This window comes from Flavobacterium olei, from assembly GCF_039749035.1.
Lineage (GTDB): Bacteria > Bacteroidota > Bacteroidia > Flavobacteriales > Flavobacteriaceae > Flavobacterium > Flavobacterium olei.
This window is the reverse complement of record NZ_JBDKWC010000002.1, coordinates 173,014-230,684: the sequence shown is the minus strand read 5'-3', so window position 1 is coordinate 230,684 and position 57,671 is coordinate 173,014. Positions and strand designations below refer to the sequence as shown.

The following is a 57,671-nucleotide window of genomic DNA, read 5'->3' as shown; positions in this document are numbered from 1 at the left end:
ATTTTAGATAAGGAGACTTATTATACCAGAGAAAAAGTCAATATAAAATTAAAATCCTTAACCCAATCTATTCAAAAAGGAAATTATTCTGTTTCTATTAGAAAGACAGACCAAATACCCGCTTTCAGACAATTAACACCGTCAGAATTTGTAAAAAAAACAGCTGATAGCTATAGTAATTTTACTCCTACAACTTATTTGACATATGTGCCAGAATTAAGATCTGAGTTGATAACAGGAAGCATTACTTCAGGAAGTAATAAAGATGTAAGCAACAAATCGATTGCTTTATCATTACCTGGTAAAGATTATGTGCTAAAAATAGTTAAAACAAATAAGGAAGGTAAATTTGCATTTTTATTAGATCAGTTTCCCAATTTTCCAAATGCAATTCTACAGGTAATTGACGAAAATAAAGATGATTACACCATTTATTTAGACGGTTTTCCAAAATTTGATGCTTCGTCATTACAATTTACTTCAAAATTAAATTTATCTCCGAATTTAAAACAAGAGATTGAGGAAAGATCCACTGCAAGTCAGATTCAAAACGCATACTATCAAATTAAAAAAGACAGTTTAGTAACAGAAGCTGTTATGAATGCTTTTTTTAGCACAATCGAAAAAGCATACGTTTTAGATGATTACACGAGGTTTCCGACTTTAAAAGAAAATGTTGTAGAGGTGATTGTAGAACTTTATTATAGAAAAAGAAATGGCAAATACGATTTAAGAGTTAGAAACGACCATAAAGACTTGGAAATCTACGGTCCACCCTTAGTGTTGGTTGACGGATTACTAATTCAGGATCCGAGTGATCTCTTTGATTATAATATGGCAAACGTAAACAAGGTAAGCCTGATTACAGAACCATATGTTTACGGACCAAATTTATATGGCGGTTTAATTAGTTTTGAAACCAAGGACAATGAATTTTCAATTAATTATGCCAAAAAATATTTGAGGACAATGGAAATTCAACGTCCTAATCCAGAAAAAGTGTATAATAATCCGGATTACGAAGCCGGCAATAAACTGCAGCGAATTCCCGATTACAGATATCAGTTATTATGGAAACCAAATATCAAACTAGAGTCGGAAGAAGAAAATATATCATTTTACACTTCTGACATAAAAGGAAATTTTGACATTGTTCTCGAAGGATTTACTGAAAATGGACAACCTGTATATGTTTCCAAAAATATTACTGTAAAATAATTTTAGACTCTCAAAAATATCAAGCCCTTAATCATTTTTTTTTTAGGGGCTGTATGCTTTTAAAATTAAAAAGTACAAATTTTAAAAAAATAAATAATTTTTGTAACTTTTTTGAAACTCCTTACGTATAACCATTTGTACACTTTAAAAAATAGGGAGACAACAACATGAGACAACTTAAAATCACCAAGCAGGTAACCAATCGTGAAACTGCATCGTTAGATAAATATCTACAAGAAATTGGAAAAGTTGACCTAATTACCGCCGATGAAGAGGTAGAATTAGCACAAAGAATAAAGGCTGGTGATCAAAGAGCTTTAGAAAAACTTACAAAAGCCAACTTACGTTTCGTAGTATCGGTGGCTAAACAATATCAAAATCAAGGATTAACTCTTCCAGATTTAATTAATGAAGGAAACTTAGGTTTGATTAAAGCGGCTCAACGTTTTGATGAAACGCGTGGTTTCAAATTCATTTCTTACGCCGTATGGTGGATTCGTCAATCGATTCTTCAGGCTTTGGCAGAACAGTCACGTATTGTACGTTTACCATTAAATAAAATTGGTTCTATTAATAAAATCAACAAAATGTATGCTTTATTAGAGCAATCTAACGAGCGTCCGCCTTCTGCTGAGGAAATTGCAAAAGAACTTGATATGACGGTAAATGACGTAAAAGAGTCTATGAAAAACTCTGGACGTCACCTGTCAATGGATGCTCCTCTTGTTGAAGGAGAAGATTCTAACCTTTATGACGTTTTACGTTCTGGGGAATCTCCAAATCCGGACAGAGAATTAATTCACGAATCTCTTCGTACTGAAATCGAACGTTCTTTAGAAACACTTACTCCAAGAGAGGCAGATGTTGTTCGTTTGTATTTTGGCCTTGGCGATCAGCACCCAATGACATTAGAAGAAATTGGAGAAACTTTCGACTTAACCCGTGAGCGTGTTCGTCAGATTAAAGAAAAAGCAATCCGCAGATTGAAACACACTTCAAGAAGTAAAATCCTTAAAACTTATTTAGGATAAAATATTAAATTTCAATATTTAAAATTCCAAATTCCAATTCTAATTGGGACTTGGAATTTCTAACTTGGAATTTTACCGCAAACAACAGTTTGATTGACTGTTCGTTTTTTGATTGATGATTGAAACTCCGGCTGATTACCGGAGTTTTTTATTTTGTTATTTTTAACCGCAAAGGGCGCTAAGATTTTTATTAGATTTTTTGTCGTTAAAAATGCAAAGTCCGCAAAGCTTTGTCAAAAAAACTTTGCGAACTTTGCGTAAATCTTTAGGCTCTTTGCGGTTAAAAAAAAATTTATCTTTGTAAAAAAACAACACACTACAATACAATGAAAAATACACTTATTGCTCCTTCTGTTCTTGCAGCCGATTTTGCCAATTTACAACGAGATATTGAAATGATCAACACCAGTAAAGCTGATTGGTTTCATATCGATATTATGGATGGAGTTTTTGTACCGAACATCTCTTTTGGAATGCCTGTTTTGGAAGCTATTGCAAAACATGCCAAAAAATATATTGACGTCCATCTGATGATTGTTGATCCGGATAGATATATCAAAACCTTCGCAGATTTAGGCGCTAACGGCTTAACGGTTCATTACGAAGCCTGTACACATTTACACAGAACATTACAAGCAATAAAAGCAGAAGGAATGAAAGCCGGAGTAGCAATGAACCCTCATACAAATGTAGATCTGTTAGAAGACGTTATTAATGACATCGATGTTCTTTGTATTATGAGTGTCAATCCGGGATTTGGAGGTCAGTCTTTTATTGATAATACTTATGACAAAGTAAAAAAATTAAAAGCATTAATTACACGCAAAAATGCTTCAACATTAATTGAAATTGATGGAGGCGTAACCAGCAAAAATGCAAAACAATTGGCAGAAGCCGGAGCAGACATTTTAGTCGCAGGAAGTTTTGTTTTTAAAGCTGAAAATCAAATTGAAACCATTTCAGACCTAAAAATCCTTACTGCTTTTTAAGTGTTTTAAATTTGGAAAGAAGTCAATTCCCGTCATTTTTTCTAATGTCTCAATTGAAACAACAAAATCATAAATAGATTTATCGCTTTCTTCATTTGGAACCAGAAAAGCAATTACTTTATGTTCTTTTCCAGTCTTAGATAAAATAATTTTATAAAAATACTTAGGAACAGCAACTTTTTCTGTTCCTATTTTTTTATCTGAATCTTTAGGAATTCCACCAGTTACGATGTAGATATCGTTGTATTTTTCTGCCCAATATCGAGTCTTTTGTTCTAACCTGTTCCAAATTCCGGCATTAAATTCCTTTTTTTGAGGAGAAATATTAGAAGTATAAAATGTATCATTATAAGCGTTCTTATTAAACTCCATATCTCCTGCAGGGCAAAGATGTCCCTTATCATAACCTGATTTTTTATAATTCCTCCAATCCGCAGAACCAGTTGTTACTTTTGGATCTTCAATAAAATAAGGTCTTTTATAATCGTGATTTTTTAAGTATTCTTTCTTTAGTTCGTAAGCAACCCATTCCGCCTGCTCAAATTTTTCGTTGTAAGACAAAGTATAATACTGGTGTTTTATTATTTGCTTTGTTGTCGAAGTTGGCAGATAGGCCACGGTAAACAAAGAATCCTTTCCAGTAGAATTTTCTACAAAAGCAACAGATTCATTATCACCAATTATTTTATTATCAGAAGTCTCATTTTTACAAGACATTATAAAACAACTCAAAACCAGACTTAAAAATAATTTCATACTTATAAATTTAAAGTGGTTAAACTTACAAAAAAAACGCTCCGAAAATTTAAATTTTCAGAGCGTTTTAAACAAATTAAATTCTTAAAGAACTTACGATTTTACCAGTTTATCCTTTTTCATTTTAGGAGAAACGTCTTTTTTTACCACACTTTTTGTTTGCAGGTCGTCCAATACATTTAAAGCTTCTTCTACATAAACATCTTTAGACAACGCCTGATGCCATGCATCTCTTTTTTCTTTTAAAGTAGCATCTGCTTTCATCTCTGCTTCTTCGTAAGGAAGAGATTTAAAAACAAGGTCGTTTTTGTAATCTAAGATTGGCTTGTATTTTTTACCTTCATTTTCAACCTGCTCCTGAGTTGCTTTAAAACTCTGAAGATTTAAACTATAGGTATTCTCTTTATTTTTAACATCAATCCATTTTGCATTGTCATCAATTAGTTTAAACTGAGCATTTTGAGCAATTCTGTTTTTACTGTTGTTAACTGCTTTGCTAAAATTCTCATTAGAATTCCATGTACTGTAATCTGCAGGATCAATTTTATCCCATGGCATTGCATTGTCAATATCTCTTTCTCCCATTTTTAGATAAGCATAACGATCTGGCATTACAACATCGCTATGAACACCTTCTAACTGAGTAGAACCTCCGTTGATTCTGTAAAATTTCTGTCCTGTTATTTTCAATGCTCCAAGATCTCCATAATTAGCATTACGAACAAACTGATTCAAATCTAATACATTTTGTACAGTCCCTTTTCCGTAAGTCTGTTTACTACCGATAATTACACCACGCTTGTAATCCTGAATTGCTGCTGCCAAAATTTCGGAAGCAGAAGCAGAAAAACTATTTACCATGATAACCAACGGACCATCCCATTCGATTTTTTTATCTTTATCGTAAAGCACTTCTTTCTTTTTTCCGGCAGATTTAACCTGAACAATTGGGCCATCTTCAATAAACAAACCAGCAATATCTACCACTGTAGAAAGTGATCCTCCTCCATCATCACGTACGTCCAAAACAATTCCGTTGACATTTTCTTTTTTCAGTCTTTCTACCTCACGCGCAATATCTTTTCCGGCATCGCGACCGTCTTTATTTTCGAAATCAATGTAGAATTTAGGAAGATAAATTACTCCGTATTTCAACCCATTTTTTTCAACAATACTGGATTTAGCATACGTTTCTTCAATTTCGACCACATCTCTTATGATCGAGATCACTTTGATAGAACCATCTACTTTTTTAACAGTAAGTTTTACTTCGGTACCTTTATGGCCTTTTATTTTTTTCACAACATCATCCAGACGCATTCCTACAACATCAACAGGCTCTTCGTTTCCTTGTGCTACTTTCAAAATTAAATCACCTGCTTCCAGTTGTTTTCCTTTCCATGCAGGACCTCCCGAAATCAATTCATCAATTTGAGTAAAATCATTTTTTTTTGTTAAACGAGCTCCTATACCTTCCAGTTTACCACTTATGTTTACATCAAAACGATCTTTTTCTTCTGGAGCGAAATAACTAGTGTGCGGATCAAAACGAGTCATTATCGAATTCAGGTAAACTGAAAACCAATATTCTCTGTTCAAATCTTTAATCACGCTAAAATTATCATCCAATGATTTTAGTGAACTTTCGCGGGTTTCCTTTTCTAAAGTTTCAAAAGATTTTTCTTTGTAAGCAGGATCTTTTTTCTTCTTTTCTTCTTCAATTTTTTGTTTTGTAACTAAAGAAGAAAGCGTAGATAATTTGATTTGCTTTCTCCATCTTTCGTTAATTTCAGCCAAGTTTTTGGCATATGGAATTTTCTCATAATCAGCATCAAAAGTCTCATTGACATTGTAGTCAAATGGATGTGCTAAAATCGTTTTATAACGTTTTTTACTTTCTTCCATACGTTTCATCAACCTTGTATAAGTTAGGTTAAAAAAAGTAATATCTTTATTTAGAAACTGATCATCAAGCATCAATTCATATTGCTTAAACTCGTCAATATCAGACTGTAAAAAAAATCTTTTTGAAGGATCTAATGCATCGATATAATCTTTAAAAATTCCTTTAGAAAATTCATCATTTATTTCTGCGGGGCTGTAATGTCCTTTTTCAATAACAAATGCTAGTAATTCTAAAAGTGTTTTATCTCTGTTCGGATCAGGGTCGATTGTCTTATCTGCATTCATTTTAAATGCGAATAATGTAAGCGATAAGCACAATACGGCTATGAGTATCTTATAATTTCTTTTCATAAACTTTATAATAGCATTCATCAATTTTTTTATCTAAGTTACGTTAAAAACTATGCCACGGGGGCCAACGTCACGATAATTTTTTGTTAAAGATATAAAAATGTTTTATTGCTAAAAAAGTTCTTTATCTTAGTTGGCAAAATTTATAATATTTGTAACATATCGTAAAGAATGTAACATTATTTTTGCTCTTAAAATCTTACAATTGTTAAATTCACACATAATACATACCAAATGAAAGCCGAGAAACCTCTTATATTAGTAACCAACGATGATGGTATTTTGGCACCTGGAATACGCGCTTTAATAAGCGTTATGGAAACAATTGGCGATGTAATTGTTGTGGCGCCCGACAAACCTCAAAGTGCTATGGGTCACGCAATTACTATAAACAATACGTTGTTTTTGGATAAAATCTCAAAAGACGGAGACAAAATTGCAGAATACAGCTGTTCGGGAACACCTGTAGATTGCGTAAAACTGGCAGTAAACGAAATCCTAAAACGAAAGCCCGACTTATGTGTTTCAGGAATAAATCATGGATCAAATTCATCTATAAATGTCATTTATTCCGGCACAATGAGTGCGGCTGTCGAAGCTGGAATAGAAGGAATTCAGGCAATTGGATTTTCACTTTTGGACTTTGACTGGACTGCAGATTTTGAACCTGTAAAATCTTTTGTAAAAAAAATTGCTCTGGAAACTTTAGCTAACAAACTGCCTCCGGGAGTAGTTTTAAATGTAAATTTTCCGAAATTAAAAGAGTCCGAAATTAAAGGAATCAGAGTTTCCCGTCAGGCGAAAGCCTACTACGCACAAAAATTTGATAAGCGACAAACTCCTTTTGGAAAAGATTATTACTGGCTCGCGGGCAAATTTGTAAATGAAGATCAGGGTGAAGACACAGATGAGTGGGCTTTGGCAAACGGATATATTTCTGTTGTACCCGTTCAGTTTGATTTGACCGCACATCACACTATTCAACAACTTAATACTTGGAATTTAAATGACTAAAGAAATATTTGTTGGTTTTATAATTGGCATTTTTACGGCTCTTTTAGGAAGTTATCTGTTTATTACATTTTTTACAACATTTGACATTTCATCAGGTTTTCAAATTTTAAGAAAGCAGGGATATCTTGGAAAAGTCATCACTTTAGGAACACTTCTGGATCTCGCTGTTTTCACTATCCTTCTAAAAAGAAATAAGGAATATATGGCAAGGGGTGTAATTTTGGCCGTGATTGTTCTGGCAATTTCGACATTAGTTATTTAAATCTTATCTTTGCGAAGTCACCATTAAACGGATGTTCAAGCTTAGTACCTTTCAAAAAAAACCAAAATGAAGTATTACATAATTGCAGGAGAAGCCTCCGGAGATTTACATGGCTCTAATTTAATGAAAGCATTATATGTTGAAGATCCTAACGCAGAAATTAGATTTTGGGGAGGAGACCTAATGCAAAAAACAGGCGGAACTCTCGTAAAACATTATCGTGATCTGGCGTTTATGGGCTTCATTGAAGTGATTTTTAATTTAAAAACCATTTTAAATAATATTAAAATCTGTAAAAAAGACATTTTGGAATTTAAGCCGGATGTCATAATTTTTATTGATTACCCTGGTTTTAATATGCGAATTGCGAAATGGGCTAAAGAATTAAATTACAGAACGCATTATTATATTTCTCCGCAAATCTGGGCCTGGAAAGAGAGCAGAATAAAGGCCATCAAACAAGATGTCGATAAAATGTTTGTGATTCTGCCATTCGAAAAAAGTTTTTACGAAGACAAACATCACTATCCTGTAGAATTTGTTGGACATCCGTTAATTGATGCGATTCAGAATCAGCCTGCTTTTGATGAGTCGTCTTTTCGAACATTAAATAATTTAGGTGAAAAACCTATTATCGCCGTTTTGCCGGGAAGCCGCAAACAGGAAATCACAAAGATGCTAAGCGTAATGCTAAGTGTTGTTGACGATTTTCTGGATTACGAATTTGTAATTGCCGGCGCGCCAAGTCAGGACTTTGAGTTTTATCAACAATTTATAAGCAATAAAAATATCAAATTTGTTTCTAATAAAACGTATGATTTACTGCGTTCTTCTGCAGCTGCATTGGTTACATCCGGAACCGCTACTCTGGAAACGGCTCTTTTTAAAGTTCCGGAAGTGGTGTGCTATAAAGGGAGCGAGGTTTCTTATCAAATTGCAAAAAGAATTATAACTTTAAAATATATTTCTCTGGTCAATTTAATTATGGATCAGGAAGTTGTTACTGAATTAATTCAGGCTGATTGCAATAAAAAACGCATTAAAGAAGAATTACAAAAACTATTAGAGCCTCAATATCGCGCTAAACTTCTTCAAAATTATGATGTTTTAGAACAAAAACTTGGAGGAGTTGGAGCAAGTCAAAAGACAGCAAAACTAATTGTTGCCGATTTAAAACAAAACTAATTACCATTTTGAAAAAAATAATCCTCTTTTTGCTTTTAGCAGTCGCTTTCACCTCTTGTAAATCAACTTCTTCAGTTGTAAGTAAAAACGAATCTAAAAAAGAAAACAGATATCTGGTTAACAATCTAATTGAAAAAGCGACTGATAACATAGGAGTTCGTTACAAAGCGGGCGGAACCACAAAAGCGGGATTTGATTGTTCAGGTCTGGTCTACACAACTTTTGAAAGCGAAAACATTAAACTTCCAAGACCTTCGTACGAGCAGGCAAAAATTGGAAAGGTTATTCCGTTAAATGATGCTAAAAAAGGAGATTTGATTTTCTTTAAAACCAACAAAAGCAGAACAATAAATCATGTCGGCCTAATCACTGAGGCCAATTCAGATGAAGTCAAATTCATACATTCTTCCACTTCAAAAGGTGTAATTATTTCATCAACCAAAGAGGCTTATTATAAGGATTCTTTTGAGCAGGTCAATAGAGTTATTCCATAAAAAAAACATTTATTTTTATTATTTTTCTTACAAATATTTAATACTTTTAAACCATGAAAGTATTAGATTTTCCGTTGATTAAAATTACAATTGCCTTTGTACTGGGCATCATTACTGGGTATTACGTAAATCTCTCAATAGCAACGATAGCGATTACGCTGTCAATTTCATTTTCGCTTTTCTGCGGCTTTTATTTTTGGAGTTTAAAACAAAACAACTGTATTTTTCTTTTCGGAATATTTACTTCTCTACTTTCTTTTTTTATAGGTGCCTTAACACTTCTAAGTCATACGGAAAATCTTCAAAAAACCAATTATACAAATTGTCAAATTGCCTTTGAAAAATCTCAATTCGTGACTTTAATTTTAAGAGAAAAATTAAAAGGCAATGATTACAATGATCGCTATGTTGCGCTGGTTAAAACAATTTCAGGAAAAACCTATGATGGAAAAGTAATTGTAAATGTCGCAAAAGACAGCAGCCAGAATCATTTAGTAATAGGAAATTGCATTAAAGTTAAAACTACTTTACAGCGTAATAAATCAAGTAAAAATCCAAGTCAGTTTGATTATAGCCAATATTTGGCAAACAAGCAGATTTACGCCCAGATTTATTGTCAGAAAAAAGAAGTATTTGTTAGCAAAACTATCCGGAAAGATGTATGGTACTACTGCGCCAAATTGCATTCAAGAATAATTTCTAATCTGGAAAAATCGAAATTTAATAAAGCCGAAATGAATGTTGCTTTAGCATTAATATTAGGTCAGCAGCAGGAAATTTCACAGGATATTATTCAGGACTATCAATATTCAGGTGCTACCCATATCCTATCTGTATCAGGATTGCATGTCGGCTTTATCATGCTTTTTATCACTTTTATTCTTAAACTAATTCCAAATACAAGAAAAGGTTCTTTTTTTAAACTGGCTTCCATTTTAATTTGCTTAGCCGGATTTGCAGTAATTTCAGGCCTTTCCCCTTCTGTATTAAGATCTGTTGTAATGTTTTCCTTTATCGCAACAGGCAATCACTTATTAAGAAATGGCAATATTTACCACACCTTATTTGTTTCCATTTTATTGATACTGCTTTTTGAACCTTACTTTTTATTTGATGTTGGCTTTCAATTAAGTTATCTGGCTTTGTTTTTTATTCTTTGGCTGCAGCCTCTTTTAAAAAACATCTATAGACCCAAAAATAAATTGATAGTCTACATTTGGGATGCGCTAACCGTGTCATTTGCTGCGCAAATTGGCACTTTGCCTTTATGCCTGTATTATTTCCATCAGTTTCCCGGTTTGTTTTTTGTTACAAACATTATTATTCTTCCCATTTTATCCTTTATTATGATTGCCGGAATTATCGTTATGATCATTGCTGTCTTTACCCAACCACCAATATTCTTAACTATTATTTTTGAGAAAAGTATCTATCTTTTAAATCTAATGATTCATCTTGTTGCTTCTCTGGATTCGTTTGTAATTCGCAATATTAGCTTCAATCTTTATCATTTAGCAGCTTTTTCTTTTCTGATAATTTTTACAATTATCTGGATGAAGCAACCAGATTACAACAAACTGATTTACGTAGGTTTTTCTATACTTCTGACACAAATTGCTTTTATTTTCATGAAAGTAAAAACAGAAAGCGAAAGAGAATTGATTGTTTATAATGAAAGAAATAATACACTAATTTCTGAACGTAACGGAAAAAATATTGTTCTCTACAGCAGAGATTCTATTATAAATAAGAAAAATAATTTTAAAAGTGTAAATTCTTATCTTCTCGGAAATTCTTTAACATCGGGCAAGACGGAATGCCTTAAAAATTGTTTGTATTTTAAAAATAACAGAATTTTAATAATTGACAGTAGCGGAATTTACCCTGCCAAAATACAGCCTGATATTTTAATTCTAACTCAAAATGCGCGGATAAATCTGGATCGTCTATTTTTGGAAATACACCCTAAAGTAATTATTTCAGATGGCAGTAATTCAAATTCAATTCAACGGATCTGGAAAAATAGTTGCATAAAAAAAGACATCCCTTTTCATGCTACGAACGAAAAGGGATTTTATAAATTATAAAATTATTCTGGATTTAAAATTAAATTTGATTCTGAAATCCAGGCTTTAACACCGGGCACGTATCCAATGAGACCTAATTTATTAAAATTGGTTTTATCCTTTCTCACTGCAACATCTGTAAAACAAACCTGAGGAATTTTTTCGATTGCAAAAGCTTTTTTTAGTTTTAAATTTTGCTCTTTTGCAGCATCAGAAACAGTAGGATCAGACAAGTCAAGTTTTACTAAAATAACGTTTTTACGAGACCATTCTTCAAATTCACGGGTTGCAAAAATTTCATTCTGCAATTGCTGATCAGCGCCCTGTGCAGTGAAAAATATTAACAAGGGTCTTCTTTTTTCTGCACCTGTCTGTACGGCTTCGTTGATGTCAGTTTTCCAGATTATATTTTGTGAATTCATATAAAATGGACTAAAAAATAATAATACAATAAGTAATTTTGTTGGCATATAAATTAGTTTTGGTTAAGTTAATGAAACTAAAATAATATAAAAACCAATTCAGAAGAATAATTTATGCGATTTAAAATTAGTTAATGTGCATTAAAATCAAATTAATAATTATCGGTTAATTTTTTAATAAATGTTAAATAAACCGAACTAATTATAATTAAATTCTCGGTTATAATTTTAAAAAAAAATCCCTTTCTTAGATAGAAAGGGATAAAAAAATTAAAATAAGAGTTAATGAAATTCTTAACTATTCTGGTGGGTGCAAAATAGAATTAGATTCGGCAATCCATGCTTTTGCTCCTCCCGGTTTATAGGCAAGCTTACCTAAAGCACTAAATGTGGTTTTATTTTTTCTGACAGATGCCAGCGCAAAACATACTTCAGGAAGATCTTCAACACCAAATGCATTTTTCAATTTCACATTTTGTTCGCGATCACTATCAGAAGCATTAAGATCTGACATGTCCAATTTTACCAGGACCACATTATCACGTGACCAGACAGCAAAGTCGGGAGTTTTAAAGACTTCATTTTGGAGATTCTCCGGTACACCTGAGGCAGTGAATAAAATCAACATTGGTTTTCTTTGTTCATTGCTGATTGCTATTGCATCAGTCATATTAGTTCTCCATGCAAGTTGTGCATGTACCGCAAATGAACCTAAAAAAAACAGTAGGATAAGTAGTTTTTTAGTCATATTAATTGGTTTTGGTTAGATTAGCATGACGAAATTAACATAATATTTTAATTATCCAATTTTTAATGGCACAAAAAATATATTATGTGTTTTTTTAGTGAGAATAAAATAATAAATACGCAAAAAAGCATAATATTTTAAAATATTTTCTTACGAAACAAAAAAAGCCTCTTACGGTAAGTAAGAGGCTTTTAAGTTTTATATTTTTTAATTACAACTTTTTCGGATGTACTATTGATTCTGCAACCGTTAGCCATGCTGAAGGACCGCCGGCAACATAACCGGTTTTTCCAAGACCTTTAAAATTAACCTTTCCATCTTTAGTTTCTGCACTTGTGAAGAAAACTGTTGGAAATCCCTGAATTCCGAACGCTTGCTGCAATTCGTTATTTTGATTCTTTAAATCCGGACTCTGAGGCACTGCTCTTGGATAATCTAATTCTACCAGCACTACATTGCTAGATGCCCATTTTTTGAATTCTTCTGTTTTTAAAACTTCATTCTGCAAACGAATACACCAACCACACCAATCACTTCCTGTAAAGAACATTAACATTGGTTTTTGTTCCTTATTACTCACAGTAATTGCTTCTCTTACATCTGTATACCATTTTAATTCCTGCGCATTAACATTGACTGCACCAATTAAAAACAAAGCTATAAATACGATTCTTTTCATAACGAGAAATTTTCAGCAAATTTATGTAAAAAGTAATTACAATATTATTATTTAACTTCCTGCATTAACTTTTTGATTACAGGCGAAAGCGCAATTAGAATAACTCCTGCAACCAAAGAATAAATAGCCAATTGATAATATCCTTCTGTATACGATTGCAATTTAGACAACAACGTATCTCCTGTATTAGATCTTGAGATTTCAGCCCCAAGTTTTCCCGCAAATAATTGCCCAAAAGCTGCTGCTAAAAACCACAATCCCATCATCATTCCGAATAATCTCTTTGGCGAGAGCTTCGTAATAATAGACATTCCTATTGGACCTAAACAAAGCTCTCCGATTGTTGTAATCAAATACGCAAACGTAAATACATTTAGAGATGCAATTCCTTTAGAATTGGCAAAAAATCTTGTCAGATAGAAAATATAAAATGAAGCGGCCAAAAACAAAAATCCGATTCCGAATTTAATTAAAGTATTAGGCTCTATCTTTCGTTTTCCCATCCAGATCCACAATAAACCAATCAACGGACTTAAAACCACCACAAAAAACGTATTGGAACTGTTATTTATAATATTAGGGTCAATCGTAAAAAACAAAAGTTTATTATCTAAATTATCTTTAGCAAAAAGCGACAATGACCCTCCACTCTGCTCGTAAATAGCGTTAAACAGCAAATAGAAAAACACAAATAAAAATGCGGCAAAAAGCTTCTTTTGCAGCTTGATGTTTCCTAATTTATATAATTCATAAGCAAAGTACAAAACAGCTACAATACCAATTGTATACATAAAATAATCTGTATAGTCGGTATTTTTAACCATGATATAAATTAAAGGAATACTTAAAAGAGATAGTCCATAAACCGCAAATTCGCGCATTTTTCTTTTCCCTGCATCCAGGTCTAACAACGGCGAATCGCCAATTGGACCTAAATATTTTTTGGTAAACAGAAAAGTAATCAGACCTAAAAACATTACAACAGCTGCCGACAGAAAGCACAACTGCCAAGAATAGTATTTTCCTAAATATACACATAAAGCACCTCCTAAAAGTCCTCCTACGTTTATTCCGGCATAAAACATTCCATAACCAGCATCTCTTCTTCCGTCATCTTCCTTATACAATTCACCAACCATTGAAGAAACGTTTGGCTTGAAAAAGCCAGTTCCGATTATAGAAAATGCGATTCCGTAATAAAATAAATCATGAGGAGCGATTGCAATTAGAAGATTTCCAAGAATCATTACAATTGCGCCAAAAAAGAGAGATTTTTTGAATCCCAGAATTTTATCAGCAAAAATACCTCCGATAAATGTAAAGGCATATACAAAAGCCTGAATAGCTCCGTATTGTAAGTTAGCATGATCCTCTTTCAAAAAAAGCTGATCTACCATAAAAATAGTAAGCACACCACGCATTCCGTAAAAGCAAAAACGTTCCCACATTTCAACAAAAAACAAGTACCACAATTGTTTTGGGTACTTGCCTTCAAAATTTTGAATTTCTTCTAAAGTTATATTCTTTTCCATTTATCGAACCCCGTGCATTAATTTTTTTAACAGTGGAGTTAATGCAAACAATAAAATGGCTGCAATACCAGTTAAAACCACGAAAACCATAAAAAATTCATATAAATTATGGATTTCAAATCCTGCAAAGATTGGATTTTGAGCACTTATCTGATGTTGATCCAACAACGCTAACTGATCTGCAGTCGGAGTAATTTTTTTATCTAAAACACCCTGAAGATCAATTCCTAATTCTTTTGCTTTTGCAAATTTATCACCTGTGGCAGGCAAGATAGAACCTAATGTTCCTCCTAATGCGTAACCTGATGCATTAGACAAAAAGAAAACACCATATAATAATGAAGCAAAACGTTTTGGAGATAATTTACCAACCAATGATAATCCAATTGGAGACAAACATAATTCTGCACAAGTATTTAGGAAATATAAAAGAATCAACCATTTTACCAATAACAATCCAGAAGTTCCAATGTAAGACACCTGAGTTGCAATCATTAAAAAGCTGACAGAGATTACTACTAAACCAACAGCTAATTTAACCGGAGAAATTGGTTCTTTTCCTTTTGCCCTCAAAGTATCCCACAGAATACTAAACGGAACTGCTAAAAGTACAACAAAAAGTCCGTTAAAAATCTGAACCATAGATGGCGGCATCAACCAACCAAAGAAATGTCTGTCAGTCTGATTGTCGGCAATAAAGGTTAAAGAAGAACCTGCTTGTTCAAAAGCTGCCCAGAAGAAAATAATAAAAAAGGAGACGATGTAAATTACAATAATTCTGTCTCTTTCAACCTTAGTCAGTGATGTATCAGATATAATTAAACCGGCCAACGATAATCCACTCGAATAAATTAAAGTATAAATTAAGTTCTGCCCCACAGCGTAGTGAAAAAAGAAACCTAAAACAATGAATGCAATTCCTGCAGTAATTAATGCTTTTGTAGAAAAGTTTGCTTTTTGAGCTTCTCCTTCTTCAAAATCTGAAGCATCATTTTTAGAAGGCAAACCTCCTAATGGTTTTCCCTCCGGAGAAACTACGTATTTATTTTTTAAGAAGTAAAAAAGAACTGTTCCTAATAACATTGCCACAGATGCAGCCATGAATCCCCATCTAAAAGCGTGGATATCTCTAATTCCTCCTGCATCTTTAACATCTCCTAACAACGGACAGATTGATTGCCCTAAAAATGCTCCGATGTTAATTCCCATATAGAAAATAGTAAAAGCACTATCCAATTTTGTTTTTTCCTGCTTAGGATACAAACTTCCAACCATACTAGAAATGTTTGGTTTAAAGAATCCGTTACCGAAAACAATAACTCCCAATGCAGAGTACATTACAATTTTTGCCAAACTTAAATTAGACTCAAAAATACTTCCACTTGTAAATAAAAGCATTTGGCCAATTGCCATTAACAATCCTCCAAGTAAGATACAGTTTCGGTTTCCTAAAAAACGATCGGCAACAAACCCACCCAACATTGGCGTTAAATAACAAAGTCCAAGAAAACCTCCGTAAATTAATGAGGCTTCTTCTTCTTTCATTAATAATGAATTCACAAGAAATAAAGTCAATAAAGCCCGCATTCCATAAAAATTGAACCTCTCCCACATCTCCGTCCCAAACAATACCCAAAGTCCTTTTGGATGCGCAGTTTTTACCTGAGTTTCTACCATGTTATTTCCTTATTTAATTTAGATTAAGTTTTTTAGATTATAAATTTTCTTTGATAAAATTAGTCATTTTATTATACAGCTGAATTCTTGTTTTTCCGCCGTAAATTCCGTGATTTTTATCCGGGTAAATTTGAGAATCAAATTGTTTATTTGCCTGGATTAAAGCTTCCATCATCTGCATTGAATTCTGAACATGAACATTGTCATCACCAGAACCGTGAATCAGTAAAAATTTACCTTTTAATTTATCAACATGGTTGATCGGGGAATTTTGATCGTATCCGCTTGCATTTTCCTGTGGAGTCGTCATGTATCTTTCTGTGTAAACACTATCGTAAAAACGCCAGTTTGTCACCGGAGCAACTGCAATAGCCATTTTAAAAACATCATTTCCCTGAAAAATACAGTTTGATGCCATAAAACCACCATAGCTCCATCCGAAAATTCCAATTCTTGCCGGATCAACATAAGGATAAGAACCAATTACTTTTGCAGCATCGATCTGATCTTCTACCTCATATTTTCCTAACTCTTTCTGAGTTACTTTTTTGAAATCTGCTCCTTTAAAACCTGTCCCTCGGCCATCAACACAAGCTACAATATAACCTTGTTGTGTGAGAGATAAAAACCAGTAATCATCAGAATTGTTCCAGTCGTTGTTTACCTGCTGCGATCCCGGACCAGAATACTGATACATAAAAACTGGATATTTTTTTGAAGGATCAAAATCTTTTGGCTTTAAGATCCAGGCGTTTAGCTCATTTCCTTTTGCCGTTTTTAAAACAAAAAATTCTTTTGCAGGTAAATTGTAACCTTTTAACATATCTGCAAGAGCCTGATTGTTTTCGATTACCTTAATTTCTTTTCCTGTTTTAGCATCATTTAAAGTATAAGTCGTAGGTACTAAATTGCTTGAAAATGTAGTAATAAAATACTGGAAGTTAGGGCTAAAAGTTGCCGCACTTGTTCCTGTCTTTTTAGATAGGCGCAATTTGTTTTTTCCGTCTAAACCTATTTTATAAAGATCTCTGTTAATAGAACCATTCTCTGTAGATTGGTAGAAAATAGTTTTTGATTTCTCATCAAAACCGTAATAAGAAACAACTTCCCAATTGCCTTTGGTAACCTGATTTTTAAGTTTTCCGGTTTTGTCGTATAAGTAAATATGATTAAATCCGTCTTTCTCGCTTGTCCAGATAAAACTGTTGTCCTTTAAGAAAGTTAAATTATCTGTAACATCTACATATGCCTTGTCTTTTTCACTCAGAACTACTTTAGCAGCAGCTGTATTTCCATCCACAAATAATAAATCTAAATTATCCTGATGACGGTTTAGAACCTGCGCAGAAAGCACATTTGCATCATTTGTCCATTGCAACCTCGCAATATAGAAATCATTGTATTTTCCTAAATCTACCTTTTTTGTTGCTCCTGCAGCTACATCATATATATGTAAAGAAACCTCAGAGTTTTTTTCTCCTGCTTTCGGATATTTAAAAGTCTCTATGGTCGGATATAAATCTTTGTGAAACATAGACATCGAAAACTCAGGTACCTGACTTTCGTCAAAACGAATATATGCTACTTTTTTACTGTCTTTACTCCAGTCGAAAGCACGGACAAAAGCAAACTCTTCTTCATAAACCCAGTCCGTAATACCATTAATTACAGCATTCTTTTTCCCATCAGTTGTAATAGCAGTTGATTTTTTAGAAGCAACATCGTATACATATAAGTTATTTTCTCTTGCGTAAGCAATCTTGGTTCCGTCTGGAGAAAATGTAGGTTCCTGTATCTGAAAATCAAAAGGTTTGGTTAGAGATTTAGAAGCTATATCATATAAATAATAATCTGCCGTAAACGAGTGACGAAAAATCTGATTGGTATGACAAGCAATTAGAATCTTTTTTTCTGATGCATCAAAAATGTAGCTGTCGATTCCGTCTGCAAGTTCTTTATGATTTTTAGTATCAACTAAATTAGAAACCTTTTTTAAAGTTGCAAAATCATATAAATCAATCTGCATTGTTCTCGCTGCATAATCTACGTTCAACACAGTATATTGATCTGTATTTTTCAAAGATTGCAGTTCATCCATTCCTTTAGCCCTGAATGCACCGCCATAAATATTTTCGATTGTGATTTTTTGCTGACCGAAAACAGTTGCAACTAATAACAAAAATATTACAGTAATTTTACTTGTATTCATTAGAATTATTTTAAATATAAAAAAGAGCCCAATTTTAGTAAAAAAAATAAACATAATACACATTTTAAGTGTTAAATGTTAAAAAAAATAACGATTGCGTTATACCCTATTATAAAATAGATTTTAGAGAAATCTCTTAAAATGGTATATTTGCAGCAACATTATTATTTAATATACTGAGAATGAACAACGCTGTTGCCGGATTTTCTAAATTATCCAAAAAAGAAAAAATTAACTGGATTGCAAATGAATATTTTTCGAACCCGGAAGAGGCGCAAAATATTATAAGAAATTACTGGAATTCAGACGAAAAGCTTCAACAGCTACATGATGAATTTATCGAAAACACTATTACAAACCTCTATATTCCACTTGGAGTTGCCCCTAACTTTTTAATCAACGGAAAATACAAAACTATTCCGATGGCTATTGAAGAAAGTTCGGTTGTGGCAGCAGCTTCCAAGGCGGCAAAATACTGGGCTACAAGAGGCGGATTTAAAGCTACCATTATAAATACCGAAAAGATTGGCCAGGTTCATTTTACTTACAATGGTGATGCCGAAAAATTAACCGTTTTTTTCGAGCAGATTAAACCCAAATTTTTCAGTGAAACGCAAAATATTACCAAAAACATGCAACAACGTGGCGGTGGTATTTTAGACATTAAATTAAAAGACAAGAGAAGTTTACTGGAAAATTATTATCAGCTTCATGCAACTTTTGAAACCAAAGACAGCATGGGAGCTAATTTTATAAATTCTTGTTTAGAGCAGTTTGCTTCTACTTTAAAAGAGGAAATCCAGAATTCTGATTTGTGTAATAATGGAGAAAACCTTGAAGTAATCATGAGTATCTTATCTAACTATGTACCTCATTGCTTGGTAAGAGCAGAAGTATCCTGTCCCATTGAAGAATTAGCTGAAAAACATATTACAAATCCACAGGAATTTGCAGAACGTTTTGTTCAGGCTGTTCAAATTGCAGAAGTTGAGCCTTTTAGGGCAGTAACGCACAATAAAGGTATCATGAACGGAGTTGATGCCGTAGTTCTGGCTACCGGAAACGATTTTAGAGCTGTAGAAGCCGGAGTACACGCTTATGCGGCGAAAAACGGTCAATATGCCAGTTTATCTCATGCCAAAATTGAGGATGGAATATTTACTTTTTGGCTTGAAATTCCGCTTGCTCTTGGCACGGTGGGAGGTCTAACCTCGCTACATCCTTTAGTTAAACTCTGTCTCGAAATTTTAGAAAAACCTTCTGCTCAGGAATTAATGGAAATTGTAGCTGTTGCAGGTTTAGCACAAAACTTTGCCGCTTTACGTTCTCTAACTACCACCGGAATTCAGGAAGGACACATGAAAATGCACTTAAACAATATCATCAATCAATTTGAAGCTACCGCTGAAGAACGCCATTTAATAAAAGCACACTTCAAAAAAACAGCCGTATCTCACAGCGCGGTAGTTGAATTTATTGAAAATTTGAGAAAATAATCCGAAGATATTCCCGCTATCCGCTGTATCTTTTTCGGATGAACCCCACCCAAAAAAGGATGCCGCTACTATCAGGGCTAAAAAATAAAGCATGAAAAAAACATTTTACAGTAACGGAAAACTTTTTATAGCCGGAGAATATCTCGTATTAGACGGTGCAGATGCTTTTGCGTTACCCACGAAATTTGGTCAGGATCTAATAATTGAAGATTATAAACAGAAGGAAATAAAATGGGAAAGTTATGATTATGACAACCATTTATGGTTTGCAGAAACGATTTCATTTGACGAAATCATTAAAGGTTATGACCCTAAAGTTGACAACGTAAAATCAACATTGGTTACTATATTGCATGAAGCTTATCTTTTAAATCCTAAATTTATTGATACCGCTAACGGATATAAAGTCAGCACTCATTTGACATTTCCGAGAAATTGGGGATTAGGTACTTCTTCCACCCTGATAAATAACATTGCGCAATGGGCAGAAATCAATGCCTTTACCTTATTAAACAATAGTTTCGGCGGAAGTGGTTACGATATTGCGTGCGCACAAAACAATACTCCGGTCTTATATCGCATAAAAGATAATTTTGTCGAGCAGGTTGAGTTTAATCCGGATTTTAAAGAAAATATTTATTTTGTTTATTTAAATAAAAAACAAAATAGTAAGTCTGCAATTTATGCTTACAACAATCATAAAAGTAATCATTTAGCACAAAGCGTAGCTGAAAATAACAAAATAACAAACGCCATACTCCACGCTAAAACATTGAAAGAATTTGCAATGGCAGTCCAAAAACATGAAATTCATCTAAGTACTATTTTGGAAATGCAGACTATAAAAGAAGCAGTATTTCCTGACTTTAATGGTGTAATTAAAAGTTTAGGTGCCTGGGGAGGTGATTTTGTAATGGTAATCTCTAAAAATAATCCAAAAGAATATTTTTTAAACAAAGGTTACGAAACAATATTGACTTATGAAGAAATGATTTTGTAAAAGAGACCAGCTATTTAATTAGCCCGCTTATTATTATTTTTTACATGCTTTGTTTCCAATCGACGAACTGACTGGCTTTCCTGTTCATTTGACTCTATAAGTCTGTTATGGAGTCTTTCAGCCATTTTCTCAATGCTATTTGTAATAGAATCATAAACAAGTTCCATTCTTCGGTGCTTCTCTTCTTTTACTGCTCTAAGTACATCTTCAACAAAAACCTTGTCGTATTTCTCGGCAACAGAGTCATGCGTGTTTGTTAATCGAATAACATAGTCGTTACTCAGGATTGTTACCTTAAAATGCTGTTCTTCGTTACTTAGATAATATTTACCACCCAATTCATCTACATTGATGTCGGTGTTGCTTACTTTTAAAAGCTCGGTAATAATTCCAAAAATATGACTTTCTATTTTGGTATATACCCGCGGCTTTTTTCTAAAAATATTAAATGTAAAAAACATTACATCTTTGGGTATTAAACATTGTTATTTGGATTGAAATTTTTTTTCTATTCTTATTCTATATTCGGAATACCGAAATATGTTAAAATAAAAATTCGGACAAATTAACTGTAATAATTTCAATATCACAAATTTTTTAAATTAAATTTCTATTATCTCTATATACTATTAGAAAATTAACAAATCGGTAGTACACCAGCAAAAATTATAAAGTGCATAAAAACAGAAAACCCGAAGCATCATAAATGACGCTTCGGGTTTTTTATATTGAATTACGAATTCTTAGTAGTTGAATTGTAATCTGTTGTCTTCAATTTTAGCATTGTTTTTTAATGCTGGTAAAACTCTGCTTGCATCAGATGCGCTTTGAGCTTTTACTTTTTCTACATAAGCAGCGTGATTAGCAATCGCCGGTGCTTTTACTGTTTTTACATTTTTTACAACATAAACTCCAGTGTTTCCTTCAATAGGAGCAGAAAGTTTATTTGCTGTTAATGCAAATGCATTTCCTACTACTTTAGGCTCTTGTCCAACTCCACCAGGTAAAACCGGATTGTCTAAAGTTACATCTGTAGCTTGCTGAACAGCAACCCCGGCAGCTTTAGCAATAGCTTCAAGGCTTGACCCTGTCATTTTAGCTTTTAATAATTCAGCTTTTTTCTTGTTTTTAAGAATTGGCTCAACATATGGTCTCGCCATAGTAACAGAAACTAAACCAGATTTATTTTCACCTTTATATTGTGCAATTACGTGTCCAACGTTAGCAATTTCAAAACGCTTAACATCTCCTGTACTTGTTTCTTTGTCAAAAGCCCATCTCACGATGTTACGCTGATTCCCTAATGGTCCAAATGCTTCATCCATAGCTTTTGCATTTACCGGCTGAGCAACTTTTAAGCCCAATGCTTTTGCAGATGCATTAAAATCTTTGTCTGCAGCATCCATTTCAAATTTGGTTGCCAATGTAAATACTTTATCAGAAGTAGCTTCAGATGGCTCGATTTTTTGAGCAATTGTCGCTAAACGAATTCCGTCTTGTTTGTCTGTAATTTTGATAATGTGGAAACCAAAAGGAGTCTCTACTAAACCAACTTTACCAATTCCGTTACTGAATACAAAATCATTGAAAGGTTTTACCATTTGGTTTGGACCAAAATAGCCTAAATCTCCTCCTTGTTGTGCAGATGAATCATCTGAACTTGTAAAAGCCAGCATCATGAAACTATCAGGATTAGTCTGTACTTGTGCTAAAATTTCTTCCGCTTTCGCTTTAGCTTCTTCTTTAGTTCTGTTTTCTTTTGGAGAAGGAGTCTGAGAACCTTTGTATGCGATTAAGATATGACTTGCTTTTGCGTTTACTCCTGCTTTAAATCCTAAAGATTTAGAAATTGCATAATATCTTCCATAAACATACGGACCATAAATTGCTCCGGCCGGTAAGCTGAATAATTTATCAGCATCAACAGCTGGTAATGCATTTTTAGGCACGTAAGTAGAATCGTAAGGAACATCAGAATTTGCGTTTACAAATTCAGCAATATTCGTTGCATTTCTAAATCCTGGCAATGTATCATTTTTACCTGTTTTTGCATTGTAAACAACGCTTCCTGATAATAACGAATTTAGTTTAGTTTTAATTTCAGCTTCGTCTTCTTTAGAAGCTTTATCTTCAACTAATACATATTGAATTTCACGAGTAGCATCTGCTTTGAATTTTTTCTCGTTTTTCTTCATATAATCAACAATCTCAGAATCAGAGATTTTCACTTCACTGTCTTTAATAGAAGAATAAGGCGCTCCTGCAAATGCAAAAGTTACTTTATTAGCTTCCATTTCATATTTTAATTTACCTTCTGCAGCAGTTGTATACAATCCGGACTTAATTAAAGTATTATAGATTTGAAACTTAGCATTTAAAGTCGCATCTTTTTCTTTTTCAGTAAGGAACTGTGCCGCTTCAGGATTAGATTTAAAGTAATCCTTAAATTTAACAACATCAAAAATACCGGCCGCATTTAAGAACATTGGATTTTTTCCAATATTTGGATCTGATTTTAAAACCTCAAGTAAATGTTTTTCACCTACTCTCAATCCTAATTTATCAAATTGCGCTGTTAATAATGCAATTGATACTTCCTGATCCCATACTCTGTTTGCAGCTTCAGTGGAAGTTATTCCTTGCCCACTTTTTTCAACATTACTAACTTTTACTCTAAAGTCTTCAAATGAAATATCTTTTCCGTCGATGCTTCCTACATCCTTAGAACTTTGACTAAATGTTCCTTTTCCAATAAGATCTTGTATTATAAATGCAAATAATGCAAGTGCAATAACTCCTATCAATAAAGCGGAACGCTGTCTAATTTTTGCTAAAACTGCCATTTTATTATCGTTAATTTTATATTCAGTTTGCGAAAATACAATTATCTAGTTAATAACAATACAACTAGCGTTTTATTTTGCATTTTTTTTTCATTAATTTAAAAAATCAATCTTTAATTGTTAATTTGACTAGTTCGATTTTCTTATTTGAAGCCTCTTTTATGGAAAAATGAAACTTATCTATTACAATTTTGTCTCCTTTTTGCGGGATTTCTTTGGTATGATTTACAATAAAACCGCCCAATGTTCCATACGAATCTTCTTCTGGAATCATTAATTTGTAGGTTTCATTTAGATATTGCACATCTAATCTTGTAGAAAACAAATACTTGCCCTCTCCTATCTCTTCTTCTATCAATTCTTCATCAAGATCGTGTTCATCTTCGATCTCGCCAAAAAGTTCTTCGACAATATCTTCAATTGTTATTATTCCCGAAGTTCCGCCATATTCATCTAAAACTACTGCAACATTTTTTCGCTTTTTTATCAGCACAGTCAGAACATCTTTTATCAAAATAGTTTCGGGAACAAATTCGACCGTCATTAAAACTGACTTTATGGTAGACGGCTTTTTAAACAAATCAAAGGAATGGACATACCCCACAATATCATCTAATGAATTCTGGCTAATAATTATTTTTGAATAGCCTGTCTCAATAAATAGCGCCGTCAGATCCTCGACACTGTCAAACAAATCGATATCGACAATTTCTGTTCGCGGGGACATAATATCACGTGCCTTTACACCTGAGAATTCCAGTGCATTTTGAAAAATCTGAATTTCAGAATCGACTTCTTCATCTTCTTCAACACTACTCATTTGTTCGGTAATGTAATTTCCCAATTCGATTTTGCTAAACAACTGGATCTGATTTCCTTCTGTCTTAAAAAATTTACTCAAAACAAAATCTGCAATCCAGATGAAGAAAGTAGAGATATAATAAAATAAGCGGTAAAACAAATAAGCGGGAAGCGCCAGAATCTTAATTAATGAGTTGGCATAAATTTGGAAAAAGACTTTTGGAAAAAACTCAGCAGTAGCCAAGACCACAAATGCGGCAAGAAGTGTCTGTATAAGCACATTCCACCAGTCAGAAAGAACAAAACCAAGACTGATGATCCAATTCAAAATCAGATCGCCCATAAAAAACCCATAAATTACCAACGCTACATTGTTACCAATAAGCATTGCAGCAATAAATTTGGACGGATTTTCGGTGAGTTTAGTTAAGATACGAGACAAAAAATCGTCTTGTTTCTTTTCTATTTCGAGATAAATTTTATTGGAAGAAATAAAAGCGATTTCCATTCCGGAAAAAAAGGCAGCTAGTATTAAACATATTATTATAATACTAATTTCCATATTTACTGCTTTTTGTTACGATTATCGTATTTGTTAAGAAATCTTCTTCTAAAGAAAAACATGAAAATGGCCATTCCGGCAATAATAAAACTTAAGACCGCGGTATCATTTGGCTGATTCAGTTTTGTAAAACCGTCATATGCAAAATAAAGTGCAAACGCGATATAAATGTATTGTGTATATTTTAAGTAACCCATAATCTTATTTTATTCCTTCGGCGGATTCAATTTCACCGCTTATTCGCTGTGAATTAATCACTTTAAAATCTTTACTAAAATCTATTCCCTGACCATGCGAAACTCCTTTTGGATCTGTCAGCTTAAATTTTCTTTCGGTATAAAACCATTCATTTTTCTGATCGAAGTACAATTGCTCCGTTTCCAACATCTGTCCTGATTCTGATGTGATTTTAACTTTCCCTATCAAATCAATAATCTGGGTATTTTTATACGAAACCGCATAATCTCCTCTTATAAAGGTACGCTTTTGCTTTTTATCATATAAGGTAACATCGATGCCTTTTGGAAATTCTGTAAAAGGAAAATCAAGGTTAGAATAATCAAGCATTTTACGACTTATCAAAACACCTGTAATACGACCTGAATCTGTATACTTAATATTAACCGTGTCAGCATCACTTGCAGGAACAAACTCGGAGAAGTTAATTTTCTGAACTTCTTTAAAATTGCTTTCGCATCCAAAAAACATTGTCACAGCAACAACTGTGACAACGATGAGACTATATCTTTTTGGTAAATTCATTTGCCAAATGTAGTAAATTGTAATGAGCTTCTAAAAGATAAATATTTTGTTTATTGGAATTTACTCTTAACAAACCATCTGTCATTAAAAGAAAAACTCAAACTAAAATTTACATAATTTTCCTGAACTAAATCTGCAGAAGTTGTACCTCTTTTACCAAATTCGATTCCAACATTTACATTTGAAAATGATCCCGGAACCGGAATTCCTGCTCCTAAGGACATTCCGACATCTTTAATAGACTCGTTATTTACAATTAAACCGATTTTTTCATATTTCAAACCAGCTCGGTACGTGATTCTGCTCATGTAGCTTGTAAAAGAGTTATAATTCGGAAGGTAATAACCTCCAAGAGCGTATTTAGAATAGCTTTCATAACTAACATTGCTTGCCGAATTATAGTAATTCGCCAACTGTCCGTCTCCCTGAAAAGTCATATTGGCACCAACTAACCATTTTCTGGCTTCACCAATTCCTAAACCAATACTTAGTTTATTAGGAAGCTTTAATTTGGTAGCATTTACAGGAGAAACATAAGGCTCCGGATCTCCCTGAACAGAAATTACTCTGGTATTATCTGAGTTTAAATTACTCGCAAACGAATAACTCAAACTGGAAAATATACTTATTTTTTTATCTATTTTTTTCTGATACATGGTTCCAAAACTAAATGCGGTACCCGATAATTCTGAAGTATTTACCTCTGCAGTACCGTTTTGAACACCTGTAACAGCTTCAACACTTGTTGTTGTGATTTTTCCGAAATTATATTGAACGTCTGCCCCAATATTCCAGCCACGCATAATTTTATAAGACAAACCAAAATAAACCTTATTTATCCCGCCTTTACCGTCAAGCTGCTCACTTACTCCGTTTTCTACTGCAGACTGATCGGTTAAAATTTTATAACCTACAGAAGTTACTGGTATCAATCCGAAAGCGGCACCAAATTTCCCCATCGGAATTCCCATCGCCAAATAATCAAAAGTAGAACGTTGTGCTTTCTCAGATTGAGTGCTTGTTTTCAAATTAGACGTTGCAAATGTACCTCCAACAGTAAAAGTTGTTTGTATCAAACTAGCATAACTCGCCGGATTCTCTATATTTAAGTGAATTGTATCCTGCTCCACTGCCACTCCAGCCATCGATCTGTTTTCAAGAGTTCCTTTGAACCTCACATCTCCTATTCCAAAGAAAGAATAAGGTGAAGCTGTACCCTGTTGAGCGAATGAAATGAACGATATAAGCAAACAAGCGCTTAGTATTACTTTTTTAATCATTGTCGATTTTATATTGATATGTTTGGTTCAAACTCTCTAAGAGGAAATTTGAATTGGCAAATATGGTATTTTTTAATCGTTTAGCCAAAAATTCTGCATCACCTCCCGTTAAAATTATGATAAAATTTAAAATCTCTTTTCGATATTCATCGATAAAACCGTCAATCTCATAGACGAAACCATTGACAACACCAGAATGTATCGCCTGTGCTGTGGTATTTCCTATGTAACTTTCGGGTGATTCTAATGTTAATAACGGCAGTCGGGCCGTGAAATTATGAAGTGATTCATATCGCAAACGAAGTCCGGGAGAGATAGCACCTCCCAAATAATTATCATTTTCGTCGATGAAATCGTAAGTAATGCAAGTTCCGGCATCTATAACTAACCGATTTTGTTTCGGAAATTGCAATGTCGCTCCGGCCGACAAAATCATTCTGTCTATTCCCAAAGTTTTGGGTGTGGCATATTTATTATGGAAAGGAAAAATATCTTCATGAGTAAAAAAATGAACTTTTAGACGATTTTCTAAAGACAAAAAAGATTGTTTTTCAATATTTCCGACAGAAGCCACGACGAGATCGGAGCATTTTGGATATTTTTTTAAAATATTTTCAATTTTATTTTCGAAATTTTTCTTTTCAAAAACAAAATTTTCAATAGCGTTATCACCCTCAAATACAGCCGCTTTAATTCGTGTATTACCAACATCAACAGTTAAAATCATATTTCTATTATTGCTTTTGCGAAGATACGAATTGATTTTTTCTAAAAAATGTTTTGCACAAACCAAAAATCATTATATATTTGCACCCGCAACAAGCACGGTACCTTAGCTCAGATGGTAGAGCAATGGACTGAAAATCCATGTGTCCCTGGTTCGATCCCTGGAGGTACCACGAAACCCACTCAATCGAGTGGGTTTTTTGTTTTTAATAAAATTTATAAATGCATTATCTCTACATTCTTTATTCTAAATCGTCTCAAAAGTTTTATATTGGCGAGACTAATAATTTAGAAGAGAGAATTTTAAAACACAATAATCACTCCTATTCCAATTCGTTTACTAAGATTGCTGATGATTGGGAAATTGTTTTGACTTTTAGCTGCAATAACCGAGAAGAAGCTTTATATCTAGAAAGCTTTATTAAAAGAATGAAAAGCAAAACCTTTAACAACAAAATAATTAGTGACCCATCGATTCTAAATGAAATTTTATTGAAGAGAAAATCATAATGTGTCCCTGGTTCTCCCGAAGCCTCGGGACTGGAGGTACCACGAAACCCACTCAATCGAGTGGGTTTTTTGTTTTTAATAAAATTTATAAATGCATTATCTCTACATTCTTTATTCTAAATCCTCTCAAAAGTTTTACATTGGGGAAACTAATAATATAGAGGAGAGAATTCTTAAACACAATAGTCACTCCTATTCCAATTCATTCACTAAGATTGCTGATGATTGGGAAATTCTTTTGACTTTTAAATGTAAAGATAGAGATGAAGCACATTATCTCGAAAGCTTTATCAAAAGAATGAAAAGCAAAACCTTTAACAACAAAATAATTAGTGACCCATCGATTCTAAATGAAATTTTATTGAAAAGAAAATCATAATGTGTCCCCGGTTCTCCCGAAGCCTCGGGACTGGAGGTACCACGAAACCCACTCAAACGAGTGGTTTTTTTGTTTTTAATAAAATTTATAAATGCATTATCTCTACATTCTTTATTCTAAATCCTCTCAAAAGTTTTATATTGGAGAGACTAATAATTTAAAAGAGAGAATTTTTAAAACACAATAATCACTCCTATTCCAATTCGTTTACTAAGATTGCTGATGATTGGGAAGTTGTTTTGACTTTTAGCTGCAATAACCGAGAAGAAGCTTTATATCTAGAAAGCTTTATTAAAAAAATGAAAAGCAAAACCTTTAACGACAAAGTAATTAGTGACCCATCGATTCTAAATGAAATTTTATTGAAAAGAAAATCATAATGTGTCCCTGGTTCTCCCGAAGCCTCGGGACTGGAGGTACCACGAAACCCACTCAAACGAGTGGTTTTTTTGTTTTTAATATTTCTTATAATGCACTATCTATATATACTTTTTTCACAATCCTCTCAAAAGTTTTATATTGGCGAGACTAATAATTTAAAAGAGAGAATTTTAAAACACAATAATCACTCCTATTCCAATTCGTTTACTAAGATTGCTGATGATTGGGAAGTTGTTTTGACTTTTAGCTGCAATAACAGAGAAGAAGCTCTATATCTTGAAGGTTTTATTAAAAGAATGAAAAGCAAAACCTTTAACGACAAAGTAATTAATGACCCATCGATTCTAAATGAAATTTTATTGAAGAGAAAATCATAATGTGTCCCTGGTTCTCCCGAAGCCTCGGGACTGGAGGTACCACGAAACCCACTCAAACGAGTGGTTTTTTTGTTTTTAATATTTCTTATAATGCACTATCTATATATACTTTTTTCACAATCCTCTCAAAAGTTTTATATTGGCGAGACTAATAATTTAAAAGAGAGAATTTTAAAACACAATAATCACTCCTATTCCAATTCGTTTACTAAGATTGCTGATGATTGGGAAGTTGTTTTGACTTTTAAATGTAAAGATAGAGATGAAGCACATTATCTCGAAAGCTTTATCAAAAGAATGAAAAGCAAAACCTTTAACAACAAAGTAATTAGTAACCCATCGATTCTAAATGAAATTTTATTGAAAAGAAAATCATAATGTGTCCCCGGTTCTCCCGAAGCCTCGGGACTGGAGGTACCACGAAACCCACTCAAACGAGTGGGTTTTTTTATACTTTTTAATTAACCGCAAAGTTCCCAAAGAAAAAATGCAATCCCGAGGCTTCGGGATCGCTTTTTTCTTTGTGTACCCTTATGACTAAATTTTATTCCTATTATATTAAATGTTTTAAAATCAAAATGTCAACAAATAAGTAGTTTTTGTTAAAAAAGTATTAAGTGAATAAAAAAATATCATCTATATTCGTAAAACTGTATTTTTAGATTTCAATTATTAATAAGATCTCAAAGTTGTTTTATGAGCAAAACTTCTACTAAGGGCATTTGGAAAGTAATTTCAGCCTCTTCTATGGGCACCATGATCGAATGGTATGATTTTTACATTTTTGGCAGTTTGGCTGTCGTTATTTCAACAAAATTTTTCCCGACTGATAATCCGACCGCGGCATTTTTATCTACCTTGGCCACATTTGCTGCCGGATTTGTTGTTCGCCCCTTTGGAGCTTTATTCTTTGGGAGATTGGGCGATATAATTGGCCGCAAATATACTTTTATGGCCACCTTATTATTAATGGGTGGCTCTACATTTTTAATTGGCTGTATTCCGAGTTACGAATCGATTGGTTTTTTTGCTCCGCTGCTAGTACTGATTTTACGTTTACTTCAGGGACTTGCTCTTGGAGGTGAATATGGCGGTGCGGCGACCTATGTCGCAGAACATGCTCCAGCCAATCAAAAAGGATATTGGACTTCCTGGATTCAGACTACTGCTACTGTGGGTTTGTTTATTTCTTTGATGGTTATTTTGGCAACCAAAAACATTTTGTCAGCAGAAGATTTTGATCTCTGGGGCTGGCGTGTTCCGTTTTGGGTTTCTATTGCAATGGTTGGCGTTTCTTATTTAATCCGCAAAAATATGGATGAATCTCCTGTTTTCGCAAAAGCAAAAAAAGAAGGCACAACCAGTACAAATCCGTTAAAAGAAAGTTTTGGAAACCGGTACAATTTAAAATTTGTTCTCCTCGCGCTCTTTGGCGCTACAATGGGACAAGGCGTTGTTTGGTATACTGGACAATTCTATGCAATGAGTTTTATGAAAACGGTTATGAATGTTGACTCCTCACAAGTAGATGAATTATTAGGAATTGCCCTTTTAATAGGTACGCCATTTTTTATTTTTTTCGGATGGCTGAGCGACAAAATTGGCCGTAAATACATTATGATGTTTGGAATGCTGCTCGCTATCCTATCCTATAGATCCATCTACAAAGAGATGTACAATACAACTGATGTTAAACAGAAAACAGAAATCCTGGAAAATCCGATGGAGACAACGGAAGATAAAGAAGATGGAAGTTCTGTTACTACGCTTCAGAAAAAATACACTGATGGCACAACCGTTATTGAGAAAAAAACGTACATACCTAATAAAGAAGTACAATCAAGTATTTCAATCACAATAAATTCAAGCGATAAATGGACTTTAATTTTCCTGGTTTTTATTCAGGTATTATTTGTAACGATGGTTTATGGACCGATTGCCGCATTTTTAGTCGAAATGTTTCCAACTAAAATTAGATACACTTCGATGTCGCTGCCGTATCATGTTGGAAATGGTATTTTTGGCGGATTACTTCCTGCCATTTCTACCTATTTTGTATCGCATGCTAAAACAGCAGGAAAAGCCGATTTTTATCTGGACGGATTATGGTATCCTATCGTTATTGCTGGAATATCCTTTGTAATTGGAATGATTTATATTGACAACAAAAACAAAATTACTCACCTTTAAAATTTAAAAAATGAATGCGATTAAACAGATTTTAGGGGCTTTATGGATTGCCTTAGCAGTAGCGGCTGCCTATTTTTGCGTATTTGAATTTGGCTTACCAAAACTACTTTCAGATCAACAGGAAGATTTAGTATTTGGAGCCATTATTCTTTTTATTCTTACACCGCTGATCGTTATGGGTTTAGGAACATTTGGATATTATTCTTTAATTGGAGAGTACAATAAAAAGAGATAGACCAAACCATTATAATAAAAGGGCTGTCTATTTTTCATGGAACAGCCCCTTTACGTTACTAACCTAACCAAAATCTTCTAAAAGATTTATTTTTTAATAAATTTCACAACCTGAAACTTATTGTTTTCATCAATTGCTTTTACCAGATATACACCCGATGTTAAATCACTTACGTGAAATTGAAAATCAGAACTTCCAGCAGAATCGAAAGTCCTTACAATTTGCCCGTTCATCGAATAAATCTGCACTTTTGAACTTGCAAAACTCAGTGTAAAATAATTTGCAACCGGATTTGGATACAAACTGACCATATTTTCTTTCTCAAAATCTTCTATTGCCAAATTTGCCTGTTTATTGCCATAAATTCTATATTCTCCAGGCGCAAGATTTACAGCCGCATTAACATCTGTTACATTGACATTAGAATTATCCATTAAATTAAACCAGGATCCTGCATACTGAAATCCGGGAATGATATTTTGAGAAGTGGTATCAAAATTTGCTAAGATTACAACATCTTTTAACTGAGTTGAAGTCAAATTACTATTCGTAATTTTAATATTTATAGTTAACGAATTTGCATCAGACATTGTGGCTGTTCCTAAAAACACAGGTTCTGCTTTTTTAAGCGTAATCATCTTTGCCCAATCGTTATAAATTTTATTTCGGTTAGAATCGCCAAGCCAGTTCTCTGTCCACTGCGGCTGCGGTTTTGTATCTAATTTACAATCGCCCGGAATTGTTACAGATTCATCATTTACACTTCCGTTATTACAGCTAAAGATAGAATCATCCATTCCTAATTCTCCAAAATGCCAAATCATTTTTGGACCCGGAATTAGCAATGAAACCGCTCCGATTGCCGACATTCTTGACAAAGCCGTGTTTAGATTTTTTACATTATACGTTCCGTTCACCGCTCCATATTGCACATTTTTATACATGAGACGTTCTTCATCATGACTTTCGGCGTATCCCATTAAACGATTTGCTGTAAATCCATGACTGGAACTACTCATTCTGAAAATATTGCTGTCAGACAAATAGCCCATCGATAATTGATTGTAGGCATTTGTCATTTTCCCCCACATCATAACTCCTTTGCTTGGAGACTCTGCTATGCGATAATTTGCCCATTGTTGTTCTTCTGTATCCGAACCTAAATGCTCAAAAATGGTATAATGTGTCGGATCCAGACTCCAGGAATAATCTGCATATTTTTTTAAGACATCTACTCTATCCTGCTGATATTTATTTGTACAAGGTTCGTCAGATCCCGAACAAGCCTGCGTAAATCCTTTGGTTAAGTCCCAACGAAAACCATCGATTTTGTATTCTTCGATCCATTGTTTAATAACACGATTTACATAATTTTGAGTTTTAAGCGATTGATGATTGAAATCTTCTCCAACACTATACGTATGTTTTGCAACCGTATTGAAATAAGGATTTTCTGTGGTTGGAGATCCAAAACCGTCTCCATCCGGATCATTCATCCACATTCTAACCATCGGATTTCTTCCGAAAGCATGATTTAAGGCAACGTCTAGGATTACGGCAATTCCGTTTTGGTGACACAAATCTATAAATTCTTTTAATTTGTCTGAAGTCCCGTAAAACTTATCTAAAGCCATGTGAAATGAAGTATTATAACCCCAGCTTTCATTGCCTTCAAATTCCATTACAGGCATTAACTCAATAGCATTTATTTTTAAATTTTTAAAATAATCTATTTTATCTATTAGACTCTGATAACTCCTTGCTGCATCAAAATCACGGACTAAAACTTCATACACTACCAATTTTTCTTTTTCCGGTTTTGTAAAATTAGTTACCTGCCAATTGTAAGTCGTCTGCCCTGTTTTTAAAACGGTAACTTCAAAATTTTGACCAGCAGGATAAACCGGCATATTGGGATATTTAACTGAAGGAATATAAGGATCATCATAAGGAGAAAGCACCAATGTAGAATACGGATCTGCGGTTTTAACCATCGCTGGCGAACTGGCCAGTGGTGTTGCATCGACAACCCAGTATTGATAGGTATTATTTGCTCCTGAAACTAACCCATTTAATTCTAACCAGAATTTACCCGAAGCGGGATCCTTCTTCATGGCATAAGCCGATGTAGGCTGCCAGTTATTAAAGCTTCCGGCAACGTAAACAAAATCTTTAAGAGGTGCATCTAAAACCAAAGTAGCTTTTGTAGCATCAGCAGAATTATAATTAATTCCATCAACCAAACCTGCAGGCATCGCTTCTGCAACCGTATTGGGATTTACCACAACTGAAAACTTCTTAACTATTGTTGTTCCTCCCTGCGTTACGGTCAGTTCGTAACTTTGGTTGGTTGTTATATTGGTATGAGTATAAGAATAGTTTGCTGTAGCGCCATTAGAATTTAGTACAGTTCCGTTTGATTTTAAAGAATAACTGGCATTACCACTTGTATTTGTGGCCGAAACTATAAAGTTTGCACCCGAAGAGATAATCGAAGTACTGTTTTCTATTGGAGAATTTAAAGAAACCTGGAAAGAACCGACTTCAACATTAATATCCTGCGATTTTTTGTCCCCTGTCGCATCTTTAGTTTTAACAAGGAAACCAATTCTTCCAATACCATTTCTGGAAAAATATACAGATGGTGTAATAGTTTTGGTATAAGTATCTGTTCCTGCATTATATGTAAACTTACTAGCTTCGTTTGAGGCTGTCCACGAACCATTAGACGGGCTGTCAGATTGATTGGTATCATTTACATCATAGGACCAGGACCAAAGATATAAAGCATGAGTTGTGGTAATTCCCCATGAGGTTTCATTAACACTGCTTCCATTAATAGTAATAGTAATAGGAGTAGTATCTTCAAATGTAGCGGGGCTTATTGAATATGTGACTTGCTGAATCTGAGCAGAAACAGTTACTGCCATCAATAAAAATAGTGTTAGTAAAATTCTTTTCATAATGATTGTGGTTTGTTTGGTTAGTTAGTCTGATTAAAAAAGGGCTATCACGAGATAGCCCTTTTTTAGTTATTAACTGAAGTTTTATTGATTTGGAATCATCAAATAACTTCCGTCTAAATCATTGAAATAAATTACATATTTAGATTTTGCTACTGGTATGTTTTCGCCGTTTCCTCCTCCTGAAAAAGAAGTGGTTCCTCCCCACGAAACATCCCAAGCATTATTTGCTCTGAATTTTAGTCCTCCATCATTTAATGATGTTGCACCCAAAGTCCAGGCGTGCGAGTTGAAAGAAGATTTAGCCATTGCCGTAGAATTATCCCAGGCACCTGGTGTACTATCTCCAATTATACCCACTGTTGTGTATGCTTTTGCAATTGCAACGGCATCAGTGTAAGGTGTTAAAGTATAGCTCAAAGTTGCGGTATTGAATTCGAAAGTATAATATCCATCTGCAGGAATTGTAAATTCCCCCGCATTATTTTTGATTTCAATTGCACCACTTCCTGCATTTCCTAATTGAGAATCCCAGCTTCCTTTTTCAGAAATTAACTTAAAGTTACCCGCTTTAAAATATCCTGTAAACTTATACTTATTAGCCAATTTACCATCTCTGAACATTGGCTGATGCGGAGTATCTACATTATTATCCCATCCGCCAGCTACTGCTGCACCAATTAAATACCAATCTGTAAATGCGTAAGTAACTTTACCAAGAAAAGGAGTCACACTAATAGTAACTATCGTTTTACCCGATTGCATAAAGCTGCCTGCAACACTTGAAGTTATCTTCACATCGTACATTGCGGTTACTTCAGGTTTTCCACCAAGATCAACAGCTGCCTGATTTAAATCTTTAACCAATATGGATGCCTCTGTAACACCATTGGTTGTAGCAAGTGTTTTAGCCGCAGTAAAATCTCCACCTTTTTTATCAATTAATAAAGTATATTTCACAGCTACATCTGTAGAATATTCAGCTGCTGACCAAGTAAATTTAGCAGCTTCTTCCTGTGCTTTATTAACATCCAGAACATAAGTCTGTCCTGTTGTCGGTGCCGTTATTTCAGGAACGCCAACAGTATCAAGAATTGGTCTTTCGTCAACAGAATCTGCGTTACACGATACTGCTAAAACACCAACAAATGCGATTAAAATTTTATATATATTTTTCATTTTACTGTTCTATTAGATATTAGTATCCTGGATTTTGCTTCAATGTAGGATTCGCCTGTATAGTTTTAGCAGGAATCGGCATTAAATCTCTAAAGGATTCTGTTGCCACACCATTCATAGTTCCACCTTTCCATTGCCAGATTTTAGATCCTCCTGTGAATTTTCCAAAACGAATTAAATCTGTTCTTCTGTGGCATTCCCAGAATAACTCTCTACCTCTTTCTGCAAGGATAAAATCAAGATTTAAATCTGCACTTGTTATTTGTGATGCTTCTGCTCTTGTTCTTAATTGGTTTATGTAACCAACAGCAGTAGCAATATTTCCAGTGCTTGCACCTCTAACTACAGCTTCAGCATACATTAAATAAGCATCCGATACACGAAAAACAGGAAAATCTGTATCTGGTATTTCTGTTCTTTGAGCTGGAGAACCATCAGATTTTTTGTTTATGTATTTAGTTACAGCATATCCATCTGTAAATGTTGATACATTTGTAATATCTAAAGCTTGTCCATCAGTGTGGAATGTTCCTCTTTTATCTCCGGTAGCAGTCGCGTCAGGAAAAAGGCCAACAAATTCTTTACGGGCTCTTGTACCGAACCATCCTCCGTCCATTCCTCTGGAAGCTGCATCAATACTTCCTCCGATAGAAGCGTGAATAATAAAACTCATTCCTCCACCAGTAGCTCTAATAGCATTTCCATCACTGATAATTGGGAAGATAAATTCATTTTGAGCTCCATTTTTATCATTATCTGCTGAAAACAAATAAGAATAAGGAACATTTGCAAATGTGTATCCAGAGTTAATTATTTCAGTACATAAAGTTGCTACTTCATTATTTCTTTCAGTTCCGGTATATACTTTAGAATTTAGATAAATTTGAGCTAATAAAAATTTAGCTGCTACTTTATCAACTCTACCATATTCATTTGATCTTGCGTTAGCCAGGCTGCTATCTAAATCTTTCAATTCAGACTCTACAAAAGCAAATACTTCTGCTCTTGTTTTCTGTACAGGATAAAAGAATCCAACTGGGTCAGCCTCGGTTGTAATTGGCACATTTCCAAACAAATCCATTAGATTTACATAAGAGTAAGCTCTTAAAAAACGAGCCTCAGCTCTAAATGTTGCAATTTCTGATTTTAAGCTGGCATCAACACCTCTTGCCTGTAATTTCTCATCTGTTGTTTGTCTTAAAAACTCGTTTGCTAAACTAATATGGTAAGAAGCTCTGGAATAAGTTCCGTACAAAAACTCATTTACTGGCGACCAGGTTTGAGTATTTAATGTTGGCAAAGTACCATCAGCCCAAGCAATAATTGCTTCATCTGTAGGTAATTCCTGCGTTACAAAAAGTAAACGTAAGTAACTACTAAAGTCGCCACCCAAACCAGAAATATCTGCAGAACCATCCCCGTCATTACCACCTACATATAATCCAGCATATAATTTTGCTAAAACTTGTTTGTAAGAAGCCGGATCCTGAAAAAAAGTTTCTGATAAAAACTCATCGTCATCTTTTGGTGTTACGTTTAAATCGTCAGTACACGAAGTAAGCGTCATACTTATTCCTAATATAAATAGGAAGAAATAAGATATATATTTAAATGATACTTTCATTTTGTATGTTTTTAATTTTGTTTTTCAATGTACTATTAGAAACTTGCATTTACTCCAAACAAGAATGTTCTTGCTCTTGGATAAACGTTACCATCAATTCCGTTGAATTTCTCCGGATCTAACCCATCATATTTTGTAAGTACAAAAACGTTTTGAACACCTGCAGAGAATCTTAAAGAAACATCTTTTAATAAAGATTTATCCAAAGTATATCCGACAGTTACGTTATCTAATTTGATAAAAGAAGCATCTTTTACATAGTAATTAGATAAATAACGTTGTGTTCCGTTATCTTCAAAAGTAAATCCAGTATTTAAATAATCCGAACTTATGTTAGATAAATCTGTTTGTCTTCTTAAACCAGCATCAGAATATCCTAAGTTAGAATTTACGTTATCATAAATATAATTTCCTAAACTTGCTCTCCAGTTCATTGTAAAATCAAACTTTTTGTAATTTAAAGTTGAGAATAAACCAAATGTATAATCTGCCGTTGGTTTTTTATATTTGTAACGGTCGCTAGCATCAATTTTACCATCTGCGTTTCTGTCCACATAAGCACCTGCAATAGGATTTTTGTTAGCATCATACAATTGTTCGTAAACGAAGAATGAATTTGGAGCAGATCCAACTGTGTTAATTAATATTTTGTTTCCATTTCCTCCTTTAATATTATCTCCCACTTCATAACCTTGAAAGCCTTCAACAGTTTGACCTAAACTTTCAATTTTCTGATCTAAATAAGTAGCATTAACAGCAACATTCCACGTTAGATTATCATTCTTTACAACATCAGATTGTAAACTAAACTCAAGACCTTTTGTTCTTAAATCACCAATGTTATTGAACCCCTGATTTCTCAAGTTAGCACCATCCGGAACTAATACATCCGCTAATAAATCTGTTGACTTTTTATCAAAATAGTTGATGGAACCAGTAATTCTATCATTTAAAAATCCAAAATCAATACCTACGTTCATCTCTGCTAATTCTTCCCATTTGATATTTTGGTTGTATCCTTCAGGTCGGGCAGTTCTGTAAACAACACCATTAAATATATATTGAGTACTAACCGTACCTAGTGTAACTCTTCTTAAATAGTCATACTGAGCAGAAATATCCTGCTGACCAGTTGTACCGTAACCAAGTCTTAATTTTAATGTCGAAATTGTACTGTTATCTTTTAAGAAAGCTTCTTCAGCAATATTCCATGCAAAAGCACCTCCCATAAAATTACCCCATCTGTTTTCTTCAGAAAAACGTGAAGTTCCGTCTCTTCTATAGTTTAAAGTCAATAAATATTTACTATCCCAACCTAAGTTTAAACGACCAAAATACGATTGTAAATTGATGTCCGGATCTGTAATAACATCTTCATTTCTACTGGAAGCCGGCTGAGTTAGCGCTCCAGATTGGTATTTTTCTTTTTGGAACAACTGATAGTTGTATCCGGCTGTAGCATCTAATTTTAGTTTTCCTAAATTTTTGCTATAAACAAAATAAGTATTTAAATTTTTATTTTGAAGATCGTCAGTATAAGTATCATTGTTTCCTAAATTTACCCAATTTCCAGAACTAAAAGGATTTGGCTGATAACCTAAAGCACTTTCTGTACTCTGTCTATTGTAACCGCTACTGTCAAATCTGTCAATACCTGCTTCTGCAACAAATCTTAAATCTTCAAAGAAATGAAATTTATAATCTAAACTAATATTACCCCATTTTCTTGTAGATTTAGATCTTTTATCTTCCTGATTTAATCTTGCAAGTGGATTTTTAGCTGGTAATAATGCTAAATTTCCATTCGGTTCCAACCATTCAAAATAACCTCCGTAACGAGAACCTGACGAATAAGGAGATTGTGTAGGATCATAACTTATTGCTGAACCAATTACAGCATCTTCATCTTGGAATCTGTTTTTACTGAATGATAAATTTCCGCTAATATCAATTTTTAAATGATTATCAAATAAAACAGGGTTTAACGATATCGATGTCGTAGTTCTTTCAAAAGATGTGTTTCTTAAAATTCCAGGATTATCAACGTTTCCAACAGATAAACGTACAGGTAACTTATTGAATAAGGCACCACTTACAGAAATATTATTGTTTGTTGTTAAAGCTGTATGAAAGATTTCATTCTGCCAGTTTGTACTTGCAGTTCCCATTAATGCTTTTTGAGCATCTGATCCTTTTGTATTTACAAAATTGCGGAATTGATCTGCACTTAAAACATCAACTGTATTGGCAATAGTATTAACACCAACTTGTGAGCTGAAGTTTACTTTTACACCACCTTTAGTCCCTTTTTTAGTTGTAATTACAATTACACCATTTGCTGCGCGAGAACCATAAATTGCAGCTGCGGAAGCATCTTTAAGAACTGTAAAAGACTCAATATCATTTGGATCAATTGTAGATAAGATACTTGTTGCCCCACTCGGCACCGCATTACTTAACGGAAGTCCGTCCAAGATAATTAACGGATCATTCGATGCACTCAAAGAAGATCCTCCACGAATTCTAATATCTGCTTTTGCACCAGGAGCTCCTCCACCAACAACATTAACACCTGCAATACGCCCACCGATTAAACTTTCAGGAGTAACGTTAATACCTTTGTTAAATTCTTTTGCTGAAATTTGAGAAACAGAACCCGTTGCATCCTTTTTCTTAACGGTACCGTAACCTACTTGTACTACAACTTCCTGAAGTTGGTTCGTATCTTCTTCTAAAGACACATTTAATGTTTTTTGTCCGGCGAAATCAATCGTTTGCGTTTTGTATCCAATAAAAGAAATAACGATTTTGTTTCCGCTTCTAACATTTGACAGTTGGTAGTTCCCATCAAATCCTGTAGATGCTCCATTTGGTGCACCTTGTACATTTACATTTACCCCCGGTATTGGCTGACCTGTCGCTTTATCAACAACAGTCCCGCTTAAAGTGCTTTGAGCTAACACAGTAAACGGCAACAAGAGGAATAAAAATAACAACTTTTTGTAAATTGTTTTCATACTTTTTGTTTAAATTAGTTTTGAGTTTTTGATTGTTAGTTAAGTTTTTAATTTTACTTCGAATTTCAAAATTATGAATTTATTAACATGCTCGACCAGAGTCAATTTATTATGGGTTACGAAAACGTGGTAGTGTTGAAAACTTTCTATATTTTGTAATCTTTTCAGTCAAAAATTATCAATTCTAAAAATATTAGATACCTTTATTAATAATTAGATTTTTTTCATATAAAAGCATGAAACGTAAAATAACCTTAAAACAGATTGCAAAGGAACTCGATGTATCAATTTCAACTGTCTCAAAATCACTGAGAAACAGCTTGGAAATTGGTGAAGAAACGAGAGAAAAAGTGCAGGCTTTTGCAAAGTTTTACAACTACAAACCCAACAATATTGCCCTTAGTTTAAAAAATCGAAAAACCAAAAGTATTGGTATTATCATTCCGGAAATTGTACATTATTTTTTCTCCACTGTAATCAACGGAATTGAGCAGGTCGCAAACGAAAATGGCTATAGTGTAGTGATCTGTTTATCGGATGATTCTTTTGATAAAGAAGTCCTGAATATGGAGATGCTGGCTAACGGAAGTATCGATGGTTTTATCATGTCTCTTTCCAAAGAAACTCAATACAAAGGTGATTTTCATCATATTACAGAAGTTATAAATCAGGGAATGCCAGTTGTAATGTTCGACCGCGTGACCAATGATATTTTGTGCGACAAGGTTATTATTGATGATAAAGCAGCTGCGTACGAAGCCGTTCAGAGCTTAATTGATAACGGACGAAAAAAAATAGCTTTAGTAACAACTGTTGATTATGTAAGCGTTGGAAAATTGAGAACCGATGGTTACGAAAAAGCCCTACTGGACAACGGATTACCCTTTAACGAGGATTTAATTATAAAAATTGAAGACGTCGATACCTGCGAAATTACGATCAGCGAACTTTTACATGCCAGAGCTTTTGATGCCGTTTTTGCTGTAAATGAACTTTTTGCAGTAACAATTATCAAAACAGCAAGCAAAATGGGGCTTAAAGTTCCTGAAGACTTGGCGGTAATTGCGTTTACAGACGGAATCATTTCAAAATACTCTACGCCAAGTATTACAACTGTTAGCCAAAGCGGTGAAAAAATGGGTAATAAAGCAGCTAAAATGCTGATTGAAAGACTTGAAGCCGAACATGAAGATGGGGAAGAAGAAAACGAAAACTATACAACAGAAGTAATAGAAACGCATTTGATAAAAAGAGAATCTACCGACTAATTTTCTTAAAATCAACACTTTCTAAAGCCATAACTAATATTTATGGCTTTTTTATTAGTATTAATAAAAAAATAATTAATACTTTTACGCCTGTCAAGGCTTTTACTTTTACTTCGAAAAAACAGTAAGTTTTGATAAGCAAAGCGCTTATCGTATAATTTTTACAAATTACGATAATGGAAAAGCGTAAATTAAGTTTCTGGGAAATTTGGAACATGAGTTTCGGTTTCTTAGGAATACAAATGGGATTTGCACTGCAGAATGCAAATGCCAGCAGAATTCTTCAAATTTTTGGTGCCGACGTACACGAACTTTCGTGGTTCTGGATTATTGCTCCCCTGATGGGATTAATAGTTCAGCCTATTATTGGTCATTACAGCGATAAAACCTGGGGAAGATTCGGAAGACGAAAACCTTTCTTTTTAGTGGGAGCCGTTTTAGCTTCTGTGGGATTAGTTTTAATGCCGCAGGCTAATATTTTTATTTCTGTTTTACCAGCTTTATGGGTTGGAGCCGGAATGCTAATGATCATGGACGCTTCTTTCAATATTGCAATGGAACCTTTCCGTGCATTGGTTGGAGATAATTTAAGAACAGATCAGCGTACTGCAGGCTTTAGTATCCAGACTTCATTAATTGGTTTTGGAGCCGTTATTGGTTCAGCACTGCCATACGTTTTAACAAAATGGTTTCATGTTTCCAACAGTGCTGTTCCGGGAAGTGTACCGTTGAATCTGACTTTGTCCTTTATTATTGGAGCAGCAGTTTTAATTGGTTCAATTTTAGTAACATTATTTTCGACAAAAGAATATTCTCCACAGGAATTAGCCAATTTTGAAGATCCTCAAAACGAAGCAGAAATCAGAGAAGAAGAAAAATCAAAACTTACAGACATCTTTACAGATTTTGCAAAAATGCCAACTACAATGCGTCAGCTTAGCTGGGTGCAGTTTTTCTCCTGGTTTGGTCTGTTCGGAATGTGGGTTTTTACCACACCGGCAATTGCACATCACATTTATGGCTTGCCTTTAGAAGATACTTCAAGTCAGCAATATCAGGACGCCGGCGACTGGGTCGGAATTCTGTTCGGAGTTTACAATTTAGTTTCAGCCATTATCGCGCTATTTTTTCTCCCTTACATCGCCAAAAAAATCGGACGAAAATCAACGCATTCTCTCTCTTTAGTCATTGGAGGAATCGGATTAATTTCCATTTATTTTATGCCTAATGAAGACTGGGTTGTTCTCCCAATGGTTTTAATTGGTGTGGCTTGGGCAAGTATTCTGGCAATGCCATACGCTATTTTGGCGGGATCTATAACGCCTAAAAAAATGGGTGTTTATATGGGAATCTTTAACTTCTTTGTGGTAATTCCGCAGATTGTAAACGCACTTATTGGCGGCCCAATTGTTAAATATCTTTATAATGGAGATGCAATTTATGCTTTAATTACCAGCGGTGTCAGCTTTTTAATTGCCGCAGCTCTGGTTTACAAGGTAAAAGACGTAGACGACATCAACATAAAATCCTAAATAAGAACCACTATTTATAATGAAAAAAGCATTCATATTCGATCTTGACGGTGTAATTGTAGATACCGCTAAATATCACTTTCTAGCCTGGCAAAAAATTGCTCAGTCATTAAACATAAACTTTACACACGAAGACAACGAATTACTTAAAGGTGTAAGTCGTGTTCGTTCTTTAGATATAATTCTTGGATTAGGAAATGTTGAAGCTTCTCAGGAAGATAAAGACAAATGGCTGATCCAGAAAAATGAAGATTATTTATCTTATTTGGTTGACATGGACGAAAGTGAGATTCTTCCGGGAGTTGCTAAAATTCTAAAACTATTAAAAGATAAAAATCAGGGAATTGCACTGGGTTCTGCCAGTAAAAATGCAAGACCTATTTTAGAAAAAACAGGAATCATTTCATATTTCGATGTGATTGTTGACGGAAACGACGTTACAAACGCAAAACCAGATCCTGAAGTTTTCGTAAAAGCGGCTCAATTATTAAATATTGATCCAAAAAATTCAATTGTATTTGAAGATTCTGTTGCCGGAATTCAGGCAGCAAATATCGCAGAAATGGTAAGTGTTGGAATTGGTGAGGAAACAATTTTACATGAGGCTGATTTCATTTTTAAAGATTTCACTGAAATAGATGAGAACTTTATTAATGGGCTAATTAGTCAATAAGAAAATGTGATAATTAGAAAATGAATCAATAGATACTTTTTCTAATTATTAATGAATAATCAATCAAAAAGTAAAATCGTAAAACAATCACAATTATATAATTAGAATTAAAAGTCAAACTTATAATTATCAATCACCATTGACAAATTATCTAATTATCTAATTGCCAAATTATCTCATTAAACAAATGAATCAAGATTATATAAAACCAGACAATTGGTCGGTTATAGAAGAGGGATTTGATGCCGAAAGAGTAAAATCGTCGGAAAGTCTTTTTAGTATCGGAAACGGGGCCATGGGGCAGCGCGCGAATTTTGAAGAAACTTACTCTGGCGAAACCTTTCAAGGAAGTTATATTGCCGGAATTTATTATCCGGACAAAACAAAAGTGGGCTGGTGGAAAAACGGTTATCCGAAATATTTTGCCAAAGTACTAAACGCTCCAAACTGGATTGGTATCGACATTGAAATCAACGAAGAAAATCTGGATTTGAATGCTTGTACCGAAGTTAGAAATTTCCGAAGAGAACTTAATATGAAAGAAGGATGGTACAACCGTTCTTTTGAAGCGGTGCTCAAAAACGGAACTGAAATTGCGGTAAACGTTCGTCGTTTTCTTTCTATGGATTTAGACGAAGCCGGAGTGATCAAATACGATATTACACCTTTAAACAAGGATGCAAAAATCGTTTACAAACCCTATATCGATGCCGGAGTAACTAATGAAGATGCGAACTGGGAAGAAAAATTCTGGGAACCGCTCGAAGTTAAAAAGGGTACAAATGAAGCTTTTGTAACGGCGCAGACTTTTAAAACGCATTTTAAAGTTACAACTTTCATGCACAATACGATTTTTGCAAATGGCGAAAATATTCATGTTTCTCCTTCAACAATCGATTCGACAACAGACAAAGTTCAATATACGTACGGAACAATTATTGCAAAAGGACAAACCTCATCCATTCAAAAAATTGGTGGCTATACGGTTTCTTTAAACCATGAAAATACGTTGGCCGGAGCCGAAAAAATAATTAAAAATGCAATTGCTTTAGGTTACGAAACTTTGCTTCAAAACCAAATTGATGCGTGGAGTAAAATCTGGGAAATGTCGGATATCACAATTGAAGGTGATGTTAAGGCACAGCAGGGAATTCGTTTCAACATTTTTCAATTAAACCAAACCTATTCCGGAAAAGACAGCCGATTGAACATTGGTCCAAAAGGATTTACCGGAGAAAAATACGGAGGATCTACTTATTGGGACACTGAAGCGTATTGTATTCCGTTTTATATGGCTACTAAAGATCAGCAGGTTGCAAGAAACTTATTGACGTATCGTTACAATCAATTGGATAAGGCAATCGAAAATGCGAAAGACAATTTAGGCTTTAAAAACGGCGCTGCATTGTATCCGATGGTTACCATGAATGGAGAAGAATGCCACAACGAATGGGAAATCACTCACGAAGAAATACACAGAAATGGTGCGATTGCTTTTGCGATTTACAATTATTACCGATACACGGGCGATTACTCGTATATCCCGGAAAAAGGTTTAGAGGTTTTAATCGGAATTGCACGTTTCTGGCACCAGAGAGCTTCTTTTTCAAAAGACAAAAATCAGTACGTAATTCTTGGCGTTACTGGTCCAAATGAATACGAAAACAATATCAACAATAATTTCTACACCAATTATATTGCAAAATGGTGTATTGATTTTGCTGCCGATCAAATCAATAAAGTGGCATTGGAATATCCTGCTGACCACAAACGTATTTTTGAAAAAGTAAATCTTTCTTCTCAGGAAGTTAAAGAATGGAAAAAAGTAGCTGACAATATGTATTTCCCAGTTTCAGAAGAACTTGGAATTTATTTACAGCAAGACGGATTCTTAGACAAGGACTTAGTTCCGGTGAAAGATTTAGACCGTTCGCAAAGACCAATCAATCAAAAATGGTCCTGGGATCGTGTTCTGCGTTCGCCGTACATCAAACAAGCTGACGTTTTACAAGGCTTCTATTTCTTCGAAGATCATTTTTCGAGAGAAGAATTAGAGCGTAATTTTGATTTTTATGAATCCTTTACGGTTCACGAAAGTTCACTTTCACCTTGTGTACACTCCATTCAGGCTGCCCTTTTAGATAAAATGGATATGGCCTATACTTTTTATTTAAGAACTTCCCGTTTAGATCTTGATGATTATAACAAAGAAGTAGAAGAAGGTTGTCACATTACGTCGATGGCCGGAACGTGGATGAGTATCGTAGAAGGTTTTGGCGGAATGCGTGTGAAAAATGACCAATTGCATTTCTCCCCAAAAATTCCTAAAGAATGGAAAGGTTATTCATTTAAAATAAATTTTAGAAATCAGATTTTAAAAGTAGCTGTAAATCATGACGAAACCACTTTTACAGTAGACGGTGATCAAGATTTAACAATTGTAGTTAACGGAAATCCTGTAATTGCAAGTAAATTTGTACAAATAAATTAAATTACAATCCACTTAAAAATTAAAAACATGAAAAACTTATTTTTCGCAAGTTTAGTTTTGTTTGCGGTGAGCTCGATTGCTAAGGCGCAGCAATTAAAATCTCCCGAAGGAAAGTTCGTAATGGAATTTTCTCTTCAAAGCGACGGAACTCCAACTTACAATTTAAAATACAAAAACAAAGAAGTTGTAAAAACCAGTAAATTAGGTCTTGAACTTAAAGATGATAAAAAATCTTTACTGAATGATTTTACTATTGCTGATACCAAAACTTCAACTTTTGACGAAACCTGGAAACCGGTTTGGGGAGAAGTAGATCACATCAGAAACCATTATAATGAACTGGCTGTGACTTTAAACCAAAAAGGAACAGACAGACAAATCGTAATTCGTTTTCGTTTGTTTGATGACGGTTTAGGATTTAGATATGAATTTCCGACACAAAAGAATCTTACTTATTTTACCATTAAAGAAGAAAAATCTCAGTTTGCTATGACAGGAGATCATACTGCTTTCTGGATTCCGGGAGATTATGATACTCAGGAATACGATTACACCAAATCAAAATTGTCTGAAATTAGAGGTTTATCTGAAAAAGCATATACAGCAAACGTTTCTCAAAAGAACTTTTCTCCAACAGGAGTTCAGACTTCTTTGATGTTAAAAACAAATGACGGAATCTACATTAACTTACATGAGGCTGCTTTGATCAACTATTCTTGTATGCACCTGAATTTAGATGATAAAAACATGACTTTTACATCTTGGTTAACTCCTGATGCAAAAGGAGACAAAGGTTATATGCAGGCGCCAAGCCACTCGCCATGGAGAACGATTATGGTAAGTGATGACGCCAGAGAAATTTTAGCTTCAAAAATGACGTATAACTTAAATGATCCGTCAAAAATTGAGAATACTTCGTGGATTAAACCTGTGAAATATATTGGTGTGTGGTGGGAAATGATTACAGGAAAAAGCTCCTGGTCATACACAAATGACTATCCAACTGTACAATTAGGTGTTACCGATTTCGCGAAAGCAAAGCCAAACGGAACACATGCAGCAAACAATGCGAACGTAAAGAAATACATTGACTTCGCTGCTGCTAATGGTTTTGATGCTGTTTTGGTTGAAGGATGGAACGAAGGCTGGGAAGACTGGTTTGGTCATTCTAAAGATTATGTTTTCGATTTCGTAACGCCATACCCGGATTTCGATGTGAAGGGTTTACACGCTTACGCGAAATCTAAAGGTATAAAAATTATCATGCACCACGAAACTTCCGGTTCTGTTCGTAATTACGAGCGCCACATGGATGCAGCTTACAAATTCATGAATGATAACGGATACGATGCTGTAAAAAGCGGTTATGTAGGTGATATTTTGCCTCGTGGTGAAAACCATTACAACCAGTGGATTGTAAATCACTACCAATACGCAATCGAAAAAGCAGCAGATTATAAAATTATGGTAAACGCTCACGAAGCGGTTCGTCCAACAGGAATTGCGAGAACATATCCAAACTTAATTGGAAATGAAGCGGCAAGAGGAACAGAATATCAGGCCTTTGGCGGTTCTAAACCAAATCACGTTACCGTTTTACCTTTTACGAGATTAATTGGTGGTCCAATGGATTACACGCCGGGAATCTTTGAAATGGATATCAGCAAATTGAATCCTGATAACAAATCGCATGTAAACAGTACTATTTGTAATCAATTGGCATTGTATGTAACGATGTATAGTCCGTTGCAAATGGCAGCTGATACTCCGGAGAACTACAACCGTTTTCCAGATGCTTTTCAATTCATTAAGGATGTAGCAGTTGACTGGTCTGAAAGTAAATATATCGAGGCTGAACCTGGAGATTTTATCACCGTTGCCCGTAAAGCAAAAGGAACAAACAACTGGTTCGTAGGAAACGTAAACGGAGAAACTTCTCGTACATCAAACATCGACTTCAGTTTCCTTGAAAAAGGTAAAAAATATACGGCAACAATTTACGCCGATGCAAAAGATGCGCATTACAAAACAAATCCGCAGGCTTATACGATCAAGAAAATTGCTGTAACAAACAAATCAAAATTATCTCAGTTATCTGCTCCTGGCGGAGGTTATGCGATAAGTATTATTGAAAATAAATAACACCCAAAAAGACAAGTAATTTTCCCCAGAATTGCTTGTCTTTTTTTCTAAAGTCTATACAACCTGCAAGGTTTTAAAAACCTTGCAGGTTTAAAATACACTTGAAGTTTATCTATAAATTACTTCAAGCTATACCTACAAGGTTTTGAAAACCTTGCAGGAAACTAAAAAACTACATACTATGAACACTCAAAAACATTCATTTTATAAATTAATCCTACTGGTCTTGTTGTTTACCGCTTCCGCGAAAGCGCAAATCCAAAAAGTAGAACCGCCTTTCTGGTACGCAGGAATGAAAAATCCAGAACTGCAGATTATGTTCTACGGAAAAAACATTGCACAATATGAAGCTTCTGTTTCTAACAATGTTGGCATTAAAAATGTAGAAAAAACAGAAAACCCTAACTACGTTTTCATTACAATCGACACACAAAATCTTAAAGCATCAGAACTTGTTTTTTCTTTTAAATTGAAAAACAAAGTTGCTTTCACTCAAAAATATTCCCTTAAAGAAAGAAGAGCTAATTCTGCTGACCGAAAAAGTTACGATGCATCAGACATGATGTACTTAATTATGCCGGATCGTTTTGCTAACGGAAATCCGAAAAACGACAGCGATCCTGTTTTAACAGAAAAAGGAAACCGCGCAGAACCGGGCGGGCGTCATGGCGGAGATATCGAAGGAATTATCAAAAACTTAGATTACATTTCGTCTCTTGGCGCAACAACAATCTGGAGCACGCCTTTATGCGAAGACAACGACAAACAGCATTCATACCATACGTACGGACAATCGGACGTTTACAAAATTGATCCGCGTTATGGAACCAACGACGATTATGCACGTTTATCTGCAGAAATGCACAAGAAAAACATGAAGCTAGTTATGGACTATGTAACCAATCACTGGGGAATTACACATTGGATGATTAAAGATCTGCCAACAAAATCATGGATCAATCAGTTTGAAAATTACACACAAACGCATCATAGACGCGAAGTAATTACCGATATTCACGCTTCAAAAACAGATCAGGAAGTTTGTGTTGACGGTTGGTTTGTACCTTCCATGCCGGATTTGAATTTAAGAAATCCGCTTGTTGCGAAATACTTAACGCAAAATGCTATTTGGTGGATTGAATTTGCTAATCTTGACGGTTTCCGTGTAGATACTTATAATTATTCGGATAAAACAGCAATGGCATATTGGGCAAAGGCAATTACAACAGAATATCCAAACTTTAATATAGTAGGTGAAATCTGGATGCACAATCAAGCGAATTTAGCCTATTGGCAGAAAGACAGTAAAATTGGTGCAATTGAAAATTACAACTCGAATCTGCCGAGTGTAATGGATTTTACACTTCAAAGTCAAATAACTTCTGCTTTTAACGAAGACGAACCAACTTGGGACAACGGACTGATTAAATTCTACAACAATTTTGCAATGGATTATTTATATCCAAATACAAATAACATTTTGGTTTTCGCCGAAAACCACGATACTGATCGTATGAATGATAAATTCAAATACGATCTTCCAAAATACAAACTGGCGATGACCTTATTGGCAACAATTCGCGGAATTCCGCAAGTTTATTACGGCTCAGAAATCGGAATGGGCGGAGACAAAAGTAAAGGTGATGCCGATATTCGTCAGGATTTCCCAGGCGGATGGGCTGGTGATAAAAACAATGCTTTCACAAAAGAAGGAAGAACAGCACAACAAGCCGCTTATTTTGATTTTACTTCAAAATTATTCAATTGGAGAAAAACAAACGAAGCCGTTCACTTCGGAAAAATGACACATTATATTCCGGAAAACAATACTTATGTGTATTTCAGATATACAGATACTAAAACCGTTATGGTGGTTTTCAACAACAATGCAAAAGAACAAACTGTAAAAACAAACCGTTTCAAAGAAAACATCAAAAACTTTAAATCAGGGAAAGATGTTATCACCGGAAAAACATTCGATCTAAGTTCTGAAATTACTTTAGAACCAAAATCAGCAGTTGTTTTAGAGTTAGAATAACAAATTTTTTCTCTCGCAGATTCAGGAGATTGAGCAGATGTTTAAAAAAGAAAATCTGCTGAATCTGCGAGAAACTATTTTTTTCGTCACGACCCGAGCGAAGCGAACAGGCGAAGCAATTCACGAATTTTTATTCTTAAAGATTGTAAAAATAAATTCGTGAATTCGTGGCTATTTTTTAAAACAATATTATGAAAAAATACGCTATCCTTTCTTTATCTTTAGTATTCATAATTATGGGCTGCTCTGGCTCAAAATCAGTTTCAATGCATACAGATAATTCAAAGACACCTTTCGTTTGGGAAGGCGCAAATGTTTATTTTTTACTTACAGACCGTTTTTATAACGGAGATACATCCAACGATATCAATTTTAACCGAACTAAAACTCCCGGGAAACTCCGAGGATTTGAGGGCGGCGACATCATCGGAATTACCAAAAAAATTGGAGAAGGTTATTTTGATAAACTCGGAATCAATGCCATTTGGCTTACGCCGATTGTAGAGCAGATTCACGATGGTGTGGACGAAGGAACAGGTTTAAGTTATGGATTTCACGGCTATTGGGCAAGAGACTGGACGGCTTTAGACCCTAACTTCGGCACTAAAGAAGATTTAGCGAATCTGGTAAAAAAAGCCCACGAACACGGAATCAGGATTGTTTTAGATGGCGTAATCAATCATACAGGACCCGTAACCGAAGAAGATCCGGTTTGGCCTTCTGACTGGGTTCGCACCGGCGTTGTCTGCGATTACAAATCTTTTGAAAATACAACGATGTGTACTTTGGTAGAAAATCTTCCAGACGTAAGAACCGAAAGTACTCAAAACGTAGCACTTCCTCCCCTTTTAATTGAAAAATGGAAAAAGGAAGGACGATACGAAAAAGAAATTGCTTCGCTTGACGAATTTTTCAAACGAACAGGATATCCAAGAAGTCCGAAATATTATATCATAAAATGGCTTACCGATTATATTCTGGAATTCGGAATAGATGGTTATCGTGCCGATACAGTTAAACATACCGAAGAAAATGTTTGGGCAGATTTTAAAAAAGAATGCGATTATGCTTTTGAAACCTGGAAAAAACATCATCCTTTGCAGGTTTTAGATCAAAATCCATTTTATACCATTGCGGAAGTTTACGGTTACGGAATCAGCAGTGGTCAGGATTATGATTTTGGGGACAGAAAAGTGAATTATTTTCAAAATGGTTTTAACAATATGATCAATTTTGAATTTAAATGGAATGCCGCTCAAAGTGACTATGAAACACTATTTTCAAAATATTCAAATCATTTACAGAATGAATTAAAAGGATATTCGGTTCTTAATTATGTTTCTTCCCACGACGACGGTCAGCCTTTTGATGCCAATCGTGTCAAAGGCTTTGAAGCCGGAACTAAATTATTGCTTTCTCCCGGAATGTCTCAGGTTTATTATGGAGACGAATCGAACCGCCCTTTAGTAATTGAAGGCGCTCAGGGGGACGCCACTTTGCGTTCTAACATGAATTGGGATGATATTGAGAACAATTCTGATACTCAAAGAATGCTTTGGCATTGGCAGAAATTAGGTCAGTTTAGACGAAACCATCCTGCTGTTGGTGCTGGAATTCATTCAAAAATAAATAGTGAGCATTACGTCTTTTCAAGAATATATTCTAATGGATCATTTACAGATAAAGTTATAATTGGTTTGGATTTACCGGAAGGCAAAAAAGAACTTCCTGTAAACTCTATTTTCGAGAACGGAACCAAATTGAGAGATTGTTTTTCTGATCAAAACGTAGAAGTTATGGATGGAAAAGTGATTATTGATAGTGAATTTGGAATTGTTTTATTAGAACGTATTTAAAACACAAAGCTTGTGTTTTAATCTCGCAAAGACGCTAAGTCGCAAAGTTTTTCTTTCGCAGATTTTGTAGATTGAGCAGATAATATTTTAAAAAAAATCTGCCGAATCTGCAAAATCTGCGAGAAACAATATTTTATTTAAAAAATCCCATTTTACTTCTTTGAGCCTTTGTACCTTTGTGGCTCTGAACCTTATTCAAAAAAAATGCTCAAAATAGCTCACAGAGGTTCCAAAGCATACGAACCCGAAAATACCCTTCAAGCGTTCCAGAAAGCATTAGATTTAAATTCAGACGGAATTGAACTCGACGTTCACTTAAGTTCGGATGGACATATCATAGTGATTCACGACGAAACTATTGATAAAATGACCAACGGAAAAGGTCATGTAAATTCATTTTCTTTATCTGAATTAAAGTCTTTTCGGATTGCAGATCAACATCAAATTCCAACATTAAAAGAAGTTTTTGATCTTGTAGACAAAAAATGTTTCATTAATATAGAATTAAAAAATACTGACACTCTAATCAAAGTTGTTTCTTTAATTGAAGAATATGTTTCCGATAAAAAATGGAGCTACGACCACTTTATTGTTTCGAGTTTTGCCTGGAGTGCCTTACAGCAAGTTCACAACTTAAATTCAAAAATTCCGATTGGCGTATTAACCGAAACCGATTTGCATTTAGCTGTGGCTTTCGCCGAAACCATACAAGCAAAAGCAATTCATCCTTATTATCATTTACTGAATGCAGAAAATGTAAAGGAAATGCAGGAAAAAGGTTTTTTGGTTTTACCGTGGACAGTAAATATTAAAGGAGACATTCAAAAAATAAAAAGTTACAAAGTAGACGGAATTATCTCTGATTTTCCTGATAAAATATAACGTTTAAAATAGCCACGAATTCACGAATTATTTTTTTACCATCTTTGAGAATAAATTCGTGAGTTCGTGGCAAGAAACAAAATATGATTAAAAATTTCGACATAATAATCGTTGGCGGAGGCGCAGCAGGATTTTTTACAGCTATTAACATTGCTGAGAAAAATCCGAAACTGAAAATTGCTATTTTAGAAAGAGGGAAAGAAGTACTTTCTAAAGTCCGTGTTTCCGGAGGTGGAAGATGCAACGTTACCCACGCCTGTTTTGAACCGAATGAATTAGTAAAATTTTATCCTCGGGGCGAAAAAGAACTTCGTGGACCATTTCATCAGTTTTGTTCCGGCGATACAATTGAATGGTTTGAGAAACACGGCGTAGAACTCAAAATCGAAGAAGATGGAAGAATGTTTCCGGTTTCAAATTCATCACAAACTATAATCGATTGTTTCTTAAAAGCAACCGAAAAATTAGGCATTCAGATATTGACAGGTCAAAGTGTACAATCGATTTTTAAAGCAGAAAATCATTGGAAAATTGATACTCAAACCGACAATTATGCTTGTGAAAAACTAATTATGGCAACCGGAAGCAATCCGAAAATCTGGGAAATGCTTCAGGAACAAGGTCACGCTATTGTAAGTCCTGTTCCTTCCCTATTTACTTTCAACATCAAAGATCCAAGAATTAAAGAATTACCCGGCGTTGCGGCACAAGTTACTGTAAATGTCAAAGATACCAAACTCGAATCGACAGGGCCTTTGTTAATCACGCATTGGGGAATGAGCGGCCCTGCAATACTGAAACTGTCGGCTTGGGGCGCGAGGATTTTACACGATAAAAATTATCAGTTTACCATTTTTGTAAATTGGTTAAATGATGTTGACACCGAAGATGGGGAAAAAATTCTGAAAGATTTAAAACAGGAACACGCTAAAAAAGCGGTTTCTAAAAAATCTCCTTTTGATTTTCCGAATCGTCTGTGGGAAAGTCTGGTTTTGGCTTCGGATATTAATGAGGAAACCAAATGGGCCGATTTGTCAAAGAATCAATTGCAAAATCTGGCTTTGCAGCTTACAAAAGCAAAATTTCAGGTAAACGGAAAAAGTACTTTTAAAGAAGAATTTGTAACCGCCGGCGGAATTGATTTAAAAGAAATCAATTTTAAAACGATGGAAAGTAAACTGCACGAAAACCTTTATTTTGCAGGCGAAATTGTAAATATCGATGCTATTACAGGAGGTTTCAATTTCCAGAATGCATGGACAAGCGGTTTTATTGTGGCCAATAATATTTGAAAATAAAATGAGATTTAAAGGAATTATTTTTGATTTAGACGGAACTTTAGTCAATTCATTACACGACATTTCAGATGCAATGAATGTTGTTTTAACTGGTCTTAATCACCCCACTCACAGTTACGAAACTTATCAATATTTTATCGGAAGCGGTTTGCGAAATTTGGTCAGTAAAGCGTTGCCTGCAACATATAATTCTGACGAACAAATCGAAATTTGTTTTGAATGTATGATTAATGAATATCGCAAAAGCTGTACTTTAAAAACAAAACCATACGACGGCATTTTGGATTTATTGAATAATCCGGTTTTAGAAAACATTAAAATGGCTGTTTTTTCGAATAAAGCAGATGAATTAACGAAGAAAATCGTCTCAGAAATATTCCCGGACCATTTTGACGAAGCGGTGGGTTTGAGTACAGAAGAATTGAAAAAACCAAATCCGTTTGAGGCTTTAGCGATTAGTAAAAAATGGAATTTAAGTCCGGAAGAAGTACTTTTTGTTGGCGATTCTGATATTGATATGCAAACAGCTGTAAATGCCAATATGTATCCTTTTGGGGTTTCTTGGGGTTACAGAACTGAAGAGGAATTGAAATCGAGCGGTGCAAAAGTTGTTATTAATACTCCGTCAGAATTAATTGAATATCTCAATTAGAAAATCTAAAAATAATTAATTAACAAGAATTTACAGATTCAGTAAGTTTTCGTTAAGACTATTCTAATAATTTTACTCTCAACAAATTAGCACTGTATGAGAGTAAAATTACTTACCACAATATCCATATTTACCTACCAGCTTAGCATTTCGCAGACAGAAAAACTACTCAGCGGAAAAGTTATCGACCAAAGTTATTCTATTAAAGATGTTGAGGTTATTAATAAAACTGCCAAAACCAGTACCAGAACAAATGATTTGGGAGAGTTTTCGATTTTGGTCAATCCAAAAGACAGTTTGCTTTTCTTTCATAAAGATTATTTTTTTTCTCGATTAAAGATTACTGCAGCCCAAATTCAAACCAACATCCTTTTGGTGAAAATGGTTTTAAAACCAGAAGAATTAGATGAAGTGGTAATTCGCAACATACAATTCCCGAAAGTTGGAGCTGCCGACGAAAATTCTATAATAGTTCCCAGAGGACCGATATCGGTTCCGGGTGTTTATAACGGGACTATTGCAAACGGCGCAAATTTGATGGCTATATTCAGTTTATTTATGAAAAAAGATAAAAAAGCGAAAATTAAATTTCAAGAATTAGATTTCAAAAAATTAGCTGAAGCTACGATTCCTTTAGATTTCTTTACCACTGATTTAAAAATAAAACCAGAAGAAAAAGATCTTTTTCTTCAATTCTGCGATGCAGATCCTCAAGCTAAAATCCTGCCACAGCAGAAAAATTTACTTTATACCATGGACTTTTTATACAAAAAAAATGAAGAGTTTAAAAAATTGAATTCCGGAATTAAAAATTAAAATGTCCTTTATGAAAGTACAATTACTTACCACAATTTCTGTCTTTACTTATCAACTTAGTATTTCTCAAACCGAAAAATTAATTCAGGGAAGAGTTGTGAATCAAAATATTCCGTTGCAAAAAATAGAAGTAATTAATAAGACTGCAAAAACCAGTACCAGAACAAATGAGTTCGGAGAATTTTCCATTCTCGCAAAAGAACAGGACAGCTTATTATTTTTTTCAAAGGATTACTTATTTACAAGATTAAAGCTTACTTCGAAAGACCTGCAAAAAAGCTTTATTATTGTTCAAATGACTCCAAAGGCAGAAGAATTAGAAAATGTTACAGTCTCCAGATCTGTTTTTACTAAAGCTGAAATATCTAAAATCGCCAATGATCGAGAGGCTATAAATGAAATCAAAATTCGTAAACAATTTAATGATGTAACTTCAAAGGTTACGGTTTACGACGGAAGAATAAAAAATGCCTTAGATTTCAGTTATCCCATTTTTGATAAACCAAAGAAAAAAATTGAGCCTTTTGATGACCGTTTTAAAAAACTTGTAATTACTTCTTGCCCTCCGGATTTTTTTATTGAAAATTTAAAACTAAAACCCGAAGAAAAGGAAATTTTCATAAAATTCTGTGATGCCGATCCAAAATCCAAAACACTTTTAGAACATCCAAATGTATTGGCTGTTATGGATTTTCTTTATGCTAAAAATGAAGAATTTAAGAAGCTGAAGTAGCCTTAAAAGCCCAAAACCAAACAAACCTGAAACTAGAAACAAACTATTTATTCAACCACCAGATGCTTGCATTTAATACCGCAGCAAATGCGACCCAAGCCAGATAAGGAACTAATAAATAGGCGGAAACTTTATTTATTTTAATGAATTTTAAATACGTTTCATAAATCATCAGCCATAGAATAACAATCTCGATTAAAGCTAGTAATGGATTTTTTAATCCGAAGAATAAATAGGACCAGATCGCATTTAGTATTAACTGAATCAAAAAGAAAAGTAATGCCTTTTTAACTTTTTCGGTTTGTTCGTTTATTTTATCCCAAACCAAAGCCGCTGCAACCGCCATAAAAATATAAATCATCGTCCAGACCGGCATAAAAATCCAGTTCGGCGGATTAAAAATCGGTTTTTCAATTGTTGGATACCA

At 34.2% G+C, this 57,671-nt stretch carries 49 protein-coding genes and 1 tRNA gene (2 of these 50 only partly in view); 30 read left to right on the top strand and 20 right to left on the bottom strand.

Translation table 11 applies throughout. The features are described 5' to 3' along the window. From ABEB31_RS04975 to rpe, 3 genes are all read left to right on the top strand, one after another. Positions 1-1,218, top strand: partial view of a hypothetical protein gene (locus ABEB31_RS04975; RefSeq protein ID WP_347050246.1) — the 3' portion only. 567 nt of this gene lie to the left of the window's left edge; 1,218 of the gene's 1,785 nt are visible here — the last part of the coding sequence; the start codon falls outside the window, past its left edge; its stop codon occupies positions 1,216-1,218. A gap of 167 nt (positions 1,219-1,385) precedes the next feature. Then, the gene (locus tag ABEB31_RS04970; protein WP_007804760.1) at positions 1,386-2,249 is read left to right on the top strand and encodes a sigma-70 family RNA polymerase sigma factor; all 864 of its coding nucleotides are present in this window, start codon (positions 1,386-1,388) and stop codon (positions 2,247-2,249) included. Between the two features lie 326 nt (positions 2,250-2,575). Next, on the top strand, positions 2,576-3,238 hold the full coding sequence (rpe, locus tag ABEB31_RS04965; RefSeq protein ID WP_347050244.1) for a ribulose-phosphate 3-epimerase: 663 nt from the start codon (positions 2,576-2,578) through the stop codon (positions 3,236-3,238). On the opposite strand, the gene ABEB31_RS04960 is transcribed toward rpe, so the two are convergent. Both ABEB31_RS04960 and ABEB31_RS04955 read right to left on the bottom strand, forming a co-directional pair. Next, entirely contained in the window at positions 3,215-3,994 is a 780-nt protein-coding gene (locus tag ABEB31_RS04960; protein ID WP_347050243.1) for a DNA/RNA non-specific endonuclease, read from the bottom strand. The two genes, rpe and ABEB31_RS04960, sit on opposite strands and share 24 nt — an antisense overlap. 93 nt (positions 3,995-4,087) lie before the next feature. Further along, positions 4,088-6,271, bottom strand: a complete 2,184-nt coding sequence (locus ABEB31_RS04955) for a carboxy terminal-processing peptidase (protein ID WP_347050242.1) — start codon at positions 6,269-6,271, stop codon at positions 4,088-4,090. Positions 6,272-6,484: 213 nt separating this feature from the next. Here ABEB31_RS04955 and surE point away from each other — a divergent pair, with 213 nt between their 5' ends. The 5 genes from surE to ABEB31_RS04930 all read left to right on the top strand — a co-directional run bounded on the left by surE (position 6,485) and on the right by ABEB31_RS04930 (position 11,292). Next, positions 6,485-7,264 (top strand): 5'/3'-nucleotidase SurE, encoded by a 780-nt coding sequence (surE, locus tag ABEB31_RS04950; protein WP_347050241.1) that lies wholly within the window; start codon positions 6,485-6,487, stop codon positions 7,262-7,264. Then, positions 7,257-7,526, top strand: a complete 270-nt coding sequence (locus ABEB31_RS04945) for a hypothetical protein (protein ID WP_347050240.1) — start codon at positions 7,257-7,259, stop codon at positions 7,524-7,526. The genes surE and ABEB31_RS04945 overlap by 8 nt, the downstream gene beginning before the upstream one ends. A gap of 66 nt (positions 7,527-7,592) precedes the next feature. Continuing rightward, a complete protein-coding gene (gene lpxB, locus ABEB31_RS04940) occupies positions 7,593-8,711 on the top strand; it encodes a lipid-A-disaccharide synthase (RefSeq protein ID WP_347050239.1) in 1,119 nt (372 codons plus the stop codon). 8 nt (positions 8,712-8,719) lie between these two features. Further along, positions 8,720-9,205: a C40 family peptidase gene (locus ABEB31_RS04935; RefSeq protein ID WP_347050238.1), complete on the top strand. Its 486-nt coding sequence runs from the start codon at positions 8,720-8,722 to the stop codon at positions 9,203-9,205. Positions 9,206-9,258: 53 nt separating this feature from the next. Next, a complete protein-coding gene (locus ABEB31_RS04930) occupies positions 9,259-11,292 on the top strand; it encodes a ComEC/Rec2 family competence protein (protein WP_347050237.1) in 2,034 nt (677 codons plus the stop codon). 2 nt (positions 11,293-11,294) lie between these two features. On the opposite strand, the gene ABEB31_RS04925 is transcribed toward ABEB31_RS04930, so the two are convergent. The 6 genes from ABEB31_RS04925 to ABEB31_RS04900 all read right to left on the bottom strand — a co-directional run bounded on the left by ABEB31_RS04925 (position 11,295) and on the right by ABEB31_RS04900 (position 18,538). Next, the gene (locus ABEB31_RS04925; protein WP_347050236.1) at positions 11,295-11,741 is read right to left on the bottom strand and encodes a thioredoxin family protein; all 447 of its coding nucleotides are present in this window, start codon (positions 11,739-11,741) and stop codon (positions 11,295-11,297) included. Between the two features lie 250 nt (positions 11,742-11,991). Continuing rightward, positions 11,992-12,441, bottom strand: coding sequence for a thioredoxin family protein (locus ABEB31_RS04920; protein WP_347050234.1), 450 nt, complete (start codon positions 12,439-12,441; stop codon positions 11,992-11,994). 211 nt (positions 12,442-12,652) lie between these two features. Beyond that, on the bottom strand, positions 12,653-13,120 hold the full coding sequence (locus ABEB31_RS04915; RefSeq protein WP_347050233.1) for a thioredoxin family protein: 468 nt from the start codon (positions 13,118-13,120) through the stop codon (positions 12,653-12,655). 47 nt (positions 13,121-13,167) lie between these two features. Further along, positions 13,168-14,652, bottom strand: coding sequence for a peptide MFS transporter (locus ABEB31_RS04910; RefSeq protein WP_347050232.1), 1,485 nt, complete (start codon positions 14,650-14,652; stop codon positions 13,168-13,170). Next, positions 14,653-16,329, bottom strand: a complete 1,677-nt coding sequence (locus ABEB31_RS04905; RefSeq protein WP_347050230.1) for a peptide MFS transporter — start codon at positions 16,327-16,329, stop codon at positions 14,653-14,655. It lies immediately after the preceding gene. A 37-nt stretch (positions 16,330-16,366) separates the two neighbouring features. Continuing rightward, positions 16,367-18,538: a S9 family peptidase gene (locus ABEB31_RS04900; protein WP_347050229.1), complete on the bottom strand. Its 2,172-nt coding sequence runs from the start codon at positions 18,536-18,538 to the stop codon at positions 16,367-16,369. A gap of 182 nt (positions 18,539-18,720) precedes the next feature. Between ABEB31_RS04900 and ABEB31_RS04895 the strand changes: the two genes are divergently transcribed. Further along, a complete protein-coding gene (locus ABEB31_RS04895) occupies positions 18,721-20,034 on the top strand; it encodes a hydroxymethylglutaryl-CoA reductase, degradative (protein ID WP_347050228.1) in 1,314 nt (437 codons plus the stop codon). A 91-nt stretch (positions 20,035-20,125) separates the two neighbouring features. Beyond that, the gene (locus tag ABEB31_RS04890; RefSeq protein ID WP_347050226.1) at positions 20,126-21,034 is read left to right on the top strand and encodes a GYDIA family GHMP kinase; all 909 of its coding nucleotides are present in this window, start codon (positions 20,126-20,128) and stop codon (positions 21,032-21,034) included. A gap of 14 nt (positions 21,035-21,048) precedes the next feature. Here the strand turns inward: ABEB31_RS04890 and ABEB31_RS04885 are convergent, their stop codons facing one another. The 7 genes from ABEB31_RS04885 to ABEB31_RS04855 all read right to left on the bottom strand — a co-directional run bounded on the left by ABEB31_RS04885 (position 21,049) and on the right by ABEB31_RS04855 (position 28,009). Beyond that, a complete protein-coding gene (locus ABEB31_RS04885) occupies positions 21,049-21,495 on the bottom strand; it encodes a hypothetical protein (RefSeq protein ID WP_347050225.1) in 447 nt (148 codons plus the stop codon). A 282-nt stretch (positions 21,496-21,777) separates the two neighbouring features. Continuing rightward, a complete protein-coding gene (locus ABEB31_RS04880; protein ID WP_347050224.1) occupies positions 21,778-23,877 on the bottom strand; it encodes a peptidylprolyl isomerase in 2,100 nt (699 codons plus the stop codon). Positions 23,878-23,983: 106 nt separating this feature from the next. Beyond that, positions 23,984-25,240 carry a hemolysin family protein gene (locus ABEB31_RS04875; protein ID WP_347050223.1) on the bottom strand — a complete coding sequence of 419 codons (1,257 nt, stop codon included), beginning with the start codon at positions 25,238-25,240 and terminating at the stop codon, positions 23,984-23,986. Between the two features lie 2 nt (positions 25,241-25,242). Then, positions 25,243-25,437, bottom strand: coding sequence for a hypothetical protein (locus ABEB31_RS04870; protein ID WP_347050222.1), 195 nt, complete (start codon positions 25,435-25,437; stop codon positions 25,243-25,245). Positions 25,438-25,441: 4 nt separating this feature from the next. Continuing rightward, positions 25,442-26,002, bottom strand: coding sequence for an LPS export ABC transporter periplasmic protein LptC (gene lptC, locus ABEB31_RS04865; RefSeq protein WP_347050221.1), 561 nt, complete (start codon positions 26,000-26,002; stop codon positions 25,442-25,444). A 50-nt stretch (positions 26,003-26,052) separates the two neighbouring features. Then, complete coding sequence (bamG, locus tag ABEB31_RS04860; RefSeq protein WP_347050220.1) at positions 26,053-27,282, bottom strand: BamG family beta-barrel-assembly machinery protein; 1,230 nt, start codon at positions 27,280-27,282, stop codon at positions 26,053-26,055. Next, the gene (locus ABEB31_RS04855; RefSeq protein ID WP_347050219.1) at positions 27,275-28,009 is read right to left on the bottom strand and encodes a type III pantothenate kinase; all 735 of its coding nucleotides are present in this window, start codon (positions 28,007-28,009) and stop codon (positions 27,275-27,277) included. Before ABEB31_RS04855 ends, bamG begins: the two co-directional genes overlap by 8 nt. Before the next feature lie 99 nt (positions 28,010-28,108). Between ABEB31_RS04855 and ABEB31_RS04850 the strand changes: the two genes are divergently transcribed. The 8 genes from ABEB31_RS04850 (at position 28,109) to ABEB31_RS04820 (ending at position 32,080) form a co-directional block, all read left to right on the top strand. Then, positions 28,109-28,181, top strand: a tRNA-Phe gene (locus ABEB31_RS04850). A gap of 49 nt (positions 28,182-28,230) precedes the next feature. Beyond that, positions 28,231-28,518 carry a GIY-YIG nuclease family protein gene (locus ABEB31_RS04845; protein ID WP_347050218.1) on the top strand — a complete coding sequence of 96 codons (288 nt, stop codon included), beginning with the start codon at positions 28,231-28,233 and terminating at the stop codon, positions 28,516-28,518. A 91-nt stretch (positions 28,519-28,609) separates the two neighbouring features. Beyond that, positions 28,610-28,897, top strand: coding sequence for a GIY-YIG nuclease family protein (locus ABEB31_RS04840; RefSeq protein ID WP_347050217.1), 288 nt, complete (start codon positions 28,610-28,612; stop codon positions 28,895-28,897). A gap of 91 nt (positions 28,898-28,988) precedes the next feature. After that, a complete protein-coding gene (locus ABEB31_RS21685) occupies positions 28,989-29,084 on the top strand; it encodes a GIY-YIG nuclease family protein (RefSeq protein WP_430408225.1) in 96 nt (31 codons plus the stop codon). A 283-nt stretch (positions 29,085-29,367) separates the two neighbouring features. Next, on the top strand, positions 29,368-29,655 hold the full coding sequence (locus ABEB31_RS04835) for a GIY-YIG nuclease family protein (protein WP_347050216.1): 288 nt from the start codon (positions 29,368-29,370) through the stop codon (positions 29,653-29,655). A gap of 90 nt (positions 29,656-29,745) precedes the next feature. Continuing rightward, positions 29,746-30,033, top strand: coding sequence for a GIY-YIG nuclease family protein (locus ABEB31_RS04830; RefSeq protein ID WP_347050215.1), 288 nt, complete (start codon positions 29,746-29,748; stop codon positions 30,031-30,033). 318 nt (positions 30,034-30,351) lie between these two features. Continuing rightward, complete coding sequence (locus ABEB31_RS04825) at positions 30,352-31,845, top strand: MFS transporter (protein ID WP_347050214.1); 1,494 nt, start codon at positions 30,352-30,354, stop codon at positions 31,843-31,845. Positions 31,846-31,855: 10 nt separating this feature from the next. After that, positions 31,856-32,080, top strand: coding sequence for a DUF6814 family protein (locus ABEB31_RS04820; protein WP_347050212.1), 225 nt, complete (start codon positions 31,856-31,858; stop codon positions 32,078-32,080). A gap of 86 nt (positions 32,081-32,166) precedes the next feature. Here ABEB31_RS04820 and ABEB31_RS04815 read toward each other — a convergent pair whose 3' ends face one another. The 4 genes from ABEB31_RS04815 to ABEB31_RS04800 form a co-directional block, all read right to left on the bottom strand. Then, a complete protein-coding gene (locus ABEB31_RS04815; protein WP_347050211.1) occupies positions 32,167-35,043 on the bottom strand; it encodes an alpha-amylase family glycosyl hydrolase in 2,877 nt (958 codons plus the stop codon). Between the two features lie 84 nt (positions 35,044-35,127). After that, entirely contained in the window at positions 35,128-36,222 is a 1,095-nt protein-coding gene (locus tag ABEB31_RS04810; protein ID WP_347050210.1) for a SusE domain-containing protein, read from the bottom strand. Between the two features lie 19 nt (positions 36,223-36,241). Next, positions 36,242-37,846 carry a RagB/SusD family nutrient uptake outer membrane protein gene (locus ABEB31_RS04805; RefSeq protein ID WP_347050209.1) on the bottom strand — a complete coding sequence of 535 codons (1,605 nt, stop codon included), beginning with the start codon at positions 37,844-37,846 and terminating at the stop codon, positions 36,242-36,244. Between the two features lie 35 nt (positions 37,847-37,881). Continuing rightward, positions 37,882-40,863, bottom strand: coding sequence for a SusC/RagA family TonB-linked outer membrane protein (locus ABEB31_RS04800; protein WP_347050208.1), 2,982 nt, complete (start codon positions 40,861-40,863; stop codon positions 37,882-37,884). A 236-nt stretch (positions 40,864-41,099) separates the two neighbouring features. Between ABEB31_RS04800 and ABEB31_RS04795 the strand changes: the two genes are divergently transcribed. The 12 genes from ABEB31_RS04795 to ABEB31_RS04740 all read left to right on the top strand — a co-directional run bounded on the left by ABEB31_RS04795 (position 41,100) and on the right by ABEB31_RS04740 (position 57,244). Then, positions 41,100-42,131: a LacI family DNA-binding transcriptional regulator gene (locus ABEB31_RS04795; RefSeq protein WP_347050207.1), complete on the top strand. Its 1,032-nt coding sequence runs from the start codon at positions 41,100-41,102 to the stop codon at positions 42,129-42,131. A 176-nt stretch (positions 42,132-42,307) separates the two neighbouring features. After that, positions 42,308-43,663 (top strand): MFS transporter, encoded by a 1,356-nt coding sequence (locus ABEB31_RS04790; RefSeq protein WP_347050206.1) that lies wholly within the window; start codon positions 42,308-42,310, stop codon positions 43,661-43,663. Positions 43,664-43,679: 16 nt separating this feature from the next. Continuing rightward, complete coding sequence (pgmB, locus tag ABEB31_RS04785) at positions 43,680-44,336, top strand: beta-phosphoglucomutase (RefSeq protein ID WP_347050763.1); 657 nt, start codon at positions 43,680-43,682, stop codon at positions 44,334-44,336. 187 nt (positions 44,337-44,523) lie between these two features. Next, complete coding sequence (locus ABEB31_RS04780; protein ID WP_347050205.1) at positions 44,524-46,827, top strand: glycoside hydrolase family 65 protein; 2,304 nt, start codon at positions 44,524-44,526, stop codon at positions 46,825-46,827. Between the two features lie 27 nt (positions 46,828-46,854). After that, the gene (locus tag ABEB31_RS04775; protein ID WP_347050204.1) at positions 46,855-48,969 is read left to right on the top strand and encodes a glycoside hydrolase family 97 protein; all 2,115 of its coding nucleotides are present in this window, start codon (positions 46,855-46,857) and stop codon (positions 48,967-48,969) included. 181 nt (positions 48,970-49,150) lie between these two features. Beyond that, positions 49,151-51,007 carry a glycoside hydrolase family 13 protein gene (locus ABEB31_RS04770; protein WP_347050203.1) on the top strand — a complete coding sequence of 619 codons (1,857 nt, stop codon included), beginning with the start codon at positions 49,151-49,153 and terminating at the stop codon, positions 51,005-51,007. A 191-nt stretch (positions 51,008-51,198) separates the two neighbouring features. Beyond that, positions 51,199-52,863: an alpha-amylase family glycosyl hydrolase gene (locus ABEB31_RS04765; protein WP_347050202.1), complete on the top strand. Its 1,665-nt coding sequence runs from the start codon at positions 51,199-51,201 to the stop codon at positions 52,861-52,863. 204 nt (positions 52,864-53,067) lie between these two features. Further along, positions 53,068-53,745 carry a glycerophosphodiester phosphodiesterase gene (locus tag ABEB31_RS04760; RefSeq protein ID WP_347050201.1) on the top strand — a complete coding sequence of 226 codons (678 nt, stop codon included), beginning with the start codon at positions 53,068-53,070 and terminating at the stop codon, positions 53,743-53,745. Between the two features lie 83 nt (positions 53,746-53,828). Next, complete coding sequence (locus tag ABEB31_RS04755) at positions 53,829-55,037, top strand: BaiN/RdsA family NAD(P)/FAD-dependent oxidoreductase (protein ID WP_347050200.1); 1,209 nt, start codon at positions 53,829-53,831, stop codon at positions 55,035-55,037. Between the two features lie 7 nt (positions 55,038-55,044). Next, positions 55,045-55,695, top strand: coding sequence for an HAD family hydrolase (locus tag ABEB31_RS04750; RefSeq protein ID WP_347050199.1), 651 nt, complete (start codon positions 55,045-55,047; stop codon positions 55,693-55,695). A gap of 96 nt (positions 55,696-55,791) precedes the next feature. Then, complete coding sequence (locus tag ABEB31_RS04745; RefSeq protein WP_347050198.1) at positions 55,792-56,511, top strand: hypothetical protein; 720 nt, start codon at positions 55,792-55,794, stop codon at positions 56,509-56,511. A gap of 10 nt (positions 56,512-56,521) precedes the next feature. After that, entirely contained in the window at positions 56,522-57,244 is a 723-nt protein-coding gene (locus ABEB31_RS04740) for a hypothetical protein (protein WP_347050197.1), read from the top strand. Between the two features lie 43 nt (positions 57,245-57,287). Here ABEB31_RS04740 and ABEB31_RS04735 read toward each other — a convergent pair whose 3' ends face one another. Next, on the bottom strand, positions 57,288-57,671 hold the 3' portion of the coding sequence (locus ABEB31_RS04735) for a TspO/MBR family protein (protein WP_347050196.1). It continues 93 nt past the right edge of the window; 384 of the gene's 477 nt are visible here — the last part of the coding sequence; its start codon lies off the right edge, out of view; the stop codon is at positions 57,288-57,290.

Coding starts and splice junctions, on each gene's coding strand:
- ABEB31_RS04970 (WP_007804760.1), top strand. CDS start 1,386: ATGAGACAACTTAAAATCACCAAGCAGGTAACCAATCGTGAAACTGCA.
- rpe (WP_347050244.1), top strand. CDS start 2,576: ATGAAAAATACACTTATTGCTCCTTCTGTTCTTGCAGCCGATTTTGCC.
- ABEB31_RS04960 (WP_347050243.1), bottom strand. CDS start 3,994: ATGAAATTATTTTTAAGTCTGGTTTTGAGTTGTTTTATAATGTCTTGT.
- ABEB31_RS04955 (WP_347050242.1), bottom strand. CDS start 6,271: ATGAATGCTATTATAAAGTTTATGAAAAGAAATTATAAGATACTCATA.
- surE (WP_347050241.1), top strand. CDS start 6,485: ATGAAAGCCGAGAAACCTCTTATATTAGTAACCAACGATGATGGTATT.
- ABEB31_RS04945 (WP_347050240.1), top strand. CDS start 7,257: ATGACTAAAGAAATATTTGTTGGTTTTATAATTGGCATTTTTACGGCT.
- lpxB (WP_347050239.1), top strand. CDS start 7,593: ATGAAGTATTACATAATTGCAGGAGAAGCCTCCGGAGATTTACATGGC.
- ABEB31_RS04930 (WP_347050237.1), top strand. CDS start 9,259: ATGAAAGTATTAGATTTTCCGTTGATTAAAATTACAATTGCCTTTGTA.
- ABEB31_RS04925 (WP_347050236.1), bottom strand. CDS start 11,741: ATGCCAACAAAATTACTTATTGTATTATTATTTTTTAGTCCATTTTAT.
- ABEB31_RS04920 (WP_347050234.1), bottom strand. CDS start 12,441: ATGACTAAAAAACTACTTATCCTACTGTTTTTTTTAGGTTCATTTGCG.
- ABEB31_RS04915 (WP_347050233.1), bottom strand. CDS start 13,120: ATGAAAAGAATCGTATTTATAGCTTTGTTTTTAATTGGTGCAGTCAAT.
- ABEB31_RS04910 (WP_347050232.1), bottom strand. CDS start 14,652: ATGGAAAAGAATATAACTTTAGAAGAAATTCAAAATTTTGAAGGCAAG.
- ABEB31_RS04905 (WP_347050230.1), bottom strand. CDS start 16,329: ATGGTAGAAACTCAGGTAAAAACTGCGCATCCAAAAGGACTTTGGGTA.
- ABEB31_RS04900 (WP_347050229.1), bottom strand. CDS start 18,538: ATGAATACAAGTAAAATTACTGTAATATTTTTGTTATTAGTTGCAACT.
- ABEB31_RS04895 (WP_347050228.1), top strand. CDS start 18,721: ATGAACAACGCTGTTGCCGGATTTTCTAAATTATCCAAAAAAGAAAAA.
- ABEB31_RS04890 (WP_347050226.1), top strand. CDS start 20,126: ATGAAAAAAACATTTTACAGTAACGGAAAACTTTTTATAGCCGGAGAA.
- ABEB31_RS04885 (WP_347050225.1), bottom strand. CDS start 21,495: ATGTTTTTTACATTTAATATTTTTAGAAAAAAGCCGCGGGTATATACC.
- ABEB31_RS04880 (WP_347050224.1), bottom strand. CDS start 23,877: ATGGCAGTTTTAGCAAAAATTAGACAGCGTTCCGCTTTATTGATAGGA.
- ABEB31_RS04875 (WP_347050223.1), bottom strand. CDS start 25,240: ATGGAAATTAGTATTATAATAATATGTTTAATACTAGCTGCCTTTTTT.
- ABEB31_RS04870 (WP_347050222.1), bottom strand. CDS start 25,437: ATGGGTTACTTAAAATATACACAATACATTTATATCGCGTTTGCACTT.
- lptC (WP_347050221.1), bottom strand. CDS start 26,002: ATGAATTTACCAAAAAGATATAGTCTCATCGTTGTCACAGTTGTTGCT.
- bamG (WP_347050220.1), bottom strand. CDS start 27,282: ATGATTAAAAAAGTAATACTAAGCGCTTGTTTGCTTATATCGTTCATT.
- ABEB31_RS04855 (WP_347050219.1), bottom strand. CDS start 28,009: ATGATTTTAACTGTTGATGTTGGTAATACACGAATTAAAGCGGCTGTA.
- ABEB31_RS04845 (WP_347050218.1), top strand. CDS start 28,231: ATGCATTATCTCTACATTCTTTATTCTAAATCGTCTCAAAAGTTTTAT.
- ABEB31_RS04840 (WP_347050217.1), top strand. CDS start 28,610: ATGCATTATCTCTACATTCTTTATTCTAAATCCTCTCAAAAGTTTTAC.
- ABEB31_RS21685 (WP_430408225.1), top strand. CDS start 28,989: ATGCATTATCTCTACATTCTTTATTCTAAATCCTCTCAAAAGTTTTAT.
- ABEB31_RS04835 (WP_347050216.1), top strand. CDS start 29,368: ATGCACTATCTATATATACTTTTTTCACAATCCTCTCAAAAGTTTTAT.
- ABEB31_RS04830 (WP_347050215.1), top strand. CDS start 29,746: ATGCACTATCTATATATACTTTTTTCACAATCCTCTCAAAAGTTTTAT.
- ABEB31_RS04825 (WP_347050214.1), top strand. CDS start 30,352: ATGAGCAAAACTTCTACTAAGGGCATTTGGAAAGTAATTTCAGCCTCT.
- ABEB31_RS04820 (WP_347050212.1), top strand. CDS start 31,856: ATGAATGCGATTAAACAGATTTTAGGGGCTTTATGGATTGCCTTAGCA.
- ABEB31_RS04815 (WP_347050211.1), bottom strand. CDS start 35,043: ATGAAAAGAATTTTACTAACACTATTTTTATTGATGGCAGTAACTGTT.
- ABEB31_RS04810 (WP_347050210.1), bottom strand. CDS start 36,222: ATGAAAAATATATATAAAATTTTAATCGCATTTGTTGGTGTTTTAGCA.
- ABEB31_RS04805 (WP_347050209.1), bottom strand. CDS start 37,846: ATGAAAGTATCATTTAAATATATATCTTATTTCTTCCTATTTATATTA.
- ABEB31_RS04800 (WP_347050208.1), bottom strand. CDS start 40,863: ATGAAAACAATTTACAAAAAGTTGTTATTTTTATTCCTCTTGTTGCCG.
- ABEB31_RS04795 (WP_347050207.1), top strand. CDS start 41,100: ATGAAACGTAAAATAACCTTAAAACAGATTGCAAAGGAACTCGATGTA.
- ABEB31_RS04790 (WP_347050206.1), top strand. CDS start 42,308: ATGGAAAAGCGTAAATTAAGTTTCTGGGAAATTTGGAACATGAGTTTC.
- ABEB31_RS04780 (WP_347050205.1), top strand. CDS start 44,524: ATGAATCAAGATTATATAAAACCAGACAATTGGTCGGTTATAGAAGAG.
- ABEB31_RS04775 (WP_347050204.1), top strand. CDS start 46,855: ATGAAAAACTTATTTTTCGCAAGTTTAGTTTTGTTTGCGGTGAGCTCG.
- ABEB31_RS04770 (WP_347050203.1), top strand. CDS start 49,151: ATGAACACTCAAAAACATTCATTTTATAAATTAATCCTACTGGTCTTG.
- ABEB31_RS04765 (WP_347050202.1), top strand. CDS start 51,199: ATGAAAAAATACGCTATCCTTTCTTTATCTTTAGTATTCATAATTATG.
- ABEB31_RS04760 (WP_347050201.1), top strand. CDS start 53,068: ATGCTCAAAATAGCTCACAGAGGTTCCAAAGCATACGAACCCGAAAAT.
- ABEB31_RS04755 (WP_347050200.1), top strand. CDS start 53,829: ATGATTAAAAATTTCGACATAATAATCGTTGGCGGAGGCGCAGCAGGA.
- ABEB31_RS04750 (WP_347050199.1), top strand. CDS start 55,045: ATGAGATTTAAAGGAATTATTTTTGATTTAGACGGAACTTTAGTCAAT.
- ABEB31_RS04745 (WP_347050198.1), top strand. CDS start 55,792: ATGAGAGTAAAATTACTTACCACAATATCCATATTTACCTACCAGCTT.
- ABEB31_RS04740 (WP_347050197.1), top strand. CDS start 56,522: ATGAAAGTACAATTACTTACCACAATTTCTGTCTTTACTTATCAACTT.